61 protein-coding genes, 3 tRNA genes and 1 other annotated feature (2 of these 65 cut by a window edge) are annotated in these 57,671 nt (G+C 32.5%); of the genes, 58 read left to right on the top strand and 6 right to left on the bottom strand.

All coding sequences use genetic code 11. The annotated features are described in order from the left end of the window. The 21 genes from HMPREF9943_RS08005 to HMPREF9943_RS07915 form a co-directional block, all read left to right on the top strand. Positions 1-790, top strand: partial view of an acetate/propionate family kinase gene (locus tag HMPREF9943_RS08005; protein ID WP_004803793.1) — the 3' portion only. 428 nt of this gene lie to the left of the window's left edge; the window shows 790 of its 1,218 coding nt (coding positions 429-1,218); the start codon falls outside the window, past its left edge; the stop codon is at positions 788-790. A 120-nt stretch (positions 791-910) separates the two neighbouring features. Continuing rightward, the gene (locus HMPREF9943_RS10305; RefSeq protein WP_004803790.1) at positions 911-1,033 is read left to right on the top strand and encodes a MerR family transcriptional regulator; all 123 of its coding nucleotides are present in this window, start codon (positions 911-913) and stop codon (positions 1,031-1,033) included. After that, the gene (locus HMPREF9943_RS08000; protein ID WP_040402809.1) at positions 1,008-1,244 is read left to right on the top strand and encodes a hypothetical protein; all 237 of its coding nucleotides are present in this window, start codon (positions 1,008-1,010) and stop codon (positions 1,242-1,244) included. The genes HMPREF9943_RS10305 and HMPREF9943_RS08000 overlap by 26 nt, the downstream gene beginning before the upstream one ends. Next, positions 1,231-1,377, top strand: a complete 147-nt coding sequence (locus HMPREF9943_RS10100; RefSeq protein WP_154647535.1) for a hypothetical protein — start codon at positions 1,231-1,233, stop codon at positions 1,375-1,377. Before HMPREF9943_RS08000 ends, HMPREF9943_RS10100 begins: the two co-directional genes overlap by 14 nt. A gap of 99 nt (positions 1,378-1,476) precedes the next feature. Continuing rightward, positions 1,477-1,704, top strand: a complete 228-nt coding sequence (locus HMPREF9943_RS07995; RefSeq protein WP_004803786.1) for a hypothetical protein — start codon at positions 1,477-1,479, stop codon at positions 1,702-1,704. A 73-nt stretch (positions 1,705-1,777) separates the two neighbouring features. Continuing rightward, the gene (locus HMPREF9943_RS07990) at positions 1,778-2,710 is read left to right on the top strand and encodes a DHH family phosphoesterase (RefSeq protein WP_004803784.1); all 933 of its coding nucleotides are present in this window, start codon (positions 1,778-1,780) and stop codon (positions 2,708-2,710) included. A gap of 74 nt (positions 2,711-2,784) precedes the next feature. Then, on the top strand, positions 2,785-3,459 hold the full coding sequence (locus HMPREF9943_RS07985; RefSeq protein ID WP_004803783.1) for a response regulator transcription factor: 675 nt from the start codon (positions 2,785-2,787) through the stop codon (positions 3,457-3,459). Continuing rightward, positions 3,456-4,844 carry a sensor histidine kinase gene (locus tag HMPREF9943_RS07980; RefSeq protein ID WP_004803781.1) on the top strand — a complete coding sequence of 463 codons (1,389 nt, stop codon included), beginning with the start codon at positions 3,456-3,458 and terminating at the stop codon, positions 4,842-4,844. Before HMPREF9943_RS07985 ends, HMPREF9943_RS07980 begins: the two co-directional genes overlap by 4 nt. A 2-nt stretch (positions 4,845-4,846) precedes the next feature. Beyond that, positions 4,847-5,419, top strand: a complete 573-nt coding sequence (locus tag HMPREF9943_RS07975; protein WP_004803780.1) for a xanthine phosphoribosyltransferase — start codon at positions 4,847-4,849, stop codon at positions 5,417-5,419. Between the two features lie 9 nt (positions 5,420-5,428). After that, the gene (locus tag HMPREF9943_RS07970) at positions 5,429-8,368 is read left to right on the top strand and encodes an AAA family ATPase (RefSeq protein WP_004803778.1); all 2,940 of its coding nucleotides are present in this window, start codon (positions 5,429-5,431) and stop codon (positions 8,366-8,368) included. Between the two features lie 11 nt (positions 8,369-8,379). Next, a complete protein-coding gene (gene ftsY, locus HMPREF9943_RS07965; RefSeq protein ID WP_004803776.1) occupies positions 8,380-9,363 on the top strand; it encodes a signal recognition particle-docking protein FtsY in 984 nt (327 codons plus the stop codon). Next, positions 9,364-9,693 carry a YlxM family DNA-binding protein gene (ylxM, locus tag HMPREF9943_RS07960; RefSeq protein ID WP_004803774.1) on the top strand — a complete coding sequence of 110 codons (330 nt, stop codon included), beginning with the start codon at positions 9,364-9,366 and terminating at the stop codon, positions 9,691-9,693. Positions 9,694-9,703: 10 nt separating this feature from the next. Continuing rightward, positions 9,704-11,095, top strand: a complete 1,392-nt coding sequence (gene ffh / locus HMPREF9943_RS07955; RefSeq protein ID WP_004803773.1) for a signal recognition particle protein — start codon at positions 9,704-9,706, stop codon at positions 11,093-11,095. Positions 11,096-11,581: 486 nt separating this feature from the next. Continuing rightward, positions 11,582-11,854: a 30S ribosomal protein S16 gene (rpsP, locus tag HMPREF9943_RS07950; RefSeq protein WP_004803771.1), complete on the top strand. Its 273-nt coding sequence runs from the start codon at positions 11,582-11,584 to the stop codon at positions 11,852-11,854. Between the two features lie 3 nt (positions 11,855-11,857). After that, positions 11,858-12,109, top strand: coding sequence for a KH domain-containing protein (locus HMPREF9943_RS07945; protein WP_004803769.1), 252 nt, complete (start codon positions 11,858-11,860; stop codon positions 12,107-12,109). A gap of 35 nt (positions 12,110-12,144) precedes the next feature. After that, on the top strand, positions 12,145-12,645 hold the full coding sequence (rimM, locus tag HMPREF9943_RS07940; protein ID WP_004803768.1) for a ribosome maturation factor RimM: 501 nt from the start codon (positions 12,145-12,147) through the stop codon (positions 12,643-12,645). Then, the gene (trmD, locus tag HMPREF9943_RS07935; protein ID WP_004803765.1) at positions 12,635-13,354 is read left to right on the top strand and encodes a tRNA (guanosine(37)-N1)-methyltransferase TrmD; all 720 of its coding nucleotides are present in this window, start codon (positions 12,635-12,637) and stop codon (positions 13,352-13,354) included. The genes rimM and trmD overlap by 11 nt, the downstream gene beginning before the upstream one ends. Before the next feature lie 111 nt (positions 13,355-13,465). Beyond that, positions 13,466-13,816 carry a 50S ribosomal protein L19 gene (gene rplS / locus HMPREF9943_RS07930; protein WP_004803763.1) on the top strand — a complete coding sequence of 117 codons (351 nt, stop codon included), beginning with the start codon at positions 13,466-13,468 and terminating at the stop codon, positions 13,814-13,816. 45 nt (positions 13,817-13,861) lie between these two features. Continuing rightward, entirely contained in the window at positions 13,862-14,395 is a 534-nt protein-coding gene (lepB, locus tag HMPREF9943_RS07925; protein ID WP_004803762.1) for a signal peptidase I, read from the top strand. Between the two features lie 80 nt (positions 14,396-14,475). Next, complete coding sequence (gene ylqF, locus HMPREF9943_RS07920) at positions 14,476-15,345, top strand: ribosome biogenesis GTPase YlqF (protein WP_004803759.1); 870 nt, start codon at positions 14,476-14,478, stop codon at positions 15,343-15,345. Next, positions 15,338-15,973 carry a ribonuclease HII gene (locus HMPREF9943_RS07915; RefSeq protein ID WP_004803757.1) on the top strand — a complete coding sequence of 212 codons (636 nt, stop codon included), beginning with the start codon at positions 15,338-15,340 and terminating at the stop codon, positions 15,971-15,973. Before ylqF ends, HMPREF9943_RS07915 begins: the two co-directional genes overlap by 8 nt. A 64-nt stretch (positions 15,974-16,037) precedes the next feature. Here HMPREF9943_RS07915 and HMPREF9943_RS07910 read toward each other — a convergent pair whose 3' ends face one another. Next, a complete protein-coding gene (locus HMPREF9943_RS07910; RefSeq protein WP_004803755.1) occupies positions 16,038-16,550 on the bottom strand; it encodes a ferritin in 513 nt (170 codons plus the stop codon). A 135-nt stretch (positions 16,551-16,685) separates the two neighbouring features. Between HMPREF9943_RS07910 and dprA the strand changes: the two genes are divergently transcribed. The 22 genes from dprA to HMPREF9943_RS07800 all read left to right on the top strand — a co-directional run bounded on the left by dprA (position 16,686) and on the right by HMPREF9943_RS07800 (position 39,116). Next, positions 16,686-17,447, top strand: coding sequence for a DNA-processing protein DprA (dprA, locus tag HMPREF9943_RS07905; protein WP_004803753.1), 762 nt, complete (start codon positions 16,686-16,688; stop codon positions 17,445-17,447). Between the two features lie 66 nt (positions 17,448-17,513). Further along, on the top strand, positions 17,514-19,610 hold the full coding sequence (gene topA, locus HMPREF9943_RS07900; protein WP_004803752.1) for a type I DNA topoisomerase: 2,097 nt from the start codon (positions 17,514-17,516) through the stop codon (positions 19,608-19,610). Between the two features lie 59 nt (positions 19,611-19,669). After that, positions 19,670-20,971, top strand: coding sequence for a methylenetetrahydrofolate--tRNA-(uracil(54)-C(5))-methyltransferase (FADH(2)-oxidizing) TrmFO (gene trmFO / locus HMPREF9943_RS07895; RefSeq protein WP_004803750.1), 1,302 nt, complete (start codon positions 19,670-19,672; stop codon positions 20,969-20,971). Further along, positions 20,955-21,911, top strand: coding sequence for a tyrosine recombinase XerC (gene xerC / locus HMPREF9943_RS07890; protein ID WP_004803747.1), 957 nt, complete (start codon positions 20,955-20,957; stop codon positions 21,909-21,911). The genes trmFO and xerC overlap by 17 nt, the downstream gene beginning before the upstream one ends. Before the next feature lie 21 nt (positions 21,912-21,932). Continuing rightward, positions 21,933-22,006, top strand: a sequence feature (ribosomal protein L21 leader region). 16 nt (positions 22,007-22,022) lie between these two features. Next, complete coding sequence (rplU, locus tag HMPREF9943_RS07885) at positions 22,023-22,331, top strand: 50S ribosomal protein L21 (protein ID WP_004803744.1); 309 nt, start codon at positions 22,023-22,025, stop codon at positions 22,329-22,331. 2 nt (positions 22,332-22,333) lie between these two features. Beyond that, positions 22,334-22,651, top strand: a complete 318-nt coding sequence (locus HMPREF9943_RS07880; protein ID WP_004803742.1) for a ribosomal-processing cysteine protease Prp — start codon at positions 22,334-22,336, stop codon at positions 22,649-22,651. Positions 22,652-22,654: 3 nt separating this feature from the next. Further along, positions 22,655-22,939 (top strand): 50S ribosomal protein L27, encoded by a 285-nt coding sequence (gene rpmA / locus HMPREF9943_RS07875; RefSeq protein WP_004803740.1) that lies wholly within the window; start codon positions 22,655-22,657, stop codon positions 22,937-22,939. Positions 22,940-22,985: 46 nt separating this feature from the next. Further along, the gene (gene obgE / locus HMPREF9943_RS07870; RefSeq protein WP_004803738.1) at positions 22,986-24,272 is read left to right on the top strand and encodes a GTPase ObgE; all 1,287 of its coding nucleotides are present in this window, start codon (positions 22,986-22,988) and stop codon (positions 24,270-24,272) included. A 95-nt stretch (positions 24,273-24,367) separates the two neighbouring features. Beyond that, positions 24,368-24,943, top strand: coding sequence for a Holliday junction branch migration protein RuvA (ruvA, locus tag HMPREF9943_RS07865; RefSeq protein WP_004803736.1), 576 nt, complete (start codon positions 24,368-24,370; stop codon positions 24,941-24,943). Positions 24,944-24,956: 13 nt separating this feature from the next. Continuing rightward, positions 24,957-25,949 (top strand): Holliday junction branch migration DNA helicase RuvB, encoded by a 993-nt coding sequence (ruvB, locus tag HMPREF9943_RS07860; protein WP_004803734.1) that lies wholly within the window; start codon positions 24,957-24,959, stop codon positions 25,947-25,949. Positions 25,950-25,964: 15 nt separating this feature from the next. Beyond that, on the top strand, positions 25,965-26,435 hold the full coding sequence (locus HMPREF9943_RS07855; protein ID WP_004803730.1) for a ComEA family DNA-binding protein: 471 nt from the start codon (positions 25,965-25,967) through the stop codon (positions 26,433-26,435). 188 nt (positions 26,436-26,623) lie between these two features. Continuing rightward, complete coding sequence (locus tag HMPREF9943_RS07850; RefSeq protein WP_004803728.1) at positions 26,624-28,399, top strand: ComEC/Rec2 family competence protein; 1,776 nt, start codon at positions 26,624-26,626, stop codon at positions 28,397-28,399. A 90-nt stretch (positions 28,400-28,489) separates the two neighbouring features. Continuing rightward, the gene (locus tag HMPREF9943_RS07845; RefSeq protein ID WP_004803726.1) at positions 28,490-29,428 is read left to right on the top strand and encodes a 3-hydroxyacyl-CoA dehydrogenase; all 939 of its coding nucleotides are present in this window, start codon (positions 28,490-28,492) and stop codon (positions 29,426-29,428) included. A gap of 83 nt (positions 29,429-29,511) precedes the next feature. Further along, complete coding sequence (locus HMPREF9943_RS07840) at positions 29,512-30,441, top strand: alpha/beta fold hydrolase (protein WP_004803723.1); 930 nt, start codon at positions 29,512-29,514, stop codon at positions 30,439-30,441. 1 nt (position 30,442) lies between these two features. After that, positions 30,443-31,396 carry a DNA polymerase III subunit delta gene (holA, locus tag HMPREF9943_RS07835; protein WP_004803721.1) on the top strand — a complete coding sequence of 318 codons (954 nt, stop codon included), beginning with the start codon at positions 30,443-30,445 and terminating at the stop codon, positions 31,394-31,396. An 8-nt stretch (positions 31,397-31,404) separates the two neighbouring features. Continuing rightward, entirely contained in the window at positions 31,405-32,619 is a 1,215-nt protein-coding gene (locus HMPREF9943_RS07830; RefSeq protein WP_004803719.1) for an L-serine ammonia-lyase, iron-sulfur-dependent, subunit alpha, read from the top strand. Further along, a complete protein-coding gene (gene hemW / locus HMPREF9943_RS07825) occupies positions 32,609-33,703 on the top strand; it encodes a radical SAM family heme chaperone HemW (RefSeq protein ID WP_004803718.1) in 1,095 nt (364 codons plus the stop codon). Before HMPREF9943_RS07830 ends, hemW begins: the two co-directional genes overlap by 11 nt. Positions 33,704-33,815: 112 nt before the next feature. Further along, positions 33,816-34,853 (top strand): heat-inducible transcriptional repressor HrcA, encoded by a 1,038-nt coding sequence (gene hrcA, locus HMPREF9943_RS07820; protein WP_004803716.1) that lies wholly within the window; start codon positions 33,816-33,818, stop codon positions 34,851-34,853. Between the two features lie 4 nt (positions 34,854-34,857). Continuing rightward, positions 34,858-35,406, top strand: coding sequence for a nucleotide exchange factor GrpE (gene grpE, locus HMPREF9943_RS07815; protein WP_004803714.1), 549 nt, complete (start codon positions 34,858-34,860; stop codon positions 35,404-35,406). A gap of 13 nt (positions 35,407-35,419) precedes the next feature. Beyond that, the gene (gene dnaK, locus HMPREF9943_RS07810) at positions 35,420-37,228 is read left to right on the top strand and encodes a molecular chaperone DnaK (protein WP_004803712.1); all 1,809 of its coding nucleotides are present in this window, start codon (positions 35,420-35,422) and stop codon (positions 37,226-37,228) included. A 50-nt stretch (positions 37,229-37,278) separates the two neighbouring features. Further along, on the top strand, positions 37,279-38,406 hold the full coding sequence (gene dnaJ, locus HMPREF9943_RS07805; protein WP_004803709.1) for a molecular chaperone DnaJ: 1,128 nt from the start codon (positions 37,279-37,281) through the stop codon (positions 38,404-38,406). A gap of 38 nt (positions 38,407-38,444) precedes the next feature. Next, on the top strand, positions 38,445-39,116 hold the full coding sequence (locus HMPREF9943_RS07800) for a YjjG family noncanonical pyrimidine nucleotidase (RefSeq protein WP_004803707.1): 672 nt from the start codon (positions 38,445-38,447) through the stop codon (positions 39,114-39,116). Positions 39,117-39,147: 31 nt separating this feature from the next. On the opposite strand, the gene rpmB is transcribed toward HMPREF9943_RS07800, so the two are convergent. Then, positions 39,148-39,336, bottom strand: a complete 189-nt coding sequence (gene rpmB, locus HMPREF9943_RS07795) for a 50S ribosomal protein L28 (RefSeq protein WP_004803705.1) — start codon at positions 39,334-39,336, stop codon at positions 39,148-39,150. Between the two features lie 204 nt (positions 39,337-39,540). On the opposite strand from rpmB, the gene HMPREF9943_RS07790 reads away from it, so the two are divergent. The 3 genes from HMPREF9943_RS07790 to HMPREF9943_RS07780 all read left to right on the top strand — a co-directional run bounded on the left by HMPREF9943_RS07790 (position 39,541) and on the right by HMPREF9943_RS07780 (position 42,696). Next, positions 39,541-39,897, top strand: coding sequence for an Asp23/Gls24 family envelope stress response protein (locus HMPREF9943_RS07790; RefSeq protein WP_004803703.1), 357 nt, complete (start codon positions 39,541-39,543; stop codon positions 39,895-39,897). Position 39,898: 1 nt separating this feature from the next. Continuing rightward, positions 39,899-41,530, top strand: coding sequence for a DAK2 domain-containing protein (locus HMPREF9943_RS07785; RefSeq protein ID WP_004803701.1), 1,632 nt, complete (start codon positions 39,899-39,901; stop codon positions 41,528-41,530). An 86-nt stretch (positions 41,531-41,616) separates the two neighbouring features. Further along, the gene (locus tag HMPREF9943_RS07780) at positions 41,617-42,696 is read left to right on the top strand and encodes a radical SAM/SPASM domain-containing protein (RefSeq protein ID WP_004803700.1); all 1,080 of its coding nucleotides are present in this window, start codon (positions 41,617-41,619) and stop codon (positions 42,694-42,696) included. 1 nt (position 42,697) lies between these two features. On the opposite strand, the gene HMPREF9943_RS07775 is transcribed toward HMPREF9943_RS07780, so the two are convergent. Continuing rightward, entirely contained in the window at positions 42,698-43,465 is a 768-nt protein-coding gene (locus HMPREF9943_RS07775) for a MurR/RpiR family transcriptional regulator (protein WP_004803698.1), read from the bottom strand. A 172-nt stretch (positions 43,466-43,637) separates the two neighbouring features. On the opposite strand from HMPREF9943_RS07775, the gene HMPREF9943_RS07770 reads away from it, so the two are divergent. The 4 genes from HMPREF9943_RS07770 to HMPREF9943_RS07755 are packed head-to-tail and all read left to right on the top strand — an operon-like array spanning position 43,638 to position 47,600. Next, positions 43,638-44,933: a PTS sugar transporter subunit IIC gene (locus tag HMPREF9943_RS07770; RefSeq protein ID WP_004803696.1), complete on the top strand. Its 1,296-nt coding sequence runs from the start codon at positions 43,638-43,640 to the stop codon at positions 44,931-44,933. Between the two features lie 33 nt (positions 44,934-44,966). Further along, positions 44,967-46,454: a sulfatase family protein gene (locus HMPREF9943_RS07765; protein ID WP_004803695.1), complete on the top strand. Its 1,488-nt coding sequence runs from the start codon at positions 44,967-44,969 to the stop codon at positions 46,452-46,454. Positions 46,455-46,476: 22 nt separating this feature from the next. After that, positions 46,477-47,031, top strand: coding sequence for a chromate transporter (locus tag HMPREF9943_RS07760; RefSeq protein ID WP_004803693.1), 555 nt, complete (start codon positions 46,477-46,479; stop codon positions 47,029-47,031). Beyond that, complete coding sequence (locus tag HMPREF9943_RS07755) at positions 47,028-47,600, top strand: chromate transporter (RefSeq protein ID WP_004803691.1); 573 nt, start codon at positions 47,028-47,030, stop codon at positions 47,598-47,600. Before HMPREF9943_RS07760 ends, HMPREF9943_RS07755 begins: the two co-directional genes overlap by 4 nt. 702 nt (positions 47,601-48,302) lie before the next feature. On the opposite strand, the gene HMPREF9943_RS07750 is transcribed toward HMPREF9943_RS07755, so the two are convergent. After that, positions 48,303-49,148, bottom strand: coding sequence for a tRNA 2-thiocytidine(32) synthetase TtcA (locus tag HMPREF9943_RS07750; protein WP_004803689.1), 846 nt, complete (start codon positions 49,146-49,148; stop codon positions 48,303-48,305). Next, positions 49,141-50,253, bottom strand: a complete 1,113-nt coding sequence (locus HMPREF9943_RS07745) for a cysteine desulfurase family protein (protein ID WP_004803687.1) — start codon at positions 50,251-50,253, stop codon at positions 49,141-49,143. Before HMPREF9943_RS07745 ends, HMPREF9943_RS07750 begins: the two co-directional genes overlap by 8 nt. Positions 50,254-50,354: 101 nt before the next feature. Here HMPREF9943_RS07745 and recG point away from each other — a divergent pair, with 101 nt between their 5' ends. From recG to rnc, 3 genes are read left to right on the top strand one after another with little or no spacing between them, the layout of a single operon-like run. Beyond that, positions 50,355-52,355 carry an ATP-dependent DNA helicase RecG gene (gene recG / locus HMPREF9943_RS07740; RefSeq protein ID WP_004803685.1) on the top strand — a complete coding sequence of 667 codons (2,001 nt, stop codon included), beginning with the start codon at positions 50,355-50,357 and terminating at the stop codon, positions 52,353-52,355. Positions 52,356-52,386: 31 nt separating this feature from the next. Continuing rightward, a complete protein-coding gene (gene plsX / locus HMPREF9943_RS07735; RefSeq protein ID WP_040402799.1) occupies positions 52,387-53,373 on the top strand; it encodes a phosphate acyltransferase PlsX in 987 nt (328 codons plus the stop codon). Further along, entirely contained in the window at positions 53,360-54,058 is a 699-nt protein-coding gene (gene rnc, locus HMPREF9943_RS07730) for a ribonuclease III (RefSeq protein WP_004803681.1), read from the top strand. The genes plsX and rnc overlap by 14 nt, the downstream gene beginning before the upstream one ends. Before the next feature lie 28 nt (positions 54,059-54,086). On the opposite strand, the gene HMPREF9943_RS07725 is transcribed toward rnc, so the two are convergent. Further along, entirely contained in the window at positions 54,087-54,791 is a 705-nt protein-coding gene (locus HMPREF9943_RS07725; RefSeq protein WP_004803679.1) for a YoaK family protein, read from the bottom strand. Between the two features lie 130 nt (positions 54,792-54,921). Between HMPREF9943_RS07725 and HMPREF9943_RS07720 the strand changes: the two genes are divergently transcribed. The 5 genes from HMPREF9943_RS07720 to HMPREF9943_RS07700 form a co-directional block, all read left to right on the top strand. Beyond that, positions 54,922-56,379, top strand: coding sequence for a nicotinate phosphoribosyltransferase (locus HMPREF9943_RS07720; protein WP_004803677.1), 1,458 nt, complete (start codon positions 54,922-54,924; stop codon positions 56,377-56,379). A gap of 57 nt (positions 56,380-56,436) precedes the next feature. Beyond that, entirely contained in the window at positions 56,437-57,261 is an 825-nt protein-coding gene (locus HMPREF9943_RS07715; RefSeq protein ID WP_004803675.1) for a prephenate dehydrogenase, read from the top strand. An 82-nt stretch (positions 57,262-57,343) separates the two neighbouring features. Next, positions 57,344-57,418 (top strand) — tRNA-Cys (locus HMPREF9943_RS07710). A 7-nt stretch (positions 57,419-57,425) separates the two neighbouring features. Continuing rightward, positions 57,426-57,514 (top strand) — tRNA-Leu (locus HMPREF9943_RS07705). An 88-nt stretch (positions 57,515-57,602) separates the two neighbouring features. Then, a tRNA-Arg gene (locus HMPREF9943_RS07700) sits at positions 57,603-57,671 on the top strand (it continues 8 nt past the right edge of the window).

Genomic DNA, 57,671 nt, shown 5'->3' with positions numbered 1-57,671 from the left:
TACTTTTGATACAGCTTTTCATCAGACTATGGATCCTGAAAGATATCTTTATCCATTGCCATATGAATACTATACAGACTATAAAGTAAGAAAATATGGTGCTCATGGAACAAGTCATAAATATGTATCTGAGCAGGTTATTGAACGTTTAGGGAATCCTAAACATTCTAAGGTGATCGTCTGTCATTTAGGAAATGGAGCATCTCTTTCAGCTGTAGAAGATGGAAAATGTATTGACACATCAATGGGGTTTACACCATTAGCCGGAGTTATGATGGGAGGAAGATGCGGATCAGTAGATCCATCAATTATGCCTTATCTTTGCAAGAAGCTTAATAAAACACCTGATGAATTACTGGATATTTATAATCATGAATCAGGAATGAAAGGCGTATCAGGAATTTCAAGTGATTCAAGAGATATTGAAAATGCTCTTTTCAATAAAGATGGTAAAGCTACTAAAGAACAGATGGAGCGTGCAGCACTTACATGTGAGCTTTATACTCGCATTGTTTCAAAATATATTGGTGAATACTATGTAGAGTTAGGAGGTTGTGATGCAATCGCATTTACGGCCGGTGTAGGTGAACATGCTGCTTATCTAAGAAAAATGATTATTGATAAATGTTCAAAGGCATTCAATGTTTTCTTGGATGATCAGCTTAATGATGCTCACGGTAATAGTGAAGGATTGATCTCAAGCTCATCTTCAAAGATTGCCTGTTATGTTATACCTACAGATGAAGAAGTAGTCATTGCTAGAGACACTGTTAGATTATTAGAACTGTAAAAAGACCTTTAAGGTCTTTTTATATGGTAAAATAGTTAAAAATAAATATTTAAAAAAACTATTTGACATTAGATTAGCTTTAAGGCTTACGCTTAACATAGAAATCAGGAGAAAATGTTTATGTTAATTAAAGAAGTACAAGCTAAATTAAAGCTAAGTCCTTATATATTAAGATATTATGAGAAAATGGATCTTATAAAGCCATATCGTGATGAGAATGGATATCGTAATTACTCTAATTGAAAAGATTATATTTTTAAGAGAGATTGATGTGCCTATAGAATCTATTAAGATGGAAGATAAAACTGTTATTATTGGTACTAAAACAAACGTTAGGGATTATCTGAAGAGATTACCTATTTGTTTTCTTTATTCATTACTGATAGATGTACCGCTTATATTATATGCATCACTGATTAAATATTTTCATAAGTATCTCATTGCCGAAATATGATTTATTTACAGGCTTTATTATTGTTTATGTATTATTCTGGTGGATAGTATTCTCACTTATTGCTTTATTTCAGCTTACCGATGAACAGGATTATATAGAACTATGTGATGAAGATATCATCTTATGCTCATAGAGACTATTAGGAAAGATAAAGATAGTTAAAGCTATTCTTTTTAAAAAAGAAAAAGAGACATATTTACATTATCATTGGAATGATTTAGAAAATGTAGAAATGAAACTTATTAATCCCGTAACTTCAGCAATGCATCTGGGATTACATACTGTTTATGAAATAGAATGTACTTATTACTTTAGTAATGGAATCTTTTATCAAAATATTCTGGGAGCATCATTTGCTGAAAATCCTAAGATCGCTTATCAGATTTTAAGAAATAAGAATATAGAAATTATTGATTATTTTGAAGCTATTTATCATAAGAATACTCCAGAAAACAAATAATATTATTATCATAGTGTTTTTAATGATTTTATGATATTCTTTAGGAGTAATTATAAAGACAGAAGAGGTACAAATGAAAACTATTATTAATAAAATCAAAGAATACCGGAATATTATTATTTATCGTCATATCAATCCTGATGCAGATGCTTATGGCAGTGCTGTTGGCATGTATTATTATCTTAAAAAATATTTTCCGGATAAGAATGTAGTTTTAGCAGGAGAATTTAAAGATGATCTTTATCATCTCTATATAAATGAGGTGCCTGAATTTACTTTTTATAAAGATAGTTTAGGAATTGTTATGGATACTGCTAATAGAGAAAGAATAGATGGTGATATTAATCTGTGTAAAGAAATTATTAAGATTGATCATCATCTTATTGTAGATGCTTATGGTGATATCAGATATGAGAATCCGGAAGCATCATCATGTTCAGAAATTGTGACTTTATTAATGCATCAAGAAGCTTATCCTATTCCTTCCTTATCAGCAAGATGTCTTTATATGGGGATTGTAGGAGATTCTAATCGTTTCTTATATCGCCATACAACTCAGAAAACATTTCAGGCTGCTTCCTTATTATTAGAAGCAGGTATTGATATAGAAGCTATTTATCGGGATATTTATGTTAAAAAAGCAAAGGAATTAGATGTTACAAAATATATTTATAATCATTATATATATGATGAAGGAATTGCTTATTATTATTTAGATGATCAGACATTAAATCATCTTAATATTACCAGAAATGAAGGCAGCAATTATGTGCAGCTGTTGGGAAATATTGAAGAATACAAGATTTATATGGCTCTAACAGAAAATAAAAGTGAAGGAAATATTAGAGTTTCCTTAAGAAGCAGACAATATCCTGTTAATAAAGTGGCTGCTAAGTTTAATGGTGGCGGTCATGCTCTAGCCAGCGGAGCCACGCTTCAATCATTGGATGAATTGCCTTTATTATTAAAAGAATTGAAAGAAGTTCTTAAAGGACCACAAATTTAAGCGTGATTATCACGCTTTTTTACATTAGAAAAATCACTGTTTCTATGCTATAATCTAAAAAGTGAGGTATCGGTATGAAATCAAAAATAATGATTGTAGATGATGAAGAACATATTCGTGAATTAGTCAGATTCTATTTAGATAAAGAAGGATTTGAATGTCTGATGGCAGCTAATGGAGAACAGGCTATCGAAATTATTGAGAATCAGTTCATAGATTTAGCTTTAGTAGATATTATGATGCCTGGTATGGATGGGTTTGAGCTTGTAGAAGAGATGCGACAGTATCGTGAATTTCCGGTTATTATGCTGACTGCAAAATCTCAGTCAAAAGATAAACTGAGAGGATTTAGTTTAGGGATTGATGATTATGTTACCAAACCATTTGATCCTGATGAATTGTTAGCCAGAATTAAGGTTATTTTAAAAAGATATAGTATTAACTCATCAAATATAATAACTATTAAAGATGTAGTATTTGATGGAGATAAATATGAAATAAGATATAAGGATCAGAAGATTCATTTACCTCTTAAACAGTTTGAGTTAGCTTTTGAGCTTGCTAAGAATCCTAATCAGATTTTTACAAGAGAACAGCTGATAGAAAAGATATGGGGAATGGATTATGACGGCTTTGATCGTACAGTTGATGTACATATTAAAAGAATAAGAGAGAATTTAGGATATTTACCCGGATTTAAAGTGGTAACGGTAAGAGGACTTGGATATAAGATAGAGGTTGAAGAATGAAATCGGTTTATGGGAAACTGTTTGTAGGATTTTTGTTGTCTTTAATACTTAGTTTAACTGTTACCGGATATTTTGTAGTAAAAAAGGGGAATACAACAGCTGAAAATATGGCTTTATCTGAGCTGGAAGCATCGGGTGAACATATTAGTAATCTGATGAAACTTATTAGTCACGATGATTTAGATAAAATACTTCATAATTATGCTTCTACTGCTAATATCAGTTTTCAGATTATTACTCAGGATAAAATTGTTCAGTATGGTCATAAAACTAATATATTGTCTTTAAATAAGGAAAAAGTTAATAAGATACTGAAGAATGTTAGACCTGTTCAAACGCATAGTATGAAGGGGAATATTTTTTCTTATACAAAAACATTTAAAACTGATAATAAGATGTATATTGTGAATGTAACAAAAGATATGAGCGATTCAGCAAGATTTTTTATTGATTCTTATGTTTTATCAGCACTAATTATGTTTTTTGGCGGGACTATAGTATTTATGGTTATATCTGATTTTATTGTAAAACCAATATCCAGACTGACAAAAGCAACTAATGAGCTGATAAAAGGAAATTATAAGGTAAGAGTGGTTTATAGTGGTAAGGATGAAATAGGCAGATTATCTCAATCATTTAATCAGATGGCGATTCAGCTGGCTAAGCAGGATGAAACAAGACAGCAGTTTATTAGTGATGTCTCTCATGAATTTCAGACACCTTTAACCGCAATTAATGGTTTTGCGACTATTTTAAAGAATGAAGAGCTTGATAGTGAACAGAGAAGAAAATATGCTGATATTATTATGCATAATTCACAACGACTTTCTATTCTTTCTAAAAATATGTTGCAACTGACTTTACTTGAAGGAGAAGATATTACTTTAGATATTGAGAAATATTCTCTCATAGAACAAATCAACAGGGTTATTGAAATGACTGATAATGAAGCACTCGCAAAAGATATAGAAATAGAATTTAAGAGACCAAGAGGAGATATCTTTATAGAGGCTGATTCTTCAAGAATGGAACAGGTATGGCTTAATATTATTTCTAATGCGATTAAATATACTAAGCCTAAAGGTGTTATTACAATAGAGATTAAGAAGAAATCTAATGAAATAGAAATATCTGTTGAGGATACCGGTGTTGGTATGAGTCAGGAAGCCCTAAGTCATATTTATGAACGCTTTTATCGGGAAGATAAATCACGAAGTGTACAAGGAAATGGTTTGGGATTAAGTATTGTTAAAAGAATAATTGATTTACATAAGTTTAAACTAGATGTAAAATCACAAGAGGATGTAGGGACAATCTTTACTGTTTTTATTCCTTATCAACCTTTAAATGAATTAAGAAAGAGATTAAATATAAAGAGAGATTAACTATGGAAGTATTAAAAAAGCGTATTTTAAGTGATGGTATAGTCATAGAACCTGATATACTGAAAGTAGATTCTTTTTTAAATCATCAGATAGATGTTGCTTTGTTTGAACAAATCGCAAAAGAATTTAAAAGACGTTTTAAAGATAAGCCTATTAATAAAATAGTGACTATAGAATCTAGCGGTATAGCATTAGCAGTTATTGCTTCTTTATATTTTGATCATTGCAAGACTGTTTTTGTTAAAAAGGATGAAAGTCGTATAATAGATAATCATTTTTATAAGACAGTTATTCATTCTTATACTAAAGATAAAGATTATATCGGTATTATTTCAAAAAAATATCTTAATAGTCAGGATCACATATTAATAATTGATGATTTTCTGGCAAATGGTGAGGCCTGTTTAGGAATAGCTGATTTAGCACATCAGGCAGGAGCAGTTATTGAAGGTGTTGGCATTGTTATTGAAAAAGGGTTCCAAAAAGGAAGAAAAAGATTAGAAGAAGCAGGATTACAGGTAGAATCACTTATTATTGTGGATGGATTTAATGATGGGAAAGTCATTTTAAGATAGGAGAAAGTCATGTATTTAAAACGAGTAGAACTTCAAGGATTTAAATCATTTGCTGATAAAAGCTTTATTGAATTTATGCCGGGAGTCATTGGAATAGTAGGTCCAAATGGATGTGGAAAATCAAATATTACTGATGCGATTAGATGGGTGCTGGGTGAAAAGAGTGCTAAAGCTATGCGTGGAGATACCATGACTGATGTTATTTTTTCAGGAAGCGAGGATCGTAAGCCTCTTAATATAGCGGAGGTAACACTGGTTTTTGATAATGAAGATCACTATCTTGATTATGATTCACATGAAGTAGAGATTACTAGGCGCATTTATCGAGATGGCAGTGAAGCACAGTATTTTATTAATCGTCAGTCTGTGCGTTTAAAAGACATTACAACATTGATTATGGATACAGGCTTAGGAAGGGATTCATTATCTATTATTTCTCAGAACTCTATTAATGAATTTGTTGCCAGTAAGCCGGAAGATCGCAGAGGTATGTTTGAAGAAGCGGCAGGTGTCGCTAAATATAAGGCGAGGAAGAAAGAATCTGTATCAAAGCTTGCCAGAACAACAGAAAATCTGGAACGTGTAGAAGATATTACAGGTGAATTGGAGAGACAGCTGAATCCTTTAAAAAGACAAAAAGAGAAAGCGGAAAAGTATCTTCAGCTTTCAGGAGAACTTCAGGAAATAGAAGTTACAGTTTTGGTTAAAGAAATTGAAAAGCTTAATGAAAAACTGAGAATTCTTAATCAGGAATTAACAGAATCTTATGCTCATGCTACAGAGCTTGAAGGTAATATTATCTTAAATGAAAACAAGAATACAGCTATTCAAGAAAAAATGTATGCTTTAGATAGTGAAATTAATGAATTACAGGGGAAGCTTTTAGCTACCATGAATCGTGTGAATGAACTGGAAACACAGAAGGTTGAAATTGATGCGAATAGGAAACATATTTTAGAAAATCAGAATGAAGATAATCTGGCATTACGTATTGCTTCTATGAAAGAGACGCTTCAGGATGCACTTTCAGAATATAATGATCGTGTTCAGAGGTATCAGCAGGTAAAGAAAGAAAAAGAAGAATTAGAAAATAAACAAAAAGAAGCTTTATTAAAAGAAAATCTTTTAAGAGAAGAGGCAGAAACATTAAATTTAAAGATTCATGCTGAAAGGAATGAATCTTTAAGATTAAAAGAATTACTGGATTCTAAGTCTAATTATCCTTATGGTGTAAGATCAGTATTACAGGCAAAAGAAACATTAAGCGGGATTAAAGGAACAATAGGTGATTTAATCAGTGCCAGAGAAAATTATGAAACAGCACTCCATATATCGTTAGGGGCTGCTTCTAATCATATTGTAACTAGAAATCAGGAAGATGCTAAAAGAGCTATTGCCTATCTGAAAAGAAATCAGGCCGGTAGAGCAACATTTCTTCCTTTAGATGTTATTAAGGGAAGAACAATACGTGGTGATCTGGCTTTGATTGCGAGAGAATCACAGGGATATTTAGGTGTTATGAGTGATTTTGTTGAATATGATCATTCATTAGATCAGATAGTTTCTAATCTTTTAGGTTCTATTATTGTAGCTGATCATATAGATCATGCAGTTAAAATAGCTCGGAATACATCTTATAGATTGAAAGTTGTAACACTATCAGGAGATATTGTGAATGTAGGAGGAAGTTTGACTGGCGGTAATTATAAGAATAAAAATGATGGTTTTGCGAGTAAGAAAGAATTAGAAAGACTGAATGAAAAACTGACGGATCATGAGAAGGAGCTTCATCATAAGAAGTTGGAACTTTCTAAACAGGAAAATATGACTAGAGAGTTAAGACAAATGTTTATGCAAAAACAGATGTCTTTTGCTCAGTTGGAAATTGTGGTTACAAATAAAAGAAATGATTTACAGTTAGCTAAAAGTGATTATGAAGCACTTACTAATAAGAGTGTTGAATTAGAAGAAATTGCTGATGGCAGCAAATCAAATGAACTTCTTGAAATCTTAAATAAGGCAAAGAAGGAAAGGGATCAACTGAAGGAACAAATTCAAGGAAAACGTGAATTAAGAATGAGTTATGTCAATGAGAATGATGAGATTGCCAAAACTTTAAGAGAAGAAAGAAGTCATCTTAAGATTATTGAAGAAGCTATCACAAATAATAAAATTAATAAAACAAAATATGAGACAGAAATACAGAATGCCTTAAATCGTCTTAATGATTCTTATCAACTGACTTATGAACATGCTTTAGAGTTTGTTAATGAGGGACTGGATACGGAAGATGCTAAAGAAAAAGTAAGAGATTTACGAATTAAAATTGCCGGGCTGGGACATATTAATTTAGATGCTATTGATCAGTATACGGAAATATCTCAGCGTTATGAATCGTTGAATAAGAATAGAATAGAGCTTATTGAAGCTAAAGATTCTTTATTAAAAGCAATTAATGATATGGATCATATTATGATTGATCGCTTTACAAAGACATTTGAAGCTGTTAATGTAGAGTTCAATAGAGTTTTTAGATACTTATTTGGCGGCGGACATGCTTCTTTGCATTATGTAGATCCACAGGATATTTTAGAAACCGGAATCGAAATAGAGGCTCAGCCTCCCGGGAAGTCTGCTAAGCTACATTCATTTTCGGGCGGAGAGAATGCTCTGATTGCTTTGAGCTGTCTGTTTGCGATTATGTCAGTAAGACCTGTGCCATTATGTATATTAGATGAGGTTGAAGCAGCCCTTGATCCGGCTAATGTTGAAAGGTTTGCGAAATATTTGAAAGAATATTCAGATAAAACCCAATTTATTGTTGTAACTCATAGAGAAGGCACAATGGCTGAATGTGATTTATTATATGGTGCAACAATGCAACAAAAAGGTGTTACTAAGCTGGTAAGTGTCAAATTAGATGATGCAACGGCATTAGCTGATGCTTAAAGGAGAAATATATGGGATTTTTTAATAAAATTAAAGAAGCTTTGGTAGGGAAATCGGCTGTTACAAATGAGAAATATAGAGCCGGGTTAGATAAATCATCAAGCTCGTTTTCTGATAAACTGAATGCTTTGGCAGCCAGATATCGTGAAGTGGATGATGCTTATTTTGATGAATTAGAGAATATTTTGATTATGAGTGATGTTGGTGTCAGTATGGTCATGACAATCGTTGATGAAATTAAAAAGGAAGTCAGACTTGAAAATATCAGAGATACTTCACAAATTAACGAAATCATTGCTGATAAAATGTTTATTATTTATGCCAATGATTCTTATATGACAACAAAACTGAATTATGCTAAGGAAGGACTTACGGTCATATTAATGGTTGGCGTAAACGGTGCCGGTAAAACAACTACTATTGCTAAGCTTGCTAATAAGATTATTAATGAGGACTATAAGAGTGTGATGCTGGCAGCCGGTGATACTTTCAGAGCAGGAGCTATTGATCAATTATCTGTATGGGCTGATCGTTTACATATTCCATGTGTGATAGGAAAAGAAGGCGGTGATCCGTCATCAGTTATTTATGATGGTTTAAAACAGGCCAAAGCCTCAGGTGTAGATGTTCTAATTTGTGATACTGCAGGAAGACTTCAGAATAAAGCCGGCTTAATGAAAGAATTAGAAAAAATGAATCGTATTATTGGGCGTGAAGTAGCTGACGGACCGCAGGAAACCTTATTAGTTATAGATGCAACAACCGGACAGAATGGCATATCACAGGCTGTTGAATTTTCAAAGATTACAGATATTAGTGGTATTGTTCTAACCAAGATGGATGGTACAGCTAAAGGTGGTATAGTCCTTTCTATTAAAGATAAGCTTAATATTCCGGTTAAGTTTATAGGTCTTGGAGAAAAGATTGATGATCTTCAGGAATTTGATTTAGAAGCTTATATTTATGGCTTATGTCATGATTTAATGGGTGAATAAATGAATGATATATTAGAAAAAAAAGAACATGTTATCTTATTGATGGATATGTATAGACAGCTTTTAACAGATAAACAGAATCAGTATTTATCTTTATATTATGAAGAAGATATGAGCTTAGGAGAAATAAGTGAAGAATTAGGCATTTCAAGAAATGCTGTCTTTGATAATATCAAACGAGCAGTTAAAACGCTTGAAGGTTATGAAGCAAAGCTTCAGCTTTTAGAAAAGCATTTAGAACGTATAGCTTTAATTGATAAAATAGAAAAAGAAGGAAAAAAAGAATATCAGGAATTAACTGATTACCTTGAAATGTTAAGAAGAATATAGGAGATTATTTATGGCATTTGAATCATTAAGTGAAAGACTGCAAGACTCTTTAAAGAAAATCAGAGGACAAGCACAGCTGACTGATGAGAATATGGAGCAGATGTTCCGTGAAATCAGATTGGCATTGCTTGAAGCTGATGTTAATTATAATGTAGTAAAAGAATTTATTGACCATACAAGAGAAAAAGCGAAAGGACAGAATGTTGTTGGTTCATTAAAGCCCGGTCAGGTTGTTGTTAAGATTGTTCATGATGAATTAGTTGAATTACTGGGAACAGAAGCAGCCCAAGTAGACTTTAGTAAAGATCCTACGATTATTATGATGGTTGGATTACAAGGTTCAGGTAAAACAACAACTACCGGTAAGATTGCTAAAAGAATAAAAGAAAAGGATAATAAGAAACCATTATTGGTTGCTGCTGATATTTATCGTCCGGCAGCTGTAGAACAGTTAAAGACATTAGGACAGCAGATAGATGTTCCGGTCTTTGAAAAAGGTACAAATATTAAAGCAGAAGAAATTGTAACTGAAGCATTAGAGTATGCTCATAATCATCATCATGATGTTATTATTGTTGATACCGCAGGACGTTTACAGATTGATGCACCTTTAATGCAGGAATTATCAAATATTAAAGATATTGCTCATCCTCAGGAAATACTTTTAGTTGCTGATGCATTGTCCGGTCAGGAAATTGCTAATGTTGCACAATCATTTAATGATCAATTAGGAATCACCGGTGCAGTTCTTACAAAACTGGATGGCGATTCACGAGGTGGCGGAGCAATTTCTATTCGTTATTTAACCGGTGTTCCAATTAAGTATATAGGTACTGGTGAAAAACTGGATGCAATTGACTTATTCTATCCTGATCGTATGGCAGATCGTATTTTAGGTATGGGTGATGTTGTTTCCTTAGTAGAAAAAGTACAGGATGTCTATGATGAAAAAGAAAGCATGAAAGCTTTCAATAAGATGAAAAGAGGAACATTTGGACTTGATGATATGCTTGTTCAAATGCATCAGCTACAAAAAATGGGACCACTATCAGGTATCTTAAAGATGATTCCGGGTATGCCAAAAATGCCTAAGATAAACGATGAAGACAGCACGGCACGTTTAAAAGAAACAGAATCTATTATTTATTCAATGACTAAAGAAGAACGTGCTCATCCTGAAATTATCAGTTTAAAGCGTAAAGAAAGAATAGCTAAAGGATGCGGTAAAGATGTTGCTGCCATTAACAGACTTCTTAAACAGTTTGAACAGTCAAAGAAAATGATGAAACAGTTGTCATCAATTGATCCCTCTACCGGTATGCCTACTCAAAGACCACAGCAGAAACCTTTTCAGGTTAATCCAAATAGAAAAAAATTAAGACATAAGAAGAAAAAAAGATAATTTTTGCTAAGGAGATTTATTATAGAAAATACTTTTGGTTATAATAATCTGATACAAGGAAATACTCAATGAGATTAGGGAATGAGAAAGTTGATGAAGTATCAAAAAGACATTGCCGATTTAATAGTATTTCTTTTTATGATTATATTCAGAACTATAGAGAAGCTTTTATTTGATGGGATTTATAAAAGAAGTAAGTATTAATTTTTATATCCTATATTCCATTTAATATCGCTATGATTTTTTAGATAGAAAAATAAAATTTAAAGAGTTACTTTGTTTTTTTCTATCTGTTCTGTAGCTATAGTAGAATTATTTGAGTATTTCTTCTGTTTTGGATCATTTGATACACAGGATATTTTATTAATTTTTTTAAGCATATATATAATTTATTTAAAAATAATTTATGGTGTCAAGTAAAAATACTTGACACCTGTTTTATATATGGTATTATACATAAGTCAAAGATATTAGGAGGATAGGAAAATGGCAGTAAAATTAAGATTAAAAAGAATGGGACGTAAGAAAGCTCCTTTTTATAGAATTGTAGCAGCTGATTCAAGAATGCCTAGAGATGGTCGCTTTATTGAACAGTTAGGAACTTATGATCCATCAAAGAGTCCTGCAGCTGTTACTTTAAAGAAAGAAGAAATTTTAAGATGGTTATCTAATGGAGCACAGCCATCAGATACAGTAAGAAATCTTCTTTCTAAAGAAGGTATCATCAAAGAATTTACTGAATCTAAGAAGAAGGCTTAAGCTATGGATTACGCTAAAACTTTACAGGATATTTGTGTTGAGTTAGTTAACAGCAAAGATAGATTAGAAGTAAGAGAAATGCCTTCATTAGAAGAAAATACTATTGTTCTTCATGTTTATGCCGATCATGATGATATTGCCAGATTGATTGGTAAACGTGGTACAATGGCAAATTCAATCAGACGTTTAATGTCAGTACCTGGTCGTATGAATGATAAGCATATTGATATTAAGTTTGAGTCTTATGATGAATAAAAGGGAATAATTCCCTTTTTTTAGTAGGAGAGCGTATGGAAGAGAAAGTAATTATTGGAATCATTATTAATACTCATGGAATCAAAGGTGAATTAAAGATTAATGCTTCAACAGATTTTCCTGATGAAAGATTTAAGCCCGGTCAGGAAATATGGATAGGTGATCAAAGTTATACGATAGAAACTCATCGTGTTCATAAAGGTTATGATTTAGTATCTTTAAAGGGTTATCAGAATATTAATCTTGTAGAACATTTAAAGAGAATGAAAGTATATGCTTATAAAGATGAGAATCTTTTAGATGAGGATGAATACTATATTTCAGATTGGCAGGGATGTGAAGTCTATAATGAGGGAGTATATCTGGGAAAAGTTGTAGATGTGTATGAGAATACATATCAGGATATACTGCATGTCAATTATCAGGGTAAAAAACTTCTTATTCCTTGTGTAGAGGCTTTTATTAAAAACAAGGATATTGAACATAAGCGTATTGATGTTTCATTAATAAAAGGATTTATAGATGATGAAGATTGATATTCTATCACTATTTCCGGAAATGTTTGATGGCTTTTTAAAGACATCAATTATTAAAAGAGCTATTGAAAAAGAGATTGTAACTATTAGTATTCATAATTTTAGAGAATTTGCTTTAGATAAGCATAAAAGTGTTGATGATACACCTTATGGCGGAGGATCCGGAATGGTTCTTAAATGTCAGCCTATTATTGATTGTCTTAAGACAATAACTACTAAAGATTCACTTGTGATTATGATGAGTCCTCAAGGGATGACTCATAATCAAAGTTATGCTAAGGAGCTTTCTTTAGAAAAACATCTTATTATTATATGCGGTCATTATGAAGGATTTGATGAACGTATCAGAAATTATGTAGATGTTGAGTTATCTATTGGAGATTATGTCTTGACTGGCGGAGAAATAGGAGCTATGGCAGTTACTGATAGTGTTGTTAGGTTATTGGAAGGAACAATTAGAGAAAGCAGCCATGAAGATGATTCTTTTTCTGATGGATTATTGGAATATCCTCAGTATACTAAACCTTATGATTATCAGGGAGATAAAGTTCCTGACATCTTATTATCAGGGCATCATGCTCATATCAGAAAGTGGAGACATCAAATGTCTTTATTAAAAACAAAACATAAAAGACCGGATCTACTGAAAAAAAGGGGATTGAGTCAGGAAGAAATCAGAATGCTTGAGGAAATTGAAGAAAAAGATTGATTTTAAGCTATAAAAATGATATTATTCATTAGTCGTAAGACGCAGAAGTTCCGCTGGGACTTATTCCTATGAGCTTTGAAGACATTATAAACTTATAAGGAGGAATGCATAATGAATATGCAATTAGTTGATGAAATCACAAAGAGTCAGTTAAGAAATGATGTTCCTGATTTCAAGCCGGGTGATACTTTAAAGGTATTTGTTAAAATTAAAGAAGGAAATAAAACACGTATTCAGATGTTTGAAGGTGTCTGTATTGCAAGACGTGGTAAAGGCGTTCAGGAATCATTTACTGTTAGAAAGATTTCTTATCAGATTGGTGTTGAACGAGTATTTCCGGTTCATTCACCAATTATTGATCATATTGAAGTAGCTAGAATTGGTAAAGTACGTAGAGCTAAATTACATTACTTACGTGGTTTATCTGGTAAAGCGGCTAGAATTAAAGAACTTCGTAAATAAAAAAAGAATGGGGTATACTCCATTCTTTTTTAGAAAGGTAAGCTTATGAAAAAATATCATACTTTTATAAAATCAGCAGTAGGGATTGCAGTTGTCTTTGGATTATTTAAAATTATGATTATTCCTGTTAAAGTTGATGGCAACAGTATGCTTGGTACACTGCATGATGGGGATATTGCTTTACTTAATAGATGGTCTGTTTCTAAAAAATCTATTCAGCGATTTGATGTTGTTGTGATAAAAAGTAAAGCACTTAATGAAAATATAGTAAAACGAGTAATCGGATTACCGGGAGAAACTATTGAATATAAAGAAGATCATCTTTATGTAAATGGAAAATATGTTAAAGAAACTTATTTTAATAAGAGTTTTGTAGAAAAGCAGAAAGCTTCTCATAATACGAAAGTTTTTACATCTGATTTTAAAATCACTTTAAAATCAGATGAATATTTTGTCTTAGGAGATAATCGTTTAAATTCTATGGATTCACGTACTTTAGGTGCTTTTTCTATTAATGATATTATATCTGCCAAAGGTGTTGTTGTTTTTCCACCAAAGAATTTTGGAGTTATTGAATAGCAGGTATAGAGTACAGGAGAACTGGGAAACCGGTTCTTTTCATGTTATAATCAAAGGTGATTTTAAAGGAAGTGAGAATAATGAATGGAAATAAAGCAAATATAAACTGGTATCCGGGACATATGGCTAAAGCGGAAAGGGAGATTGAAAGTCGTATTAAAATTGTCGATATGGTCATTGAATTAGTAGATGCCAGAGCTCCTTTCTCTTCAAGAAATACAAGTTTTGATCGTATTTTAAAGAACAAGCCCAGACTTGTACTCATGACTAAAAGTGATCTGGCAGATTCACAGATAACTGAAAAGTGGCAGTCTTTTTATAAAGAAAAAGGTTTTTTAAGTTTAGCAGTTAATTTAAAGAATTTTAAGGAAGAAAAGAAAATTATTAATATGTGCTTAGCAATGTTAAGCGAAAAAAGAGAAAAAGAAGCACAAAAAGGATTAAAAATAAGAGCAATTAGAGCAATGATTATTGGAGTACCTAATGTAGGTAAATCAACACTTATCAATGCTTTAGCAAAAAGAAAAGCAGCAATAGCAGGAAATAAGCCCGGTGTAACTAAAGCTCAACAAATTATTAGAATAAATAAAGATTTTGAGCTTTTTGATACGCCCGGTATTTTGCCTCCAAAATATAGTGATTTTATTACTTCATGTAATGTGGCTTTGATTGGTTCTATAAAGAAGGATATTCTTCCTTTGGATGATCTCTTTATCTATGCTGTTAAATATTTAAATCAGCATTACTCAAAGGCTTTAATGAAAAGATATGGATTATCTTTTGATGAAAACCAGGACTGGATACTTGATGCTTATGATCAGATTGCTTTAGTTCGTCATCTTCCTAAAAAGAATGGTGAAACTGATTATGATCGTGTTCAAGATATCTTTTTTAAAGATTTAAGTGACGGAGTATTTGGCGGTATTACATGGGAGAATCCTTATGAATAATCTTAATTGTCTAGTTTATGAAAAAGAAGCTTATTTGCAAGGATATCATACTATTATTGGTCTTGATGAAGCAGGAAGAGGACCGATGGCCGGTCCTCTAACGGTTGGTGGTGTCATTTTTCCGAAAAATTATTATGATAAAAGAATTAATGATTCTAAGCAGCTGACTGCTAAAAAAAGAGAAGAGTTATCTGAAATTATTAAAGCTAATGCTTTAGCTTATAAGGTAGAGGTTATCTCTGTTGAAGAGGTAGATAAACTGAATGTTTATCAGGCTTCTAGAGAAGGAATGCTAAGAATTATAAATACGATAGCTATTCATCCGGATTATGCCTTAACAGATGCGATGCCATTAAATAATTATATTCCTCATACATCTATTATTAAAGGGGATTCTTTATCTCTTTCAATTGCTGCTGCATCAATATTAGCTAAGGTAACAAGAGATCATATCATGGAAGAATATGCCAAACTTTATCCGGAATATGGGTTTGAAAAACATAAAGGTTATGTTACTAAAGCACATAAAGAAGCTCTTTTAAAATATGGAGTTACTCCGATCCACAGAAAAAGCTTTGGACCTGTAAAAGAGATATTAAATCATCAAATCAATCTATTTGAATTATAAAAGTCTGTTTAATCTTAAGTGAGTTAAAAGATATTCACTTCCATTAAACAGACTTTCAGTTTTTTTATAATGTTAAGCTTGGAGTACTATATGTACGTCCGGCTAATTCCTGATTTAAGGCATAGAGTCCTTTTGGATCAGAACCAAATAGTTTGAATTTTTTAATTAAGTCATCAGCAGATTTTTCTTCTTCTCCCTGCTCTTTAACAAACCAGTCATAAAACTGCATAGTGCGATAATCATTGATATCACTGGCAGCTTTGTAGATTGTATTAATCAGGCTAGTTACATATTTTTCATGTTCTAAAGCTGATTTTAGTGGTTCATCCAGTTTATTGTAAGTAAGATGAGGCTTATCAATAGCTTCAAGTGTTATTTTTTCACCATTGTTAAGAAGATAAGTCCTCATTAGCATTGCATGATCTCTTTCTTCCTGTGCCTGTATTTCAAAGTAATTAGCAAAACCATCAAGACCCTCATCAGCATAATAATTTGCAAAATCTAAATATAAATAGGCAGAATAGAATTCTTTATTAATCTGATTATTAATCAATTCTTTTACTTTTGTATCTAACATTTTTTCTTCCTCCACAAGCTATTATAATAGCTTCGTTTTTATAAAATGCAAGAACTTTGCGGATATTTCAAAAAATTGAATTTACAGTGAGAAAAATTCTTGTTTTTGGAGAATATATAGATAAGAGGAGATATTATGGAAGAGATGCTTGTTTATTTTGCTTGTAAATATGAGGGGGATTATCAGAAAATCTATCAGGCTTTAAAAAATAAGGAATTGGTTGATGAGAAATTAAAGAGAAGATATCTGGAACAGTTAAAGTGCAAGTATACGACCATTCTTTCTAAAGATTATCCGTCTTTATTAAAGGAGATAAGATATCCTCCATTTGTTTTATTTTATTATGGAGATATCAGTTTGCTGGAAAAGAAAACAATTGGGGTGATAGGGATGAGACACCCTAGTTCATATGGCATCAGATCTACTCAATCATTAGTACATGATTTAGTTTGCAATGATTATGTGATTGTTTCAGGTATGGCTATTGGAATCGATAGCATAGCACATCGTAGTGCTATCAGTAATGGGGGAAAGACGGCAGCAGTACTGGGAGGAGGCATTGATTTTGGCTATCCTAAGTCAAATCATGATATTTATAAAACATTAAAAAAAGAGCATTGTGTATTAAGTGAAATTCCTTTTGCGAAAGCACCGGTGAAATCAGATTTTCGTATTCGTAATCGTTTGATTGCCGGGCTTTCACAGCAGATTCTCGTTTGTGAAGCAAAAGAACAGAGCGGAACAATGATTACAGTTGGCTATGCTTTAGAGCAGGGAAAGGATATTTTTGCGGTTCCTTGCAGTATTGATGGTTATCAGGGAACAAATATGCTGATTAATCAAGGAGCAAAGCTTGTTGTAAAGGGGCAAGATATTGCAGAAGAATTGAGAACATAGAAACATTAGTATTGACAAAACTTCGTTTGCTGATTTATATTAAGAAAACGGAAAGGAGCTGATATTATGAGTTATCTTGTGATTGTAGAGTCGCCATCAAAATCAAAGACAATAGAAAAATATTTAGGGAAAGAATATATTGTTACATCTTCCAAAGGTCATATCAGAGATTTAGCAACATCCGGAAAAGGTGGATTGGGATTGGATATAGAACATGATTATGCTCCTTGTTATACTATTAGTAAAGACAAGAAAGATGTTGTTAAGCAATTGAAAAATTATATAAAGAAAGCAGATAAGGTATATCTTGCAACTGACCCTGATCGTGAAGGAGAGGCAATCAGCTGGCATCTGGCTCAGGTGCTGAATATTGATATGGATGAAGAAAATCGTATCGTATTTAATGAGATTACTAAAAATGCTGTTATTCATGCTTTAGAGAATCCGCGTAAGATCGATCAGGATCTTGTTAAGTCACAGGAGACAAGACGTGTTTTAGATCGCATTATTGGTTTTAAGCTCTCTAAGCTTTTACAGAGAAAGATAAAATCTAAATCTGCGGGACGTGTACAGTCTGTAGCATTAAGATTGATTTGTGAAAGAGAAGATGAAATTGAAGCATTTATTCCGGAAGAATATTGGAAGATTAAGGCTCTTTTTGAAAAAGATGATCTTAACTTTGAGGCTGAACTAACTAAAAAAGGTACAAAGAAATTAAAAATTTCTAATGAGGAAGAAGCTTTAAGAATCTATAATGATTTGGATAAAGACTATTTTGTTGAGTCATTAAAGAAAAGTGTTAAAAAGAAAAATTCTAAAGCTCCTTTTATTACGTCAACATTACAGCAGGAAGCTTCTACAAAATTAAACTTTAAAGCTAATCGTACTATGAGAATTGCTCAGAAGCTTTATGAAGGTGTAGATTTAGGGAATGAAACAGTTGGTCTGATCACCTATATGAGAACTGATTCCATTCGTTTGGCACCTGAGTTTATTAATGACGCTATGAGTTTTATTGAAGAGACTTATGGTAAAGAATATAGAGGACATGTTAAAATTTCTAAGAAAACAGAAAATGTTCAGGATGCTCATGAGGCTATCAGACCTACCAGTATTCATCGTACGCCTGAGAGTGTAAAGAGTTATTTGACTGCTGAACAGTACAAACTATATTCAATGATTTATGCCCGTGCGCTTGCTTCTTTGATGGCACCTGCAAAAGTTGACTCCACAAGCATAGTGCTTGATAATCATAATTATAAATTCAATGCATCCGGTTCTGTTATTGTTTTTGATGGTTATCTGAAAGTTTATGGTGATTATGAAAAGAATAATGATACATATCTTCCATCTTTAAAAGAAGCGGATAGTCTTGAAGCTCTTGAAGTTGTAAAGGAACAGAAGTTTACTCAGCCGCCTGCACGTTATACGGAAGCAAAACTGATAAAGGAATTGGAAGAGCTAGGTATTGGAAGACCATCTACATATGCAACGATTATTGATACTATTGTACAAAGAGATTATGTTGAGATGGTTTCTAAGGCTTTTAAGCCTACAGATTCCGGACGGCTGACTAATAGTAAGCTGCTGGAGTTCTTTGACAGTATTATTAATGTTGAATATACTGCAAATATGGAAAGCGAATTAGATGAAATTGCGAATGGTGATGATACGTATCTTAATGCAATTACTTCTTTTGAAGATAAATTTGAACCTTTATTGGCTAATGCTGATAAGAATATGGAAAAAATCGAAGCCCGGAAAACCGGTGAAAAGTGTCCGGAATGTGGCGGAGATCTTGTGGTTAGAAAAGGGCGTTTTGGCGAGTTTATTGCTTGTTCAAATTATCCGACATGTAAATATATCAAAAAAGATTCTAATGATCGCATAGGGCAGCCAACCGGTGAAATGTGTCCAAAATGCGGCAGTCCAATGATTTATAAAAGAGGGCGTTTTGGCGAATTTGAAGCATGCTCAAATTATCCGACATGCAAGTATATCAAGTCTCAGGAAAAAACGGTTGAAGGGGAAGTATGTCCAAAATGCGGTAGTCCGATTGTTTTGAAGAGAGGACGCTTTGGTATGTTTAAAGCTTGTTCAAACTATCCGACATGTAAAACGATTATTAAGGAATCAAAGAAAAAGAAGAATGATGATGAGTGAACTGCATAGCAGTTCATTTTCTTTTCAAAACATGATAAAATGCTTATGGAGAGTGGAATATGAAAAAAGTAAATGTGATTGGTGCCGGACTAGCTGGAGTTGAAGCGGTTTACCAGCTTATTAAACGGGGTATTGAAGTAAATCTTTATGAAATGAGACCAAATAAATCTACCGGTGCTCATAAAACCGGAGACTTTGCTGAACTTGTCTGTTCTAATTCATTAAGAGCGGATGGATTAAAAAATGCAGTAGGTGTACTTAAACAGGAAATGATGATGAATGATTCATTAATTATTAAAACTGCAAGATGTCATGCTGTGCCTGCTGGAGGCAGTCTGGCGGTAGATCGCGAGGGATTTTCTAAGGCTATTACTGAATATATCAGAAATCAATCTTTGGTTCATGTGTTTCATGAAGAAGTTACAGAGATACCGGAGGGTCCTACTATTATTGCGTCCGGTCCGCTTACAAGCAGCTTGTTGTCAAAAGCTATTGCTGACTTGTTGGGAGAAGAGAAATACTTTTATTTCTATGATGCGGCAGCACCTATTTTAACTAAGGAAAGCATTGATTTAAAAAAAGCCTACTTCAAATCCAGGTATGATAAAGGTGATGCCGAATATATTAACTGTCCTATGTCTCAAAAAGAATTTGAAAATTTTTATGAGGCTTTGATTCATGCTGAAACAGTAAAGCCGCATGACGGTGAAGAAAAGTTTTTTGAAGGCTGTATGCCTTTTGAAGAAATCGCAAGACGAGGCAAGCAGACTCTTCTTTTCGGCCCGATGAAACCGGTTGGTTTGGAGACACCTGACGGGAAAAGACCTTATGCGGTGGTTCAGCTTAGACAGGATAATGCGATAGGTTCTCTTTATAATATTGTTGGTTTTCAGACACATTTGAAATGGGGAGAACAAGAGCGTATTATTCATATGATTCCCGGCTTAGAAAATGCTCAGATTATCAGATATGGTGTTATGCATCGTAATAGCTATATTAATTCACCTCTATATTTGAACCGGGCTTATCAGTATAAGAATAGAGATAATTTGTTTTTTGCCGGGCAGATGACAGGTGTTGAGGGATATGTTGAATCTGCACAAAGCGGAATATGTGCCGGTATTAATATGGCAAGATATTTACAAAATAAAGAGCTGCTTGTTTTTCCGAGAGAAACAGTTATGGGAGCATTAAGTTATTATATTACACATGCATCATTTGATGATTTTCAGCCAATGAAAGCGAATTTTGGGATTTTGCCTTCTTTGAAGGAGAAAGTGAAAAAGAAAGAAAGAAAAGAGGTTTATGCATCAAGAGCATTAAAGACGATGGAAACTTTCTTGAATGAACATAATGAATAAGCATAGGGATTCTTTTCTTGAGTATTTAAAATATCAGAAACGTTATTCTGATCTTACTATTGCTTCCTATAGACGAGAGATTAATGATTTTATAATGTTTATTCATCAGGAAGCTTTATCCGAGTTTGCAGAATGTGATTATAAATTCATTAGAGCATATCTTGTTTATCTTAATTCTAAGCATTTAAGTCATACTTCTATTAATCATAAGCTTTCAACTCTGAGAACTTTTTATAAATATCTTGAAAAAAATAAGATTGTAAAGAATAATCCGTTTACTTTGATTCATTCTTTAAAGACCGGTCAGAGAAATCCTGACTTTCTCTATCTTGATGATATGCTGGAATTATTAGACAGTATTGAGGTAACATCTTCGTTAGGTATTAGAAATAAGGCACTTATGGAATTAATGTATGCTTCGGGACTGCGTGTGAGTGAGGCGGTTAGTTTGTCTTTATCAGATATTGATTGGAATAGACATATTCTTTTTATTACAGGTAAGGGAAATAAAGATCGCTATGTGCCTTTTCATGATTATGCATCTCTATGGCTTAAGAAATATATTAATGAAGCAAGAAAAGAATTGCTGGCAGTTACTCATCAGGATCATAATTTTGTTTTTGTGAATAAGAATGGAAAAGCTCTTACTAACCGTGGTATTGAAGATATTGTTAATAGGTGTATGAATCATTACGATCCGCTAAGACATATTCATCCCCATACTATTCGCCATTCATTTGCGACTCATATGCTCGATGCAGGAATGGATTTAAGAGTAGTACAGGAATTATTAGGTCATTCTTCACTTGCGACAACTCAAATTTATACACATATTACACGAGAAAAGCTACAGGAAGTTTATAATCAGGCATGTCCTAGAAAAGCACTTGAACGATTAGAAAAAAATCAAAAAATGATTGACGAAAAGGAAGGAAAATGATAATATTCATTTGTTGTAGACCTCTAGCTACAACCGCTCAAAAAAGGTATTAAATGTACAATGTACTGCCTTAGCTGGCGAGTCTAAGAATAAGTAAAAGGAGGTACTTGAATGTACGCAATCATTGAAACAGGTGGAAAACAGTTAAAGGTTGAAGCAGGTGACACTATTTTTGTTGAAAAATTAGATGTTGAAGAAGGTGCAGCTTATACTTTTGACAAGGTATTATTTGTTGGTGGAGATGCATCTAAAATTGGTAATCCTTATGTAGAAGGTGCTACTGTAACTGCTGAAGTAGTAAATCAGGGTAAAGCTAAAAAGGTGACTGTTTATAAATATAAACCTAAAAAGCATTATCATAAGAAACAGGGTCATAGACAGCCTTACACAAGATTAACAGTCAAAGAAATTAATGCTTAATTATGATTAAAGTCGATTTATCTTATCATTTAGAGCAGCTGATTCATGTAGAGATTTCCGGACATGCTCAGAGCAATGAATATGGTAAGGACTTGGTTTGTGCAGGAGTCAGCAGTATAGCTACAGGTATAGCTAATACTCTTGTAAAACATGATTTTCTGTCACAGGGTAAAATCGTATTAAGAGAAGGTTATATAGACATTACAGTTGACAATGTCACAAGTGAAAACCAGTTAATACTAGAGACATTGGTCATTTCACTTAAGGGAATTGAAGATTCCTATGGTCAATATATTAAGATTAATCAGAAGGAGGAATAATCCATGTTATTCAAATTAAATCTGCAGTTATTCGCTTCTAAAAAAGGTGTAGGTTCTACAAAGAACGGACGTGATTCTGAATCTAAGCGTTTAGGAGCTAAATTATCTGATGGTCAGGTTTGTACAGCCGGTTCTATCATTTACAGACAGAGAGGAACTAAGATTCATCCTGGCAACAATGTAGGCAAAGGCGGAGATGACACATTATTTGCAAAAATTGATGGTGTTATTAAGTATGAAAGAGTTGGCAAGAAAAAGAAAAAAGTTTCTGTTTACCCGGCTGCTTAACATAAAGAATCCTTAGGGATTCTTTTTTTGAAGAAAGGAGGAAAGTATGAATTTTATAGATAAAGCAATTATTACAGCTATTTCCGGAAAAGGCGGAGATGGAGTTGTTGCTTTCCGCAGAGAAGCTCATGTTCCTAAAGGTGGACCTTCAGGTGGAGATGGAGGACGAGGAGGAAGCATTGTTTTTTTAGCTACAAATTCGTTATCAACATTGCTTGATTTAAAATATCATCGTGAATATCGTGCCAGACCGGGAGAAAATGGCATGGCTAAAAAGATGCATGGTGCCAATGCTGCTGATTTGATAGTTAAAGTCCCGGTAGGTACATGTATTTATAATAATATTTCCGGCAAATTGTTAGCTGATTTAACTGAAGATAATCAGCAGGCGGTGATTGCAAAAGGCGGACGTGGCGGACGAGGGAATGCTCGTTATGCCACTTCTAAGAATCCTGCACCAACAATCTGTGAACGTGGGGAACCCGGCATAGAGTTAGAATTACGCGTTGAATTAAAGCTTTTAGCTGATGTTGGTTTAGTTGGTTTTCCAAGTGTCGGTAAGTCAACATTGCTTTCAGTTGTTACTAAAGCAAAGCCGGAAATTGCTGATTATCATTTTACAACCATTGTTCCTAATTTAGGTGTGGTTCAAGTTAAGGATGGGCGTTCATTTGTTATGGCGGATTTGCCTGGACTAATAGAAGGAGCTTCACAGGGAAAAGGATTAGGATATACTTTCTTAAGACATATTGAAAGATGCCGTGTTATTGTTCATATTATTGATATGTCCGGCAGTGAAGGACGTGATCCTTATGAAGATTATCTGACAATCAATAATGAATTAAAAAGCTATCATTATCATTTAATGGAAAGACCTCAGATTATTGTAGCTAATAAGATGGACTTAGATAATGCACAGGAAAATCTCGAAGAGTTTCAGAAAAAAGTAGGCGAAGATATTAAGATTTATCCATTAATTGCTCCTATTCATGAAGGAATTGATGCACTTCTTTATGCAATTGCTGATACATTAAAGACTGCTCCTTATTATTCTATCGAAGAAGATGAACAAGAGGATAGTGTTCTTTATACATATGAAGAAGATGATGCAAAAGCCTTTGAAATTATGAATGAAGGGAATGGAGTCTTTACGGTTACCGGTGATAAGATTGAACGTATTGTTCAGATGGCTTCTTTAAATACTGATGATGGATTTAAGAATTTTGCGATTAAGATGAGAAATTATGGAGTAGATGATGCTTTAAGAGCAGCCGGTGCTGTGGATGGAAATATCATTCGTATTCTTGATTTTGAATTTGAATTCATGAATTAGAGTCTCGAAAGAGACTCTTTTAATTAAGAATAATGTTCAGTATATTTTTTTTATATATGATTTATGATACAATAAAAGGGATTGAAGGAGACATTATGTATAGTTATATTAAAGGAACAATAGTTGCCTTGTATTCTGATAGTATTGTTTTAGATAATCAGGGAATTGGCTATCTTGTTTATGTATCAAATCCCTATCAGTTTGAAAAGAATAAAGAATATACTGTTTATATTTTTCAGAGTATTACTGAGAATGATATGCGTCTTTATGGCTTTAAAACAAGTGAGCAGAAAGATCTTTTTTTAATGTTGATTAAAGTCAAGGGTATTGGACCTAAGAGTGCGATTGCAATCATAGCTGCCGGTGAAACAAAGGATATTATTCAAGCTATTGAAGATAGTAATGTAAAATTTCTAAGAAGCTTTCCGGGTATTGGACCTAAAGCAGCAAGCCAGATTATTCTAGATTTAAAAGGTAAGTTTAATGGGGTAGAGAGATTGGAATCTTCATTTTCTATATCTCCATCTTATCAGGAGGCTGTTGAAGTTTTAATTGCATTAGGGTATAAAGAATTAGAAGCTGAAAAAGCTATGAAACAGATATCAGAAGAAAATTTAGATACAAACGGATATGTAAAAAAAGCATTGGCTTTGATGACATTAAATAAATAGAAAGGAAGATAATATGGATCGTGATATTTATGATACAGATGCACATACTGAAGATGAGGAGAGTCAATTAAGACCTTCCAACTTTGAAGACTATGTAGGTCAGGAAGATCTTAAAAACAATCTAAAAATATTTGTAGGTGCAGCAAAAATGCGTGACGAATCACTGGATCATGTTTTATTATATGGACCGCCCGGATTAGGCAAAACAACGATGTCAATGATTATTGCTCATGAGATGGGAACAAATATTAAGATCACAACTGGTCCATCAATTGAGAAAACAGGAGATCTCGTTGCGATATTAACCGCACTTCAGCCGGGGGATGTATTATTTATTGATGAGATACATCGATTAAATAAAGTGATAGAAGAAATACTCTATCCGGCGATGGAGGATTACTGTGTTGATGTTATTATTGGTAAAGAGCAGTCAGCCAGATCAATAAGAATCGATCTCCCCCCATTTACGCTAGTTGGTGCCACTACAAGAGCCGGTGATATTTCTGCACCTCTCAGAGATCGTTTTGGGATTATTTCAAAACTTGATTACTACACAGTTGATGAATTGAAACAGATTATTTCACGTACAAGTAAAGTATATGGCATGGAAATGAATGAAGATGCCAAAAATGAGCTTGCTAAAAGAAGTCGTGGAACTCCTCGAATTGCGAATAGATTATTTAGAAGAGTAAGAGATTTTTCGATGTTTTATGGTGATGAAATGATTACTCTTGATCGAACAGTAGAAGCTTTGGATCAGTTAAAAGTAGATGATTTGGGATTAGATGATGTTGATCATAAATATCTATTAGGAATTATTCATCGGTTTCAAGGCGGACCTGTTGGATTGAATGCGATTGCTGCCAGTATTGGCGAGGAACCGGTAACTTTAGAAGATGTCTATGAGCCTTATCTGCTTCAAAAAGGTTTAATTAGGCGAACACCGAAAGGAAGAATAGCTACAGACTTAGCTTATCGCCATTTTCATATTACAAGGGAATTCTAAGGAGTTCCTTTTTTGATGAAAAAAATACAGATAATAGGATTTATCCTATTGTTTATTCTTTCTGTTATTCATTCGCTGAGAAAGCCGGAACCTTTAAATTATAAGAAGCCAAAAGAATTAACAGTGACACTTGAAGGAGCATTTAATCAGACAGGGAAAATCCCTATTAAAGAAGGAATGACTATGAAGGATTTAGTAAAGAAGGTAGGAATAAAAGAGAATGCCAGTGTAAAAAGCATTAATATGAACAAGATAATACATGCAGAAGAAAGCTATTATCTTCCTGTAAAACAAGAACATATGATCTCATTAAATAATGCTACAAAGAAAGAATTAATGATGCTTAAAGGGATAGGAGAAAAGACGGCGGACAAGATTATTGAATATCGTAAAAAGCATTGTTTTGAAAAGATAGAAGATTTAAAGAATATTAAAGGGATAGGGAATCAGAGATTTTTAAAATATCGGAACAACCTATCCCTTTAAGCTATCATCTTATTTATTATGCTGTCTTTTCAATACTTTGTGTTTTATCACGATTTTATCATCCGGTCTTTTATCTTATTTTAATCATCTATAGTTTCTTTCTTCTTAAGTTTCTTCATTATTCAGTTATTATTATTCTTTTATTCATAGGAATACTTTTATTTCGTCCACTATCCTATGATATACATATGAATCATCTGATTAAAGGAAAAGTAATTGATATTAAAGAAAATTTTATAGTCTTAAAAACATCACAAGGAAAAATCAAGGTTTATACAAAAGAAAAGTTCTCTTATTACGATGAAGCGATTTTAAAAGTAAAACAATTAGCTATTAATAATACTGATTTTTTTAATGAAACATACTATTTGAGATCTTTAAATATTAAAGCAAAAGCTAAGCTTGTTTCCGTTGTTAAAAGAGTTTCTCATAAATCCTTAATTCATATTATTGTTGATCATTTATCATCTTCTCCTAAGATAGCCAGCTATCAGAAACTATTTCTTTTAGGTATACATAATGATCTTGAATCAGATTATCAGAAGATGATTAGTCTATCTATAGTACATTTATTTGCTTTAAGCGGAATGCATATTACTGCTTTATCAAATATTTTAAATAATCTTTTAAGCTATCTGCTTTCCCAAAAGAAAGCATCTGTTTTAACTCGATTCTTATTGGGCATATATGTTTTTTCTATTCCTTATAATATTTCATTATGGAGAGCTTATTTTATGCTTTTCCATGATTATTTTAAAAAATATCTTAATAGTCTTGATTTTCTTTCCTTGTTAGTGATGATTTCATTAATATATAATCCATTTATTCTATTCAATCTTTCTTTTATATTCTCATATTTTATTTATTTGATAGTCTTACTGACAAAAAATTTAAAATATTCTTTTGTTTGTGTATATCTGTCCTCTATTCCTATTATATTAAGTGTTAATTATTCAATATATCCATTCTCATTTGTTCTAGGATGTCTATTAGTGCCTTTTATAAAATATTTTTATCTATTGACAGTATTGTCATTATTTATACCATTTGTGCAGTATCTATTAATAATTTTTATTAATATATTTGATTCTATTCTTAAAAGTTCATATTCTTTAAGTCATGAAATGATATTTGGAAAGCCTAATCTATTATTTATAGGTATTTATTATTTTTTATTAGCACAAATTATTATTAGACAGCAGTTAAAAAAGACGATTCATCGTCATTTACTGTGCTGTTTATCATTACTGATTATCTTTAATTTTTATTCTAACTATAAGTTTTATGCTGAAGTAACAATGATAGATGTAGGGCAGGGAGACTGTACATTTATACGATTGCCTTTTGATCAGGGAAACTACCTGATAGATACAGGAGGTGACAGGAATTATGATATTGCTTTAAATCGTGTTATTCCTTATTTAAAAAGTAGAGGAGTTAAAAGATTAGATACAGTTTTTATATCTCATTATGATTATGACCATAGCGGAGCGTTGGATTCCTTAAAGAAACATTTTGATGTTAGAGAAGTTATAGATAAACCATTTAAAGAGAGGAAAAAGAAAGATTTTAGTATATCCTGCTTAACTGTAGAAACCAAATCAAAAGAAAAGAATGATAAGAGTAATATTCTTTATATGACATTATTTAATATTCATTATTTGTTTACCGGTGATATATCAAGTGAAGTAGAAAAGGCTTTAGTTAATAAATATCGTTCTTTAAATGTAGATATTTTAAAAGTTCCTCATCATGGTTCAAAGTATTCTAGCAGTGTTGCACTTTTTGAAATGATACATCCTAAAGCGGCATTGATAGGTGTAGGTAGAAATAATAAATATCACCATCCTTCGTCATTGGTTCTTAAAAGATTAAAAGAAAGGGGGATACTGACACTAAGAACAGATAGAGATTCCAATATTACTATTATTCATTATAGAAAGCATTATTATATCTTTAGATGAAGATAGAAGGATATAAAAAAGAACATATAGATTTTCATTTAATACTTTTAGTGCTAATATATTATTAATAGAAATGAGGAGGAAATAAAAATGAATTGGAAAAAAATAGTTGTAGCAGGCGGAGGAGTATTGGGAAGTCAAATTGCTTTCCAGACAGCTTTTTCCGGTTTTGATACAAAAATATGGCTAAGAAGTGAAGGCTCAATTGGGCGTACACAGCCAAAGGTTGACAGACTAAAAGATATTTATTTAAAGACAATTGATGCATTAAAAGAAAATCCGGCATTGACACCAAGAGGATTTGGAATCACCGGTGAAATAACTGATGAAGTTATTGCTGATTTAAAAGATAGAGTTAATAGAGCATATGAGAGTCTTGTATTGACAACGGATTATAATGAAGCATTTAAAGATGCAGATTTTGTGATTGAATCCATTGCTGAAGACCCTAAACAGAAGATAGCTTTTTATACAGAAATGGCAAAATACCTTCCTGATCATACGGTTATTGCAACAAATTCATCAACAATGTTACCAAGTACATTCGCTTCTTATACAGGCAGACCGGAAAAATATCTGGCATTACATTTTGCGAATGAAATTTGGAGAAATAATACTGGTGAAATAATGGGTCATGCCGGTACAGAGAAAATATATTATGATCAGACTGTAGAATTTACTTCAGCAATTCATATGGTTCCTTTAAAGCTTCATAAAGAACAGCCGGGCTATATTTTAAATAGTATGTTAGTGCCTTTCTTAAATGCTGCTGAAGCTTTGTTTGCGAATGGCGTTGCAGATCCGGAAACAATTGATAAGACATGGATGCTAGGAACAGGTGCTCCTGCTGGACCATTTAGAATTCTTGATGTTGTAGGGTTGACAACGGCTTATAATATTGTGATTATGGATCCAAGATCAAAAGATCCGGAAACAATTCAAGGCAAGGTGGCCGGTAAATTGAAAGAATACATTGATGCCGGTAAGACTGGTGTTAATGCCGGTGAAGGATTCTACAAATATAAATAATTAAAAAGTTGAGAACTTTTCATGAGTTCTCACTTTTTTTATAAGAAGGATGCTGTATAATATGTATATGTGGAGGAATCATTATGAAGCAGGAATTTACCTTTTTATCCAATGATCAATTACATCATCTTCATGCGATTGTTTGGAAGCCTGAAAGAAAAATAAAGGCTATCTTACAGATTGCCCATGGTATGCAGGAATATATTGACAGATATGATTCATTTTCACGTTATTTAAATGATAAGGGAATCATGGTTGTTGGGTATGATCATCTAGGACATGGAAAAAGTGTTAACAATGATGAAGAATATGGCTATTTTACAAATAATCACCCCAGTGATACATTAACTGCTGATATGTATAAGTTTTTTCATCATATAATAAAAGATTATCCTAATATTCCTTATTTTATTTTAGGACATTCAATGGGGTCTTATCTCTTAAGAAAATATTTAAGTACTTATGATGAACCGTTGAATGGAGCAATTATTATGGGAACAGGATATATCAGTCCGGCACTTTCACGCTTTGCGATTACCTTGAATGAAATATTTATTAAGATTTTTAAATCACATCACCGTAGTCGTTTTGTGACAGCTTTATCTTTTGGTAAGAGTTATCAGAAGTTTGATACAAATGGAAAAAAACCGGAAAAAAGCTGGCTTACTAGAAATCAGGAGATAGTAAAAAAATATTATCAGGATCCTATGTGTAATTATGTTTTTACTTTAAATGGCTATAAAGGATTATTTGAAACTGTATATTTTGATTCTATCCAGACTAATACAAATAGGACTAATAAAGACCTTCCTATTCTCATTATTTCCGGTGCCAATGATCCGGTAGGTAATTTAGGGACAGGTGTTAAAAAGGTTTATGGAATGTATCAGATAACAGGAATAAAAGACTTGACATGTAAATTATATGAAGATTATCGGCATGAAATACTTAATGAGATAGATCATGAAATAGTATTTGATGATATTTATGAATGGATGAAAGAAAGATTATAAAATGAATATTGTTATTTATGGAAATGAAAAGCTGTTGATGAAACAGCAGTTGGCAAAACTAAAGAAAAAATATCATACTGATGAAGAGAATATGAGCTTTATAGTTTATTATCTAAATGAAACATCTATGTCAGAAATTCTTTCTGATGCTTTGACACCGCCTTTTTTAAGCGAATACAAGATGATTGTTTTAAGACAGCCGCTTTTCTTAACATCTGAAAAACAGAAAGAAATCAGCGAAGAAGATATAATCGCTTTTATAGATTACTTGGCACATGATAATCCTACAACAATCTTTGTAATTTATCATGATGTGATGAATTTTGATAAAAGAAAAAAAGCAGTGAAAGCATTAAGAAAATATGCTAAGTTTTATGAAATAGAAAAAGTAAATCGTCATGACTTATACAAACTTGCTAGAGAAGCAATTAAAAAAAGAGAGGCAATAATTAATGATGATGCTTTAAATCTCCTTTTAGAAAGAACAGGAGATGATTTAGAAGCTGTTAGCAATCAAGTGGAAAAACTATGTCTGTATACTAAAAATATACAGATACAAGATGTTAACAGACTGGTCAGTAGGCCTATTGAAGAAAATGTTTTTGCATTAACAAATGCTATTTTATCTCATGATTTGTCTCAGGTTTCTTTCATTTATCATGATTTAATGATTTCTAATCATGAGCCAATAGCCTTAATAGCCTTAATAGCTTATTCTCTGCGTAATCTTTATCAGGTTAAGCTATTAGAAAGAAAAGGTTATAGTGATAAGGAAATGGTTAGTATATTAGGATTGAATCCGCGAGCCGTTTATCCGATTAGGATGAATGCCAAGAAATTTGAGATTGATGACTTATTATATAAGCTTCATCAGCTTTCAGAGCTTGATGTAAAAATAAAAACAGGAATGATTGACAAAAAAAAGGGATTAGAATTATTCCTTATGTTGATTTAGGAGGGCTTATGCAATCTTTAAGAGAATTATATAAGGTAGGAGTAGGACCATCTTCATCACATACTATGGGTCCTATGAAAATTGCTGAACATATTAAAAAACTGTATCCTTATGCTCAGGAAGTTATTGTTCATCTTTATGGATCATTGGCATTAACCGGGAAAGGGCATTTAACAGATAAAATAATGGAAAAAACATTTTCTCCGACAAAATGTACTTTTACATTTTCCAGTGACTCTTTACCTAAACATCCTAATGGAATGATTGTTGATGTTATAGCAGATCAGAAAATATCGGCTTCAATAGAAGCTTATTCAATTGGCGGAGGGGAAATTGTTTTTGCAGGAGACCATCATCAGTATAAAAAAGAAGTTTATCCACAAAAAACATTAGAAGAAATACTATTATATTGTGAATCACAAGGTATTTCATTATATGATTATGTATTAGCTTACGAAGATGAAGATATTAAAGGATATCTGCATATGATATTAGATACAATGTTTCGCTGTATTGAAAAAGGTTTACATACCCAAGGGACTATTCAAGGTGCCTTGAAACTCAAGAGAGTTGCTTCTTCAATGTATCAGCAGGCATTAAATACGCATTCAGAAACAGAAAGAGGACGCTTATTTTTAGCTAGCTATGCTTATGCAGTCAGTGAACAGAATGCTGATGGCTATACTATTGTAACAGCACCTACATGTGGAGCAAGCGGTATATTGCCTGCGGTTCTTTATTATGCCTATTCAAAGATGAGTATGAAGAAATCAGATCTGATAAAGGCTCTTGCGATTGCCGGTATTTTTGGCAATGTAGTAAAAACAAATGCAACAATCTCCGGTGCTGATGGAGGATGTCAGGCAGAAGTTGGAACAGCTTGTGCTATGGCTGCCGCCGCCATGGCATGGATTTATGAATTGAATAATTCTTTGATTGCTTATGCAGCTGAGATGGGTCTTGAGCATAATTTAGGCTTAACCTGTGATCCGGTTATGGGTTATGTGCAAATTCCATGCATTGAACGTAATGCATTTGGAGCAATGCGTGCTGTTGATTCAGCAACCCTAGCAAAGGAATTAGGATACTTAAGGAAGAATAAGATATCTTTTGATACAATAGTTCAAGTTATGAAGGAAACGGGAGCTGATCTTAATTCTGCTTATAAAGAGACAAGCTTAGGTGGTCTAGCAAAAGAATATAAGGATATCTATGAAGACTGAAGCTCTTTATATACATATTCCTTTCTGTGAGCATATCTGTACTTACTGTGATTTCGCAAAAGTATTCTATAATCAGGGAATTGCTGACCGTTATCTGTCTATACTTTCTGAGGAAATAGAGTCTTTACCTGAAAAAAATTTTAAGACTATTTATATAGGAGGAGGAACTCCTAGTGCTTTGAACTATTATCAGCTATCTTATCTTTTTGAGATCCTTAAGCCGTTAACTGATAATAATCTTAAAGAATTTACAATAGAAGTGAATCCTGAATCAATGAGTGTTGAAAAACTCAAACTTTTAAAAAAATCCGGTATTAATCGTTTATCAGTAGGGATACAAACTTTCAATGATGATCTATTAGAAAAAATAGGAAGGAAACATACTTCATTACAGGCACAGCAGTTTATAAAACAAGCTTTTGAATTTATAGATAATATATCTATTGATATGATGTATGGATTACCGGATCAGAAGAAATCTGATTTATTTAATGATCTTTCTACTATAGAAAATCTTCCTGTTAAACATATTTCTTATTATTCACTGATTTTAGAAGATCATACTATCTTAAAGAATTCTCGCTTTGTTCCTCTTGACAGTGAGGTAGAATATCAGTGGAATAGAATGATTTATGAAGTATTAAGCAATCAAGGCTTTCATCAGTATGAAGTTAGTAATTATGCCAAAGGGAATTATGAATCTATACATAATAAAGTATATTGGCATTATGAAAACTATTATGGTTTAGGAGTAGGGGCATCAGGAAAAATAGATGATCTGCTGATAACTCATTCAAGAGCTCTTAACCGGTATTTAAAAGGAAAAGATATTACAAGCATTCAAAAGCTTACCAAGAAAGATACGATGTTTAATCATCTTATGATGTCCTTAAGATTAGTTGAAGGTCTTAATATAAAGGATTTTAATAAAAGATATCATGAAAATTTTTTAAACCTGTATAGATATCCTATAGCTAAGCATTTAGCTTTAAATAATCTGATAATTAAAGATGATTATATAAAGACAACTGATCAGGGAATGTATATTTTAAATACTGTACTTATTGATTTTTTAGAGGATTGAGTCCTCTTTTTTATTTTCTGTAAATTCTAGCACTAAAATGTTGACAGTGCCAAAAGAACGTGTATAATGATGTTAGCACCAAAGAATAAAGAGTGCTAAAGGAGGCGTTGAAATGTTAACAGCGAGACAATTATTGATTTTTAAATATATTGTTGAGGAATACATTGAAACTGCTGAACCGGTTGGTTCTAAGCTCCTAATGACAAAGTACAATCTTTCTTATTCGAGTGCAACAATCAGAAATGAAATGAGTCTTCTGGAAGACTTAGGATTCTTAGAAAAGACACATACATCTAGCGGCAGAATACCTTCTATGAAGGGATATCATTTCTATGTAGAAACACTGCTTCAACCTAATGTTAATGATGAAATTAAGAACCAGGTAGCTTCATTATTTCAGAATAAAAATTATTCATTGCAGGAGATTATTGAAGAAAGCTGCCAGATGCTTAGTGAATTGACGCATCTTACAGCAGTTGCTTTAGGCAGTAATTCAGGATATGAGCATTTTCAGAATGTTACACTTGTTCCGGTAGGAACAAATAGCGTAACAGCGATTATTGTGACTGATAAAGGACATGTAGAAAATAAAGTTTTTAAGATTTCTAAAAAATCATCTATGGATGATTTAAATGCCTGTGTTGATATCATGAATGATACTTTAGTAGGAACTCCTATTAATGAAGTGGCTGATAAGCTTCAGCGAGATGTTAAGCCGATTATGAATGTTCGTGTAAAAGAACATGAAGCACTGTTTAATGCTTTTTTAGAGGCTTTTATGAAGTTTGCAAAAAGTAATATCTATTTTTCCGGCAAGAATCATTTACTTTATCAGCCGGAATATAATGATATTAATAAGCTAAGAAAATTAGTAAGTGCTTTTGAGAATGCCCAGCAATGGAAATCATTAGAGCTTGATGATAATCAGAACGGTGTTGTGATTAGAATAGGAGGCAATGAGTTGCCTTTTGATGATGAATTGAATGATGTATCAGTTATATCTGCTTCATTTGATACAGGACAGGATACTAAAGGATCAATTTCTGTTATTGGACCAACACGTATGCCTTATGATCAGGTTGTTTCATTGGTAGAAATTATTGGAAAGAATATAGAAAAACTTATTCAGGAACAGAATAAAGAAAGGTGATAGTATGGCAGAAGAAAAGAAAGAAACAGTGCAGCAGGAAGAAACTGAAATTACTGCTGATAAAGATGTAGAAGTTATTGATGCTAAAGAAGACAGTTCTTTAGAAAAGAGAGTTCAAGAATTAGAAGAAGAAGTCAATAAGTGGAAAACTGATTATTATAAAGTATTTGCTGATATGGAAAATACTAGAAAACGTTTGAATAAAGAGCATACCAGTCAGGTTAAATATGCTATGCAATCCTTTATTGAGGAACTTCTTCCGGTTATAGACAATTTTGAAAGATCTTTAGCTGTTGAGACAACAAATGAAGAAGCTGCTAATTATTTAAAAGGAATGCAGATGATTCATGATCAAATGATGAATATACTCGCAAAGAACGGTGTTAAAGTTATTGAAACAAAAGATCAGATGTTTGATCCTAATTTTCATCAGGCAGTCATGACTGAGCATGATGAAAGTAAGGAAGAGAATATGATATTAGAAGAATTACAAAGAGGTTACGTCTTAAAAGATCGTGTAATAAGAGCATCACTTGTAAAAGTGAATCAATAGGAGGAATATGATTATGAGTAAAATTATTGGTATTGATTTAGGAACAACAAATTCATGTGTAAGTGTTATGGAGAATGGGGAAGCAAAAGTTATTGCTAATCCTGAAGGTGCGAGAACAACTCCATCAGTTGTAGCTTTTAAAAATGGAGAAATCATTGTCGGTGAAGCTGCTAAGCGTCAGGCAGTCACAAATCCGGATACAGTATCTTCTATTAAAAGGCATATGGGTTCTTCATATAAAGAACATGTTAATGGAAAAGATTATACACCGGAAGAAATTTCTGCAATGATCTTACAAAATTTAAAAGCAACTGCTGAAGCTTATTTAGGCGAAACGGTTACTAAAGCAGTTATTACTGTTCCGGCATATTTTAATGATGCACAGCGTCAGGCTACTAAGGATGCCGGAAAAATTGCCGGATTAGATGTAGAACGTATTATTAATGAACCTACTGCTGCTGCACTTGCTTTTGGTATTGATAAGATTGAAAAAGAACAGAAAGTTCTTGTATATGACTTAGGTGGTGGAACATTTGATGTTTCTATTCTTGATTTGGCCGATGGTACTTTTGAAGTACTGGCAACTGCCGGTAATAATCACTTAGGTGGAGATGACTTTGATAAGGTTATCATGGATTATATTGTTGCTGAATTTAAGAAAGAACAGGGTATTGACTTATCAAATGATAAGATGGCTATGCAGAGAGTAAAGGATGCTGCTGAAAAAGCTAAAAAAGATTTATCCGGAATGCTTCAGACACAAATTTCTTTACCATTTATTTCAGCAGGAGCTAGTGGTCCGGTACATTTAGAAATGACACTGACAAGAGCAAAATTTGATGAATTGACAGCTTCTTTAGTAGCAGCTACTGAAGAACCTGTAAGACAGGCATTAAGCGATGCCGGGATTTCACCAAATCAGATTGATGAAGTTTTATTAGTTGGTGGATCTACAAGAATTATTGCGGTTCAGGATTCAGTGAAAAGGCTGCTTGGCAAGGAACCAAATAAATCAGTAAATCCGGATGAAGTTGTATCAATGGGTGCTTCTATTCAGGGTGGTGTTATTGCTGGTGATGTAAAAGATGTCTTATTATTAGATGTGACACCATTATCATTGGGTATTGAAACAATGGGTGGTGTAATGACAGTCTTAATTGAAAGAAATACGACTATTCCTACTACAAAATCTCAGATATTCTCTACTGCTGCTGATAATCAGCCGGCAGTTGATATCAATGTTTTACAAGGTGAAAGATCAATGGCCAAAGATAATAAGCAGTTAGGTTTATTTAAGCTTGATGGTATTGAACCGGCACCTAGAGGTGTACCTCAGATTGAAGTAACATTCAATATTGATGTTAATGGTATTGTTAATGTTAAGGCGAAAGACTTAAAAACAAATAAAGAACAGTCTATCACAATTCAGAATTCAACAGGTTTAAGTGATGATGAAATTGATAGAATGGTTAAAGAAGCAGAAGCTAATAAAGCAGAAGATGAGAAGAAGCGTAAAGATATTGAAACAAGAAATAAAGCTGAACAGATGATTAATGAAATTGATAAAGCCTTGAAAGATCAGGGTGATAAGATTTCTCCTGATCAGAAAACTCAGGCTGAAAGCTTAAGAGATGATTTAAAGAAAGCTTTAGATACTAATGATATGGCTACTTTAGAAGCTCGTATGAGTGAGTTAGAACAGATGGCTCAGCAGATGGCAAGTTATCAGTATCAGCAGAATACTCAAAGTGGTACAGATAATGCTGCATCAGGCAATGCAAATGATGACGTTGTTGATGCTGATTACACTGAAAAGAATTAAAATAAAGCCAAGGGAAAACCTTGGCTTTGTATTGTAAAGAAGGGATAGCTATGGCTAATAAAAGAGATTATTATGAAGTGCTGGGTGTTTCAAAAACAGCCGGTGCAGAAGAAATAAAAAAAGCTTATCGAAAACTAGCTAAAAAATATCATCCTGATGTTAATAAAGAAGCTGGTGCTGAAGAAAAATTCAAAGAGGTTCAGGAAGCATATGATGTATTATCGGATGATAATAAAAAAGCAGCTTATGATCGTTATGGTCACTCAGCTTTTGATCAGAATGCCGGTGGCTTTGGCGGTGCCGGAGGCTTTGGCGGCGGCTTTGGTTTTGAAGATGTTGATTTAGGAGATATTTTTGGATCATTTTTTGGTGGTGGACAAACTCGTTCAAGACGACAAACCGGACCGCAGAAAGGTGATGATCGCTTTGCTCAAATAGAAATTGATTTCATGGATGCTATTAAAGGCAAGAAGACAGATATTAAAATATCCTATGATGAACCTTGTAGTCATTGTCATGGCAGTGGTGCTGAATCATCACAAGATATTACAAGATGTTCGCGATGTGGAGGAACTGGTACGATTCGTACACAGCAGCGCTCTCCATTTGGTACTTTTGTTAATCAGACAACTTGTCCGGAATGTAATGGTACAGGAAAGAAAATTACTAAGGCGTGTTCGCAGTGTCATGGTAAGGGATATATACATAAGACAATTACTGTTGAATTGAATATACCTGCCGGTATTAATACACATCAGCAGCTGCGTGTCTCAGGCAAAGGAGAACGTGGTATAAATGGCGGTCCTAATGGTGATTTATATGTAGAAATCTATGTACGACCACATAAATATTTTACAAGAAAAAATAATGATATTTATATAGAAGTACCAATTTCTGTTGTAGATGCTGCCTTAGGATGTGAAGTAGATGTACCAACTGTTTATGGTGATGTGACAATGAAGATTCCTGCCGGCACACAAAGCGGTTCTGTATTAAGATTGAAAGGTAAAGGAATCAAAAGTATTCGAGGTAATGTACAGGGAGATCAGTTTGTTAGTGTGAATGTAGAAGTTCCTAAAAAGCTTACTAAGAAAGAGAGAGATCTCTATGAAAAATTAAGAAATGAAGGCAGCAAAGAAACTATCTTTGATACTTTTAAGAAGGCATTTAAGGCATAGAGCCGGCTAGGCCGGCTCTATTTTGATATGGGGTATATATGAAAATATTATGGGATATAGATGGAACATTACTTGATTTTAAGAAATCAGAATATGTTTCTTTGAAGACATTATTGAAAGAAAATAATATTAGTCTTACAGATGATCTTTTAAGTGAATATCTGATAATTAATAAGAAATACTGGAAGAATATAGAGAATGGAAGAATTGAAAGAACTAGAGCATTAGAAGATAGATTCAAAGACTTCTTTCAATTCATTAATCGTCAGGATATAAACTGCCAGGCATTTAATTATCAATATCAAAAATCTTTATCTAAGAATACTTTTTTAGAAAAACATGCGTTAAATACATTGGCATTATGTCAGAATCATGAACAGTATGTTGTAACCAATGGTTCTAAAATAGCTCAGCAAGGCAAGCTTGAAAGTACAGGAATACAGTTATTTATTAAGCAGAGTTTTATTTCTGAGGAAATCGGTTATGAAAAACCTCATATCAGCTTTTTTGATTATGTAAAGAAAATGACTGATTATGACTGTAATCAGACAATTATTATAGGAGATAGTCTGACAAGCGATATAAAGGGAGGAATTAATGCAGATATTCTAACATGCTGGTATAATCCTGAAGGAATATTAAATGAAACAGATATTATCCCTGATTATCAGATCAGTTCACTTTTAGAAGTAAAACAGATTGTTGGATAAAATAAAAAACGGCAAGTATGCCGTTTTATTATTATTGAGCATTTTTTCTTAATGTTCTTAATTCTCTAGCTGTTAGTTTAACTTTAGTTGGTTTACCATCTACTAAAATTGTAGCTTTCTGTAAGTTAACATTCCATCTTCTTCTAGTAGCATTTAATGCATGAGAACGATTATTACCTGTGATAGGTCCTTTTCCACTTAACTGACTTTTTCTAGACATGATTCTCACTCCTTTAAACGTTTTTTACATACTCGTAGATGATAACACTCAGATGATTAAAATGCAATAGTTTTTTGTTAAATAATCATTTAAAATAGTAAAATATTGGCGTATGTGTTTACAATTTTTAAGTGTTTTGTTAATATAATAAAGAATAAACTAAAGATATTATACTATAAAGTATTTATATATAGGAGGGAAAGTATGATTCAGAAAACAACTGATTTGGGGCGTATTGATTTATCTAATGATGTCATTGCGACTATCTGTGGCGGCGCAGCTACTGAATGCTATGGTGTTGTAGGTATGGCGAGCCAGAAAATGAGTGATGGTTTTTATGATTTATTAAAAAAGGATAATTATTCTAAAGGAATTGTTGTCGAAGAAGGTGCCGGCGGAGCAATTGTTAATCTTTATATAATTATAGGATATGGCATTAAAATTTCTGAGATTGTTTATGAAGTTCAGAAAAAAGTTAAATATGTATTAGAAAACACTTTAGATATTGATGTAGAAGCTGTTAATGTCTATGTCCAGAGTATTAAGGTAATGGAGGATTAACATGAAGACAGTTAATGGTAAAATGTTTAGAGAGATGGTTATGACAGGTGCTATTGTTTTGCATAATAATCATCCGGAAATTGATGCATTGAATGTATTTCCTGTACCGGATGGAGATACCGGAACAAATATGTCATTAACATTCACTAATGGATCTAATGAGGTAGAAGCACTTGAAAGTGATGATTTATTTGAGATTTCAAAGAAACTATCTAAAGGATTATTAATGGGTGCCAGAGGAAATTCAGGAGTTATTCTTTCTCAGATTTTTAGAGGTGTTTCTAAATCATTAAAAGGAAAAACAGAGGTTAATGCTGTTGAATTAGCTGATGCTTTTGCAAATGGAGCAAAAGTTGCTTATAAGGCTGTTATGAGACCGGTTGAAGGAACGATACTTACAGTTATCAGAGAAGCCAGTGAAGCAGGTGTTGCTTATGCTAAAGAAGATATGGAAATTGAAGATTTCTTTTCATATTTTGTAAAAGCAGCAAATGATTCATTAGATCACACACCTGAATTACTTCCTGTTTTAAAAGAAGTTGGTGTTGTAGATTCCGGAGGTGCCGGATTATTACTTGTTTTAACAGGTTTCTTAAGTGCACTGGCAGGTGAAACTATTGAAAGAATTGATGTGACATCAGAAGGCAATAAAGCAAAAGAAACAATTGATCGTGCTATGGCGGAAAAAGAAGCAGAAACAAAGTATGATTATCAGTTAGAATATTCATTTAAGATTGATGAAGGAAAAGAAAAAGCATTTACTGCTGAACGCTTTAAAAATGAATTAGAACGTTTACCGAGCGGAAATATTAAAATTATTGAAGATAATGGTATTATTAAAGCCAATGTTGCTACAGATAAGCCTGGCAATGCCTTAAATGTTGGACAGAGATATGGAACTTTAGGGAAGATTGAAATTAAGAATATTACTGAAGTTAGCTTTAAAGCACCGGAATTAAAAGAAGAACCTGAAAAGGAAGTTGCTATCATTTCTGTATCTGCCGGTGAGGGTATTAAGGATATGTTTATGGAATTACATTGTGATTTTGTCGTTAGTGGTGGACAGACAATGAATCCGGCAACAGAAGACTTGGTAGAAGCTATTAGAAATGTTAATGCAAAACATGTTATTGTATTACCGAATAATTCTAATATTATTATGACTGCTCAGCAGGCAGCTACTGTATTAGAAGATGAGATAGATGTAATTGTAATTCCTTCTAAAACTATACCGCAAGGATTATCAGCTTGTATTATGTATAATACAGAAGCAGATTTAGATACAAATGTAGCAGAAATGACAGAAGCATTAAGTAATGTAAAAACAGGGCAGGTTACATTTGCAATCAAAGATACAAACATTGATGGATTAGATATAAGAGCTAATGAATATATGGCATTACAGGAGAAAAAAATTACTGCCTGTATGCCAAATAAGCTGGATGCTCTCAAGGAAACGGTATCCGGCCTTGCTGATGAGGATTCTGAAGTTATTACACTTATTTGTGGTGAAGATATTACCAAGGAAGAAAAAGAAGAAGCAAAGAATTATATTGAAAATAATTATGATGCTGAATTAGAAGTTGTTGATGGAAAACAGCCGGTTTATTCATTTATTGTAGGTATTGAATAAAAAAGTAATGAAAACGTCGATATTATCGGCGTTTTTAAACTTCTCTAATAATGCTTTTTTAAAATAATAAAGGAGTGTGAGAAATAATGGAGCAAATTTCATTATTAATAAAGCCTGCATCATCATTATGCAATATGAATTGCCGTTATTGCTTTTATGCTGATGTAACTAGTCATCGGCATTCTTTATCACCTGGAATTATGAATAATAAGGTTATGATTTCTATTATTGAAAAGGGACTATCATTTGGCATAGTTCATTTTGCTTTTCAGGGAGGAGAACCTACATTTGCAGGATTAAATTTTTTTAAAAACTTTATAACAGAAGTAAATAAAAGGAAAAGTAATCAAAAGATAAGTTATGCTATTCAGACAAATGGAACATTATTAGATGAAGAATGGCTCCGATTCTTTAAAAATAATGATTTTTTAATTGGTGTTTCTATAGATGGGACAAAGGCATGTCATGATTCTTTAAGAAGTATAGGAAATAAACCAACTTTTGATAGAATTATAAATAATATTCATCTTATGAAGAAGTTCGGGTTAAGAATAAATATTCTTACTGTTATTACTCCTCTGCTTACTGATTCAGTAGAAGAAATCTATACTTTTTATAAAAAAGAAGGCTTTTCACATATTCAGTTTATTCCTTGTCTTCCCGATCTTAATCAATTGTCTAATAATTTTTCTTTATCACCATATAAGTTTTATGAATTTTATAAGAAATTATTTAATTTATGGTATCAGGATTATTTAAAAGGTAAATATGTTTCGATTTCACTATTTGAGGATCTGATTATGATCTTTAGTGGAAGAATGCCACGTACATGTGGAATGCTTGGTTCATGTCAGATTCAATATATCATTGAATCTGATGGAAATGTTTATCCTTGTGATTTTTATGCTCTTGATTGTTATAGGATGGGGAATATTCTTACTGATGAATTAGATACTATGAGAGAAGGGGAAACTGCACAGGAATTTATACGAAAGCCGGAAAGTCTTGATAATATATGCCTAAAATGCCGTTTTGTGAATATTTGTCAGGGCAACTGCAAAAGAATGAAAAGTATTTTGATTGATAAAGATTATTGCGGCTATCAGATGTTTTTGGAAGAAACATATCAAATATTTTATACTATAGCAAAAGAACTAAGCTATTAGCTTAGTTCTTTTGAATTCTATAAGCTATTTCGGCAAGAAGTATTTCTATAAAAACAAAGAAAAGTGCCTGATTATCTAAGAAAGATGATTCAGAGGCATCCGATATGGATGGTAGAATTATGGAATAAGAAGCTTCATTAAGCAAAGCGGTCTGAGCACAGCTGATAATAATAACAGCAACCCCATTTTTTCTTGCTTTTTTAATATAATTTTTATAAAACTTGCTTCTAGCCTGTGTAGTAAAGAAAATAATAAGGTCATCTTTTTCAAGATAATCAATAATCTGATCAAAAAGAATTAAACCTCTAATGGCTTCAGCATCATATCCTATTTTTGCTAGTCTATGTCTAAACTGCATGGCAGCAGTATAACTTCGATTCTGCCCAAAAATTTTAACATATCTGGCATTTGCAATTTTTTTAGCAATAAATGAAACATCATCTAGAGAAATAGTTTCATTAATTTGTCTAATAAAACCGGCATAGAGAGAAGTAATTGATTGGATTGTATCCATAGTTTCATTTTCATTTTCTCTGCCTCCGGAGACAATATAACGAGTCATTTCAAATTTGAATTCAGAAAATCCTTTATAGCCAATCTTTTTTGAAAAACGGATGATTGCTGCTTTAGAAGCAGGAATCTCTTTTGCCAGCATTTCAACATTAAAGCGTGTAATAGAGTTTGGATGTTTTTTAATATATTCATAAATATTATAATCTTTTTTAGTATAAATATTTTTATAAAAATCTAATTTTTCAAGAGGATTCATAATTAACCGCCTTTCTCATTTATCATACCTTCTTTTTTCTTTTGAAACAAGATTAATAATAAAATGAAATAATTTTTAAATTATTATTGAAATAAATTTTAAAAGGTATAATATAATATTGTAATAATTTTCAATTTATTTTTTGTCATTAACTAGAAAAAGGAGGAAAAATATGGGCAAAATAAATGAATTCTTAGAACGCACTTTAGTACCTTTAGCAAATAAGCTAGGTCAAAACAAGTATTTAAATTCTATCTCCACAGGTTTTTCTTATTTGTTACCTGTTGTTATGGTAGGAGCATTGTTTACTCTTATAAGTTCGTTAAACTTTCAGCCTTATCAGGCTCTCATTACAAAAACCGGTATTAAAACATTATTTTCATTTGCATCAACAGTCACTACTGATATGTTAGCTGTTTATACTGTTTTTTTGATTGCTAAGGCTTTTGGTGAAAAAGAAGGTTATGGGAAAGAAAGTCTTTTTATTGCTACGACAGCTTTAGTTTCATTTATGCTGATGATTCCATTGAAGTCAGTTAAAACTAATGGTATGACAGCTGCGTTTTTACCAACACGTTTTCTAGGTTCGGCGGGATTGTTTTCAGCAATGATTATTGCTTTGTTTTCAGCAAAAATTTATCTTATTATTCTTAAAAAAGATATTACTATTAAATTGCCTGAGTCTGTACCGCCAACAATTTCAAAAAGTTTCAGTGCAATTATACCAAGTTTAATAATTGTCTTCATATTTAGTTTCATTAGATTAGGATTTTCTTTTACCTCTTATGGAGATTTAAATTCATTAATTTATTCTGTTATCCAATCACCATTAGTCAGTCTAGGAAGAAGTCCGTTAACTTTTGTATTTTGTACAGCATTATGTTCGTTATTGTGGTTCTTTGGTATTCATGGTGGTATGATAGTTATGCCAATATTAAATACATTGTATATGCCAACATTATTAGAAAATTTAGCAGCATATCAGGGCGGGAAAGCTTTACCTAATTTGATTACTCAATCTACATGGATGAATTTTGCTTCTCTTGGCGGAGCAGGAGGGACTTTAGGCCTTTGTATATTAATGCTTTTTTTAGCAAAAAGTGAACGTTATAAATCTTTGGGAAAGCTAGCTATTATTCCGGGTATTTGTGGTATTAATGAACCTATTACTTTTGGTTTTCCAATGGTACTAAATACAGTAATGTTAATTCCTATGATTATAACACCAATGATTACATTTGGTATTTCTTATCTATGCATGTCAATTGGTCTCGTTCCTTTTCCAAATGGTGTAGCAAATGCATTAGGAACACCAATAGGGCTTTCCGCATTAATGACTGTTGGATGGCAAGGAACTATTCTACAGTTAATATTAGTTATAGTTCAAATGGCAGTTTATTATCCGTTTTTTAAAGCTGCTGATAATAATGCTTTAAAAGATGAAAAAATGATAGAAGAAAAGGTATAATTATGCTTTTTCTCGTGTTTTGAGGAGGTATCTATGAGTAAAAAAAATAATATATTATTATTTGTAGCAGATCAAATGCGAGCTGATTCTATGCATCATATGGGGAATGAAGCTTCTCTTACACCCAATCTTGATGACATCCTAAATAATGGTATTTCATTTGAAAATGCATATTGTCAGAATCCTGTATGTGTTCCATCACGATGCAGTTTTTTAACAGGACTTTATCCACATACCACAGGTCATCGTACTATGCATTATTTACAAAGAAATCAGGAAGAACCAAATATTCTTAAAGAAATGAAAAATAATGGATATGAAGTCATATGGATTGGAAGAAATGATATTATTCCCGGAAACAGATCTAAAGAGGCTTATTGTGATGAGTATTATGATGGCTTTTCATTGGAAAATAAAGTTTCTGATAAAGAATCCTTTTTTATGAAGCATACATCTTCTCATAAGAAGAAAGTTACTGAAGCAGAAATGAAAGATGATTCGTATTATTCATTTTATCTAGGGAAAATACCTAATCAGGGATCTTCTGAGATCGATTGGAATTGTATTCAAAGCACTGTAGATTATTTAGATCGTAAAAGTAAAGAACCACAAGGAAAACCTTTCTTTATTTATTGTACACTTCTTTTTCCGCATCCTCCTTATGGATGTGAAGAGCCATGGTATTCTATGATTGATAGAAGTAAGATAACTCAAAGACGACCTAATATTGCTACACTCAAAGATCGTGCCAGTATGCTTTATGGAATTGAGTCTAAACAGCAGTTGCAAACTTGGAGTGATGAACGCTTTACAGAATTAAGGGCAACTTATTTAGCTATGGTTTCTCGTTTAGATTATCAGTTTGGTATAGTAGTAAATAAACTAAAAGAAACAGGATTTTATGATGACACAAATATTATTGCATGGTCTGATCATGGTGATTATACAGGGGATTATAATATTGTAGAAAAAGTTCAGAACTGTTTTGAAAATCCTGTTAGTAATGTACCATTGCTTATTAAGCCGGCCAAAAATATTCCTTGTAAGCCAAGGAAAACAAAAGCACTGGGACAGCTTCTGGATATTCCGGCTACTATTGCTGATATGTGTGGAATAAAATTGTCATATACACAATTTGGTCAATCAATGTTGCACGTTGTTGCAGGTGATGATGAACACCGTGATGCAGTATTTTGTGAAGGTGGAAGAATTCATGGAGAAACTCAGGCTATGGAAGGCGGTCATGGAAGGGAGTCTGTTTATTGGCCTCGTCTTTCTACACAATCCAGTGAAGGACCGGAGCATACAAAAGCATGTATGATTCGTATGGGTAATATTAAGTATACTATGAGATTATATGAGCAAGATGAACTATATGATTTAGAAAAAGATCCGCTAGAACTTAAAAATGAAATTAATAATCCTGAATATAAGGAAATAATTATTCAATTAAAAGAAAGATTGTTACAATATTATATGGAAACAGGAGACTTTGTTCCAATGGGAACAGACATAAGATAATTTTAAAGAAAGAAGCGATAAAATGAAGAAAAAGCTAATCACATTGTTTATATCCACGTTCTATTTAAGTGCCTTTACATTTGGCGGAGGATATGTCATTGTAACACTAATGAGAAAGAAGTTTGTCAGCGGGCTTCACTGGATTGAAGAAGATGAAATGCTTGATTTAGTGGCAATAGCTCAAAGTGCTCCCGGAGCGATTGCTGTTAATGGGGCAATAGTTGTAGGATATAAGATTGCCGGATTGCCTGGAGTTTTTATTGCATCTTTAGGGACAATCATACCGCCTTTTCTTATCATTTCACTTATTTCATTTGTTTATCAGATATTAAAAAGCAATATTATTATATCTTTGATGTTAGAAGGGATGCAGGCAGGAGTAGGGGCAGTTATTGCTTCAGTATGCTTTGAATTGGGGTCCGGCATATTAAAAGAAAAATCACCTATTTATATAGTTGTCATGATAGGATCCTTTATAGCTAGTTACTTTTTTAAGATTAATGTGATGATTGTTATTATTTCATGTATTTTAATAGGGATAGTTTATTCATTAAAGGAAAGAAAGGAGCAAAAATGATTTATGTAAAACTGTTCTTAAGCTTTCTTCAGGTAGGTATTTTAAGTTTTGGCGGAGGCTATGCCTCTATGCCCATTATTCAGTCACAGGTTGTCGATTATCATAGATGGCTGTCCTTATCTGAATTTACTGATCTGATTTCTATCTCACAAATGACTCCCGGTCCAATTGCTATCAATTCAGCAACATTTGTAGGCATAAAAGTCGCAGGCATTCCCGGTGCACTGGTCGCCACCTTGGGATGTATTCTGCCTTCCATTATCATAGTAAGTATGATCAGTTATTTGTATCTTAAATATCGTAAAATGGATCTTCTTCAGAATGTATTAAAAATGCTAAGGCCAGCTGTTGTTGCTCTTATTTCTACGGCAGGTGTTTCTATTCTGATAACAGCTTTTTTTGGTGAATCAGGTATTGTTTTATTAAGTAATTTAAAAATCCAAATGGTTATTATTTTTAGTATATGTGTATTTCTGCTTCTTAAAATGGAAATTGATCCTATTCTGATTATGATATTAGCAGGGTTAATGAATGTTATTCAGCATTATCTGATTTCTTATTTAAGTTAAAGGCTTTTTATTATTTATTAGAAAGTGATATAATTATTTGTGGAAAGAAAAGTATAACTTGTAGACTATCAGATTGATTATAAAAAAACTATTTATATGATCAGACATGGTGAAATACTTTTTAATAAGTTAAGAAGAGTACAACTCCATTAATGCCTTAGGAATAAGACAGGCATTAGAAGTTAAAAAATATTTTGATTATATTTATATTTCAACATCTGAAAGATATTCTGACATATCAGAATTAATCACTGATTTTTCTTATAAGAGAATGAAAGGATTAAAAGAAATGAACTTTGGAAGATTTTGTGAAGACAAGATTTATTTCATCTTCTCTTTTTAGATAGAATTCTCTAAAACAAAACGAGAATTATTAGTTATATGAATAAGAAAAACATAACTGTCTGTTTTTTTACTATTATAGTAGCATTAACAGTATTAAGATTTTAATAATCATTAGAATCAACAAGAAGACCAAAACCTAATGAATCTTAAATTTAAGATAGTCTTTTTAAAGCTGACTAATAGTATTAGCAATGAGCTTAAATTCAATTGAGTAATGTAAAAAGATTTAGCTGTATTAGTATGGCTTTTTAACAAGTAACTGCTAAAAATATTCTTCCTATGTTTGCACAGCCTTTTCTTTATTTTATTAGATATTAAAAACAAAGAAAAGACGATTATTTTTAATATGCTCCCTGTCTACTTGATAGGGGGCATATCTTTTTCGTAATCGTCTAAAAAACTCATTTCTTTATTATGTAGTTTATATTTAATAACACAGTCTAAATTGACATTATGCATGGATACAAATATATTATGATCAATATGAGGATTATCTTTACGCATTGTTTTAATGAATTCTTTGATAACTTTTCTTTTACTTGTTCCATCATTAATTAAAGAACATCCTTCTGTAAAGCGACAGGCACAGTTAATAAATGTCAGATTATTGGCATCTCGCCATCTGATAATAGCTTCTTCTTTTACCTGATAGAGAGGTCTAATTAATTCAATACCTTTATAGTTTTCACTGTGAAGCTTAGGCATCATAGTTTTTATTTCACTGCCGTAGAACATAGATAGTAATGTTGTTTCAATGACATCATCAAAATGATGACCTAAAGCAATTTTATTACAGGCTAAGCTTTGAGCCTGTTTATATAAGTATCCTCTGCGCATTCTGGCACAGAAATAACAGGGATTTTTAAAATCTCCGGAACTGACAGCATTAAATATATTTGTTTCAAAAATTTCTAAAGGAATACCTAAGTCATCAGCATTATCTTCAATATAGTCACGATTATATTGATTATATCCCGGATCCATACAAACATAATGAGCTTCAAAATGAATCTTTCCATGTCTTTGAAGCTCCTGAATACATTTAGCCAATAGAAAAGAATCTTTTCCTCCGCTAATACATACCATAATACGATCTCCTTCATTAATCAGTTGATAATCTTTTAAAGATTTAATGAAATTATGCCATATTTCCTTACGATAAGTTTTAATAATACTTCTTTCTACTTCTTTTTGTTTAATCATCAAAATTCTCCTTATAAATTTGATCAAAGGCATTTTTAAAAATTTCAATATCTTCTTTAGTATTGAGATGCGAGATACTTAAGCGAATAGAAGAGGAAGCATATTGTCTGTTATGAGTTAAGGCATAAACAGGCTTGCTTGGTGTATGAGCCGGGCAGCAGGATGTTTTTGCTGAAAGATAGATATCTTTACTTTCAAATAGTTGAGCTAATATATCTGCTTTGATAGAAGGTAAAGAAAAATTGATAATATGGGGTAAGGAAGTCTTTGTTGAATTTATATGCACATGAGTATAATGAGAAAGAAAATCATACAATTCATCATGATAAGCTAATACCTTATAGTATCTTTCTTCTTGCTTTTCTAATGCAATGGTCAAAGCCTTATCAAAAGCAATAATATTAGCTGCTACCGGTGTGCCGCTTCTAAATATAGTCGTTGAACGTCCGCCATCAATTAATGAATGTAAGCCGATGTCTTTCTTTTTTAGCAGGGCACCTGTACCATTCATTCCATAAAATTTATGTGGAGTTAAGGTTACCAAATCAGTATCACTATAATCAATAAAGACTTTTCCAATAGATTGAGAAGCATCTGTATGAAAATAAGTATTGGTGTTTTTTAAAAGTTTAGCAATCTCCTTAATTGGTTGAAGAATGGCTAATTCTGAATCAGCAGTTGTCACACTAACAAGAATAGTATCTTCTCTTAGTTTTGAAGAAAGACTATTTAAGTCAATTTGTCCATTATGATCAAGTGGAAGAATTTCTATCTCTATATTTTTAATAGATGTTAATGAAGCAGTTATAGAATTATGTTCAAAAGGACTGATTAAAACATGTCTTCCTTTATTTCTGTATCTTTCCAGTAATCCCTTAACAGCAAGATTATTCGCTTCAGTTGCACCGGAAGTATAGATAACTTCTTTATCAGTTTTTAAAATCTCTTTAATATGATTTGTTGATTGTTCAATTAGCTGATTGACTTCTCTTCCCAATTTATGAAAAGAATTAGGATTAGCATAATATTTTTTTGTAATATGATAAAAAGTATCTAGAACATCCTGATTTACAGGAGGATTAGCTGCAAAATCAAAATAAGTCATAATCTTCCTCTCTTTCTTAACTTTATTATCTTAATATTTTAATAGCTTGATGTCAATGAAGCCGTGTTTTCATTGATTAAGAAATATGATAAAATACAATTATGAATGAACTAAAGAAAATTACCAGCTCAAACAATAGAATATTACTGCTTAATGAAAGTCATATTCATACGCTAACTGATCTGATTTTACATTTGCCCTATCGATATGAAGAAATAGAAGAAGAATGGATAGAAGGTGATGGACCTATTTGTGTAGAAGGAATAGTCTGCGGTTCTGCTAAGAATGCTTATTATGGCAGGATGTCTCGCTTAATTGTTCCGATAAGCATTAGAGGAAAAGTTTATCAGGTTACTATTTTTAATCGTCATTTTTTGATACAGTATCTTCTTATGGATAGAAGAGTGACAATTATAGGAAAAAAAGAAGGCAATAGAATTACTGCTAGTCAGATTGTTACAAAGACTCTTGATCAGCAAAGAGGTCTTCATCCTGTTTATTCACTTAAAGAAGGATTAACTAATAAAGTATTTTCTAATTATGTTAAAAAAGCATTTGATCTTATCAGTGAAATAGATGATTTTATACCGGAAGATTATAAACAGAAATATCATTTTCAAAGTAAATTAAAAGCTTTAAAAGAAATTCATTTTCCTTCATCAAAAGAGTCTCTTGTAAAAGCAATGAAAATGTTTAAATATGAAGAATTTCTTAAATTTCAGCTAACAATGCAGTATATAAAAATACAAAGAGAACAAGAAATAGGTCTATCAAAAAGATTTTCTATAAATGATATAAATGATTATTTATCTTCCCTGCCTTTTCATTTGACTGATGATCAGCAGCAGGCTGTTAAAGATATCTTAAAAGATCTTGCGAAGCCGATTATTATGTATCGTTTTTTGCAAGGTGATGTTGGCAGCGGTAAGACAGTTGTTAGCAGTATTGCTTTATATGCAAATTATTTAGCCGGGTATCAGGGAGCCTTAATGGCGCCAACTGAAGTACTGGCAGTACAGCATTATAAGACACTTAGTCATTATTTTAGAAATACTGATATCAAATTAGCTCTTTTAACAGGGACTCTTAGTTTAAAGGAAAAGGAGAATATATATAAGTGTCTGGAAAATCATGAAGTAGATGTTATAATAGGTACTCATGCTTTGTTTCAGGAGAAAGTTAATTATCATAAGTTGGGTTTAGTTATTACTGATGAGCAGCATCGTTTTGGCGTTGAGCAGCGAAAAGCTTTAAAGGATAAAGGAAAGAATAGTGATTTTATGGTTATGTCTGCTACGCCTATTCCTCGTACTTTAGCTTTAACTTTGTTTGGTGATATGGATGTTTCTACAATCAAAACGAAGCCGACAGGCAGACTGGAAACAAAGACGGTTTATTATTTTGGAAAATCGGTTAAACCTTTTTTAAAGGAACTTAAGGATTATCTTGCTTCATTGGGACAGGTATATGTGATTTGTCCAATGATTGAAGAAAATGAAGATCAGTCTTTAAAAAGTGCAGAACAGGTTTATCAGGCAATGAGCAAATATTTTAAAGGACAATATCAAATTGGACTGCTTCATGGTCATTTAAAAGATGAAGAAAAGAATAAGGTAATGGATGATTTTTCTTCTAATAGAATACAGATACTTGTATCTACGACTGTGATTGAAGTGGGAATAGATGTTAAAAATGCAAATATGATGATTATTTATGACGCAGATAGATTCGGATTAAGTCAGATTCATCAGTTAAGAGGTCGTGTTGGCAGAGGAGCCATTCAAGGAAGATGTTTTCTTTTAAGTACCAGTAAGAAAGAAGAAACAATTGAACGCTTAAGATTTTTAGAATCACATAGTGATGGTTTTGAAATATCAGAATATGATTTATCTTTAAGAGGTCCGGGAGAAGTCTTAGGTGATAAGCAAAGCGGTATGCCTTCTTTTGTACTGGGTGACCTTGTAAAAGATTATAAAATACTGGAAACTGCTAGAAATGATGCAATTAAGATTATTGAAGATTATTATAAATATGATGAATATAAACAGTATATTGAAAAAATTATTGAAAATATAAAAAGCGGTAATGAATATATAGATTAACTATGCTATAATGCTCAAATGGGGTGAGAATATGAAATTAGCAATTGATGCCATGAGTGGCGATTTAGGAAGTCGAATTGTTGTTGATGCTTGTCTGAAATTTGTTGAAAAGCATCCGAATGTTAAGCTGTTGGTTACTGGAAAACAGGAGGAGTTAACACTATTAAACAATTATTCTAATGTTGAAATAATAGATGCAAGAGATGTTGTTGCAATGACTGATAGTGTTTTGGGAGTTAGAAGAAAGAAAGAGTCTTCATTAGTAAAAGCTTTAATGCTTTCCAGTGACAACAGAGCGGATGGAGTTGTATCATGCGGCTCTACAGGGGCTTATTATACTGCTGCAATGCTTTTTGGACATCGTTTAGAAAATGTAGAGAAATCATGTTTAATGGCTCAGCTTCCTACTGTTAATGGAAAAGGAACATGTCTTTTAGATGTCGGAGCCAATGCTTCTAATACGGCATCACAGCTAGAATCTTTTGCAATTATGGGATCAGTTTATGCATCTGCTATTAATCATATAGAACATCCTACTGTTGCTCTATTAAATATTGGTACAGAAGATCATAAAGGCGATGAAGTACATACAGAAGCTTATCGTCTTTTATCAGCCAACAAGAATATTCATTTTATTGGGAATATTGAAGGTAGAGATCTTTTGATGGGAGAAGTTGATGTTATTGTGACGGATGGATTTAGCGGTAATATTGCTTTAAAATCTATGGAAGGAACAGCTATTATTTTAATGAAATTAATGAAAGAAAGCTTAATGTCTGATTTTAAAGGGAAAATAGGAGCATTACTTGCTAAAAAGAATTTGTACTCTCTTAAAGACCGTTTTGATTATAAATCTGTTGGCGGTGCTTTAATGATGGGATTTGATAAAGCTATTGTAAAGGCTCATGGAGGCAGTGATGCTGTTGCTTTTTTATCAGCAATGGAATTGACCTATACAATGGTTAAAGAAAATGTTGTTGAAAAAATGAAAGAAGGAATGAAAAATGAAAATTCTTGATTATCTAATCAAAGAAAATATACCTTTTCATAGCTTAAAATATTATAAACAGGCTTTTACGCATTCTTCTTATGCAAATGAAGCACAGAACAAATTGGAAGATTATGAAAGATTAGAATTTATGGGAGATGCTGTTTTACAGCTGTTTGTTTCTGAATATCTTTTTAAATCTTATCCTGATTATCCGGAAGGAGAATTGACAACCTTAAGATCTAAATTAGTTAGAGAAGAATCGCTTGCTAAATTTGCCAGAGAATTGAGACTGGAAGAACTGATTTATTTAGGTGTTGGTGAGGAAAAGAGCGGGGGCAGAGATCGTGACAGTGTTCTTTGTGATATTTTTGAGTCATTTGTAGGTGCACTTTATCTTGACTGCGGGAAAAAAGAAGTTATTAAAATACTTCATAAAACAATCTTTAAGCATGTAGATGATGTATTTCATTCTGAAGAGATTATAGACTATAAAACTAAGCTGCAGGAGCTTATTCAGGCTGATGATAGACGCAGTGTAACATATAAGCTTATTGCTGAAACTGGACCGGCTAATGCACCGGAGTTTACAATTAATGTAACTCTGGATGGTATGGTTCTTGGAACAGGAAAGGGAACAAGCAAGAAAAAAGCTGAACAGCAGTCAGCGAAAGATGCTTTATTAAAGATGGCTAAGACAAAAGAAAAAGACTAAAAAACAAAGTATTGAGGTACTTTGTTTTTTAGTGTCCTTGGGGAATCTGATAATGGCGATCTTTTTCTTTAATCAAATCTGCTCTTAATAAGTCAATGAATAGTATAATTAGTATAATATTTGCGAATAAGATAGCTGAACTTTTAAATAAATGACCAAGTATTGTGGAAACAATTACACCTGTAATAAAAGTAATAATCATACCCAAATGTTTAAGAAATCTTATTAAATATGTTTTTTCTTCTCGTTTTCTTAGCCATCTGACAAAATAGCTTCCTGTTTGTCTAACATGATTTGTTACAAAAGTAGTGGACATGGGAATACCTTCTGATTGTCTAAAAGTATTAAACTGCATTGCACACATAAAACCGATACTAGATGTATAGATAATATCAGATGTATAACTAGGCAATAAGCCTAATATAGTTATAATAATAATATCTATACCTATAAGCAATGTATCCCATCTTAGAAAATGAATTTTATGAAACAGCCAGGCAAGATGCTCAGAAAGCATTGTTCCTATAAAATAAGCAGTCATACTGGAAAAAATTGAAGCAGCTTTTGAAAAATTATTATCAGCTATCGCAATACCAAATAATACCAAATTAGCAGTCTGTGCATTAGAAAAGACATGACCGCGAACTGTCAAAGTATAGGCTCCATAAAATCCCGCTACAAATATTAGTAAAAGAAAAACATGATATTTTTCACATTCTAAATAATCTTCCATAATTATCACCTGAGACATTATAACTCAATTTTAATAGAAAATTAAAGATATTTATAAGAAATTCGTATGTTTACTTTATTTTCCTGACATATTAGAGTAAAATGTATACAATTTAGGAGCGTGATAAAAAATGAACGTGAATAGTGAAAGAAATATTACATTAATAATGGATTTTTATGAACTTACAATGGCATATAGCTATTTCAAGAAAAAAAGACAGGAGGAAATAGTTTATTTTGATATGTTCTATAGAAAGAATCCTGATAATGGCGGAACAGTGCTTGCTGCCGGGTTACAACAGGTAATAGAGTCTATAGAAAATATGCATTTTAGTGAAGGAGATATAGAGTATTTAAGAAGCTTAAATAAGTTTGATGAAGATTTTTTTGACTATTTAAGAAAGTTTCAGTTTACCGGAACTATCTGGGCTATTCCGGAAGGAACACCGGTTTTTCCTTATGAACCAATTGTAACAGTAAAGGGAAAGATTATTGAAGTACAGCTGATTGAAACATTCCTGCTAGTTTCTATTAATCATCAGTCTCTAATTGCTACTAAGACAAGACGTGTTGTTCAGGAAGCCAAAGGAAGAGCAGTTATGGAATTTGGTGCTAGAAGAGCTCAGGGATATGATGGGGCTAATTATGGAGCTAGAGCTGCTTATATTGGAGGAGCTTGTGGAACAGCAACAGTGATGGCAGGAAAGATGTTTAACATTCCGGTTTTGGGTACAATGGCTCACTCTTTTGTTCAGTCTTTTGAAAATGAATATGAAGCTTTTAAAGCATATGCCGAGGTATATCCTGATTCTTGTATATTATTGGTAGATACTTATGATACATTGAAAAGCGGTGTTCCTAATGCAATTAGAACTGCTGAAGAAGTTCTGTTGCCAATGGGAAAGCGATTGGCAGGTATTCGTATTGACTCAGGAGATATTGCTTATCTTACTAAGAAAGCAAGAGCTATGCTTGACGTTGCCGGTTTTCATGATGCTAAGATTTCCGTATCAAATTCTTTAGATGAATATCTTATTCGTTCAGTTTTAGAACAGGGAGCATGTATTGATTCTTTTGGTGTAGGGGAAAATATGATTACTTCAAAGTCTTCTCCGGTATTTGGCGGTGTTTATAAGCTGGCAGCAGTGGAAAATAAAGAAGGACATATTGAACCAAGAATAAAAATTTCTGAAAACAGGGAAAAAATTACTAATCCGGGATATAAGAAGGTTTATCGATTAATTGAAAAGGAAACAAATAAGGCTATTGCTGATTATATAACATTTGCAGATGAAGTCATTGATGCCAATAACGATTTGGTGATTTATTCACAGCTTGATAAGTGGAAGAATAAAACGTTACCGGCCGGCAGCTATGAATTCTTTGAGTTACAGCAGTTAGTGTTTGATAAAGGAAAATGTGTTTATCCAAATTACTCATTAGAACAGATCAGACAAAGAGTAATTCAACAGGAAAGACTGATGTGGGATGAAATCTTTAGACTGGAATATCCACATAGCTATTATGTAGATCTTTCAGAAAAACTGATTGATTTTAAATTGAAAATGTTACAGGAAAAAAGGGGTTAGGATTTCACAGAGTGAAATCCTTTCTTCAATAAATTAATTTAAAAAGAGGAAGAAAAAATGAAAGTTACTGTTGTTGGTTTAGGTGTTATAGGGGGCAGCTTTGTTAAGGCACTAAAAGGAAAAGGATTTGAAGTTTATGGCATTGATAGTGATGTAGATACTTTAGAACAGGCAAAAGAAGAGGGATGTATTATAGATGGCTTTACTGATGGTGTTCAAATTATTCCCGAAACAGATTTAACTATAATCTGTCTGTATCCTTCATTAGTAATCGACTTTATAAAAAAGAATCATTTTAAAGCAGGCAGCATTATAAGTGATGCTGTAGGTATAAAATCTTACTTTTTAAATGAAGTATTGCAACTGCTTCCTGACAATGTAGAATATATTAGTGTTCATCCAATGGCAGGAAGAGAAAAAAAAGGATATGCATATGCCAGTAAAGAAGTCTTTAAAGACGCTAATTTTATTATTATTGAGCATCAGAAAAATAAATCAGAAAGTATAAAGAAAATGCAGTATTTGGCATCTCAATTAGGCTTTCATTCAACAAAAATCATGAGTCCTTATGATCATGATGAAATAATTTCTTATACTTCTCAGCTCCCTCATATTTTAGCGGTTGCTTTAATGAATAGCGATACGCAAAAGTATAATACCGGAAAATATATTGGAGATTCTTTTAGAGATTTAACAAGAATTGCGAATATTAATGAAGATTTATGGACCGAACTGTTTTTGAATAATAAGAAATATCTTCTTAGTAGTATTAAAAACTTTAAGAATCAACTTGATATCATGGAAAAAGCAATTAGTGAAAATGATGAGGAGATCTTAAAGGACAGGTTTAGGGAATCAAGTCATAGAAGAGAGCACCTATGAAGTCCTTTTCTGCTTACTTTTTTTGTAAAAGGTATTGCATTTTAATATATTCTAGTGTATATTGATTAAGCAGTTTATTGATGGTTCCATAGCCAAGTTGGTAAGGCAGAAGACTGCAACTCTTCGAGCATCGGTTCGAGTCCGGTTGGAACCTCCATCATTTTGCCTCGGTGGCGAAATTGGTAGACGCACAGGACTTAAAATCCTGCGGACTTCAAACTCCGTGCCGGTTCGACTCCGGCCCGAGGCACCATTTTCTAAAGGATAAAGTCAGAAAAGTTAAAAAAAGCTTGTAAATCAATCAATAGAATGCTAATATAGAAAAGCACTGATTGATATATGCGCTAGTAGCTCAATTGGATAGAGTGCTTGACTACGGATCAAGAGGTTACGGGTTCGACTCCTGTCTA

The organism is Eggerthia catenaformis OT 569 = DSM 20559, from assembly GCF_000340375.1.
GTDB lineage: Bacteria > Bacillota_I > Bacilli_A > Erysipelotrichales > Coprobacillaceae > Eggerthia > Eggerthia catenaformis.
The sequence above is the reverse complement of the archived record's forward strand: the minus strand, read 5'-3'. Positions and strand labels throughout refer to the sequence as shown.

What these genes read in the sequence shown, in the direction of transcription:
- HMPREF9943_RS07760 (WP_004803693.1), top strand. Translation starts at nt 46,477, where the DNA reads ATGAAGAAAAAGCTAATCACATTGTTTATATCCACGTTCTATTTAAGT.
- rpmA (WP_004803740.1), top strand. Translation starts at nt 22,655, where the DNA reads ATGTTATTCAAATTAAATCTGCAGTTATTCGCTTCTAAAAAAGGTGTA.
- HMPREF9943_RS07755 (WP_004803691.1), top strand. Translation starts at nt 47,028, where the DNA reads ATGATTTATGTAAAACTGTTCTTAAGCTTTCTTCAGGTAGGTATTTTA.
- obgE (WP_004803738.1), top strand. Translation starts at nt 22,986, where the DNA reads ATGAATTTTATAGATAAAGCAATTATTACAGCTATTTCCGGAAAAGGC.
- HMPREF9943_RS07800 (WP_004803707.1), top strand. Translation starts at nt 38,445, where the DNA reads ATGAAAATATTATGGGATATAGATGGAACATTACTTGATTTTAAGAAA.
- HMPREF9943_RS07780 (WP_004803700.1), top strand. Translation starts at nt 41,617, where the DNA reads ATGGAGCAAATTTCATTATTAATAAAGCCTGCATCATCATTATGCAAT.
- grpE (WP_004803714.1), top strand. Translation starts at nt 34,858, where the DNA reads ATGGCAGAAGAAAAGAAAGAAACAGTGCAGCAGGAAGAAACTGAAATT.
- HMPREF9943_RS07850 (WP_004803728.1), top strand. Translation starts at nt 26,624, where the DNA reads ATGAATCATCTGATTAAAGGAAAAGTAATTGATATTAAAGAAAATTTT.
- HMPREF9943_RS07775 (WP_004803698.1), bottom strand. Translation starts at nt 43,465, where the DNA reads ATGAATCCTCTTGAAAAATTAGATTTTTATAAAAATATTTATACTAAA.
- rplS (WP_004803763.1), top strand. Translation starts at nt 13,466, where the DNA reads ATGAATATGCAATTAGTTGATGAAATCACAAAGAGTCAGTTAAGAAAT.
- rimM (WP_004803768.1), top strand. Translation starts at nt 12,145, where the DNA reads ATGGAAGAGAAAGTAATTATTGGAATCATTATTAATACTCATGGAATC.
- rnc (WP_004803681.1), top strand. Translation starts at nt 53,360, where the DNA reads ATGAAAATTCTTGATTATCTAATCAAAGAAAATATACCTTTTCATAGC.
- HMPREF9943_RS07830 (WP_004803719.1), top strand. Translation starts at nt 31,405, where the DNA reads ATGCAATCTTTAAGAGAATTATATAAGGTAGGAGTAGGACCATCTTCA.
- rpsP (WP_004803771.1), top strand. Translation starts at nt 11,582, where the DNA reads ATGGCAGTAAAATTAAGATTAAAAAGAATGGGACGTAAGAAAGCTCCT.
- ftsY (WP_004803776.1), top strand. Translation starts at nt 8,380, where the DNA reads ATGGGATTTTTTAATAAAATTAAAGAAGCTTTGGTAGGGAAATCGGCT.
- HMPREF9943_RS07770 (WP_004803696.1), top strand. Translation starts at nt 43,638, where the DNA reads ATGGGCAAAATAAATGAATTCTTAGAACGCACTTTAGTACCTTTAGCA.
- ylxM (WP_004803774.1), top strand. Translation starts at nt 9,364, where the DNA reads ATGAATGATATATTAGAAAAAAAAGAACATGTTATCTTATTGATGGAT.
- hrcA (WP_004803716.1), top strand. Translation starts at nt 33,816, where the DNA reads ATGTTAACAGCGAGACAATTATTGATTTTTAAATATATTGTTGAGGAA.
- HMPREF9943_RS07725 (WP_004803679.1), bottom strand. Translation starts at nt 54,791, where the DNA reads ATGGAAGATTATTTAGAATGTGAAAAATATCATGTTTTTCTTTTACTA.
- HMPREF9943_RS07750 (WP_004803689.1), bottom strand. Translation starts at nt 49,148, where the DNA reads ATGATTAAACAAAAAGAAGTAGAAAGAAGTATTATTAAAACTTATCGT.
- topA (WP_004803752.1), top strand. Translation starts at nt 17,514, where the DNA reads ATGAGTTATCTTGTGATTGTAGAGTCGCCATCAAAATCAAAGACAATA.
- rpmB (WP_004803705.1), bottom strand. Translation starts at nt 39,336, where the DNA reads ATGTCTAGAAAAAGTCAGTTAAGTGGAAAAGGACCTATCACAGGTAAT.
- plsX (WP_040402799.1), top strand. Translation starts at nt 52,387, where the DNA reads ATGAAATTAGCAATTGATGCCATGAGTGGCGATTTAGGAAGTCGAATT.
- trmD (WP_004803765.1), top strand. Translation starts at nt 12,635, where the DNA reads ATGAAGATTGATATTCTATCACTATTTCCGGAAATGTTTGATGGCTTT.
- HMPREF9943_RS07765 (WP_004803695.1), top strand. Translation starts at nt 44,967, where the DNA reads ATGAGTAAAAAAAATAATATATTATTATTTGTAGCAGATCAAATGCGA.
- HMPREF9943_RS07995 (WP_004803786.1), top strand. Translation starts at nt 1,477, where the DNA reads ATGAAACTTATTAATCCCGTAACTTCAGCAATGCATCTGGGATTACAT.
- HMPREF9943_RS07975 (WP_004803780.1), top strand. Translation starts at nt 4,847, where the DNA reads ATGGAAGTATTAAAAAAGCGTATTTTAAGTGATGGTATAGTCATAGAA.
- HMPREF9943_RS07980 (WP_004803781.1), top strand. Translation starts at nt 3,456, where the DNA reads ATGAAATCGGTTTATGGGAAACTGTTTGTAGGATTTTTGTTGTCTTTA.
- HMPREF9943_RS07855 (WP_004803730.1), top strand. Translation starts at nt 25,965, where the DNA reads ATGAAAAAAATACAGATAATAGGATTTATCCTATTGTTTATTCTTTCT.
- xerC (WP_004803747.1), top strand. Translation starts at nt 20,955, where the DNA reads ATGAACATAATGAATAAGCATAGGGATTCTTTTCTTGAGTATTTAAAA.
- HMPREF9943_RS07990 (WP_004803784.1), top strand. Translation starts at nt 1,778, where the DNA reads ATGAAAACTATTATTAATAAAATCAAAGAATACCGGAATATTATTATT.
- HMPREF9943_RS07915 (WP_004803757.1), top strand. Translation starts at nt 15,338, where the DNA reads ATGAATAATCTTAATTGTCTAGTTTATGAAAAAGAAGCTTATTTGCAA.
- HMPREF9943_RS10305 (WP_004803790.1), top strand. Translation starts at nt 911, where the DNA reads ATGTTAATTAAAGAAGTACAAGCTAAATTAAAGCTAAGTCCTTATATA.
- trmFO (WP_004803750.1), top strand. Translation starts at nt 19,670, where the DNA reads ATGAAAAAAGTAAATGTGATTGGTGCCGGACTAGCTGGAGTTGAAGCG.
- rplU (WP_004803744.1), top strand. Translation starts at nt 22,023, where the DNA reads ATGTACGCAATCATTGAAACAGGTGGAAAACAGTTAAAGGTTGAAGCA.
- HMPREF9943_RS07745 (WP_004803687.1), bottom strand. Translation starts at nt 50,253, where the DNA reads ATGACTTATTTTGATTTTGCAGCTAATCCTCCTGTAAATCAGGATGTT.
- HMPREF9943_RS07985 (WP_004803783.1), top strand. Translation starts at nt 2,785, where the DNA reads ATGAAATCAAAAATAATGATTGTAGATGATGAAGAACATATTCGTGAA.
- recG (WP_004803685.1), top strand. Translation starts at nt 50,355, where the DNA reads ATGAATGAACTAAAGAAAATTACCAGCTCAAACAATAGAATATTACTG.
- hemW (WP_004803718.1), top strand. Translation starts at nt 32,609, where the DNA reads ATGAAGACTGAAGCTCTTTATATACATATTCCTTTCTGTGAGCATATC.
- lepB (WP_004803762.1), top strand. Translation starts at nt 13,862, where the DNA reads ATGAAAAAATATCATACTTTTATAAAATCAGCAGTAGGGATTGCAGTT.
- HMPREF9943_RS07845 (WP_004803726.1), top strand. Translation starts at nt 28,490, where the DNA reads ATGAATTGGAAAAAAATAGTTGTAGCAGGCGGAGGAGTATTGGGAAGT.
- HMPREF9943_RS07945 (WP_004803769.1), top strand. Translation starts at nt 11,858, where the DNA reads ATGGATTACGCTAAAACTTTACAGGATATTTGTGTTGAGTTAGTTAAC.
- ffh (WP_004803773.1), top strand. Translation starts at nt 9,704, where the DNA reads ATGGCATTTGAATCATTAAGTGAAAGACTGCAAGACTCTTTAAAGAAA.
- HMPREF9943_RS07785 (WP_004803701.1), top strand. Translation starts at nt 39,899, where the DNA reads ATGAAGACAGTTAATGGTAAAATGTTTAGAGAGATGGTTATGACAGGT.
- HMPREF9943_RS08000 (WP_040402809.1), top strand. Translation starts at nt 1,008, where the DNA reads ATGGATATCGTAATTACTCTAATTGAAAAGATTATATTTTTAAGAGAG.
- HMPREF9943_RS07970 (WP_004803778.1), top strand. Translation starts at nt 5,429, where the DNA reads ATGTATTTAAAACGAGTAGAACTTCAAGGATTTAAATCATTTGCTGAT.
- dprA (WP_004803753.1), top strand. Translation starts at nt 16,686, where the DNA reads ATGGAAGAGATGCTTGTTTATTTTGCTTGTAAATATGAGGGGGATTAT.
- ruvB (WP_004803734.1), top strand. Translation starts at nt 24,957, where the DNA reads ATGGATCGTGATATTTATGATACAGATGCACATACTGAAGATGAGGAG.
- holA (WP_004803721.1), top strand. Translation starts at nt 30,443, where the DNA reads ATGAATATTGTTATTTATGGAAATGAAAAGCTGTTGATGAAACAGCAG.
- ylqF (WP_004803759.1), top strand. Translation starts at nt 14,476, where the DNA reads ATGAATGGAAATAAAGCAAATATAAACTGGTATCCGGGACATATGGCT.
- dnaK (WP_004803712.1), top strand. Translation starts at nt 35,420, where the DNA reads ATGAGTAAAATTATTGGTATTGATTTAGGAACAACAAATTCATGTGTA.
- HMPREF9943_RS07715 (WP_004803675.1), top strand. Translation starts at nt 56,437, where the DNA reads ATGAAAGTTACTGTTGTTGGTTTAGGTGTTATAGGGGGCAGCTTTGTT.
- HMPREF9943_RS07790 (WP_004803703.1), top strand. Translation starts at nt 39,541, where the DNA reads ATGATTCAGAAAACAACTGATTTGGGGCGTATTGATTTATCTAATGAT.
- dnaJ (WP_004803709.1), top strand. Translation starts at nt 37,279, where the DNA reads ATGGCTAATAAAAGAGATTATTATGAAGTGCTGGGTGTTTCAAAAACA.
- ruvA (WP_004803736.1), top strand. Translation starts at nt 24,368, where the DNA reads ATGTATAGTTATATTAAAGGAACAATAGTTGCCTTGTATTCTGATAGT.
- HMPREF9943_RS07720 (WP_004803677.1), top strand. Translation starts at nt 54,922, where the DNA reads ATGAACGTGAATAGTGAAAGAAATATTACATTAATAATGGATTTTTAT.
- HMPREF9943_RS07880 (WP_004803742.1), top strand. Translation starts at nt 22,334, where the DNA reads ATGATTAAAGTCGATTTATCTTATCATTTAGAGCAGCTGATTCATGTA.
- HMPREF9943_RS07910 (WP_004803755.1), bottom strand. Translation starts at nt 16,550, where the DNA reads ATGTTAGATACAAAAGTAAAAGAATTGATTAATAATCAGATTAATAAA.
- HMPREF9943_RS07840 (WP_004803723.1), top strand. Translation starts at nt 29,512, where the DNA reads ATGAAGCAGGAATTTACCTTTTTATCCAATGATCAATTACATCATCTT.